Origin of the sequence: Nitrosomonas sp. Nm58, assembly GCF_900107335.1 — a bacterium.
Taxonomy (GTDB): domain Bacteria; phylum Pseudomonadota; class Gammaproteobacteria; order Burkholderiales; family Nitrosomonadaceae; genus Nitrosomonas.
Map to the genome: position 1 here is coordinate 1 of NZ_FNPQ01000003.1, position 57,671 is coordinate 57,671.

Genomic DNA, 57,671 nt, shown 5'->3' on the forward strand with positions numbered 1-57,671 from the left:
TCATCTCAGCCCCTCCGTCCGTTTGTGGAAAAATCTTATTATCTCCACCTTGGCACGTAGATGCCGTTAGGTCCGTGAGGGGCTCAATCTCAATCTCTATTGCTCACCTCTGCTCCCCGTGGGGAGGGAGGCGTCCATCCCATCTCCTTAATAAATAAGCGCCCATACATTAATCATGACGGTCCAGGCAGGTAAATACATCCTGGTACACTGACAAGATATGTCGCGCTTTCCTTCTGACGAGGAAATCAGAACAAGCCTGAAGAACGATTGAAGGTATTTTGAATCAAGTGGAATTTTGCTTACGCCAACAGACAGGCAGAAATCCAGTCATTTAATGATGAGAGGAAGGGATGGGAATGAAAAGGCGCAGGAAAAGTAAATACAAAGGCGGTCCGATCGTAAGCACAAATACAGCATAAGAAGGATGGGGTGAGAAGCTGGGGAACAAACCCATCACAAACATTACCATTGGTGATCCTACGATAACGTCAAGCAACGCGATTTCACCAGAAGGTTTAGGCTTGCTTACGGAATATTCACAGTTGGCCAGGCAGACTCGCTCAGCAGGTGAAGCCGGTTCAGCACAAGCCCCCTCCGTATGCGCCATGCTCTGCTGCGCTGGCAGATAAGGCATCACGAGACAGCCCTCCAGCATGATCTTTACCTGCACCGCCAATAGCGAAATGAGTAATAACCCGCTTAACAACCGTTTCGAATACCGAAAGGAAAGCAGGCTGGAGCAGGTATAGAGGGTCGAATGCTTCATTCCAGACAGCAAGTTTTAATACTCAGTATAGAGTTGAGTCTTACTGTGTTATTGATCAAACACTACTTGATCTCTACAGCCATTTTACGATGGGAATCAGCCATATCCATATTTGCTTTTGCAGCTTGTTCGTAAAGACGGATCAAAGCCCCAGTATGCTCCTGCAAATCTTGGGCTCGTCTGCCATAGTATGGAGCATTGATTTCGTATTTCTCAAGCATTTTCTTATACTCTTGTGCTTTTGACTGTAGATCTTTAGCAACCCCTTCATAATGCCTAGCTAGCGCCTCATGGTCAGCAGCGGTTTTAGCATTCTGAATAGCTTGCGTCATATCCATTGGATGAGGATACATGTGTGCGCATGAAGTCAGCAGGCCAACAACAATTAAAACTAAAAAATTAGTCCATATTTTCATGTTGCTCCTCCTCAATTAAGAAGTCAGGAATTGAGATTTTTTGATGCAGTTCCTGCACCACTGCAATTTCTTATTGTTGGCTTATTTTAGGGATATTGCAACTTATTCTAAATAAATTTAGACTCTGATGCCTCCTGGCATACTGACAGGATACAATTAACCCGAATATTTCATAAATTGGCACGTGCCCTCACTTGCCTTTTGATTAATAAGAAAGATTTTGCTCAGTCGGGTGTATGAGTCACTACACCACTCTTTCTCAAAACTTCCCTATTAATCAAGATCCTGCGTGATCATCACGCGAATTTATGAAATATTCGGGTTAATGATGAGAGGAAGGAATGGAAAGGAAAAGACGCACTGTGCTCTGTCGCATGCGAAAGAAATCATCATAAAGGCCTGTGCTCTTGCTTCTTTGACCTCATCCCCTATGCGTCACCAAAAATTATGAATTAATAATTCCAATCCTAGAAAATTCCGTACCCTTTGAATATCCCTCAGCGCCAACACTTATACGAATTGCGAAGGAATCTCAGTGAGGATTAGGCAAAATTCACTCGCCTTTATGAAAAATTTGGATTAGGTTTGCAATTATTGAGCAGTGACTCGATAGCAGTTCTGAGGGGCGATACGGGCATTGCCAAAGCTAATTGATTCAAATCTTGAGCGGCGCTTTGGCTAAGCTGTGGTTTCTGTTTGGATGAAATGCTCATTGAGTTTCTACGACAACGGGCATCCACAACGATTTGGATTGAAACCACTTGAGAATCAAACTTGTTGAGCAATGACGGAGTGATTTGTCTTAATTTTGCCGCTATAGCGCTACTATCCGTATATATTATGAGTATTCCATCAGAAAATTTTCCAATGACGCATCGTTTAGCTAATTGAGGAGAAATCATTCTCAAAAAGAGATGTTGTATTTGAATTATTTGATTTGCTGACACGAATAAGCTCTGATGAGCTGGCATTCCGCTAAGGATACTAAGAAAATTACCCACTCTACGCGTAGTCATATTTTATACTATGCAATCTTTCCAGGAAAATATATTAATTTAAACTGTGATTAACCGCATCTTATTGATATAGTCAGGTGAAGTCTAAAGACACCACCCACTGTAGCACTGTTTCCCATAGACATAACCTTGCATCCCTCTAAGTTATTTTTAGTTTAATCCAGTCATGAGTCAAACGCATACTGAGGAACCATAATAGCAGATTTGCTTTCCATGCTCTTTGTTAAAGCGATAGCAAAATTCGTTAAAATACTTTGTATTCGTTGAAATATTTTTGTAAGCATCTTGACGATACCCTGTAATAGGCTCACAGCAAAAAATACTTCGAAAGTGTCATTGGCGGTGTGTGCCTGGAGGAATCATTCTCTGGGTTTGTCAGGGAGTATCACCCAAACAGCATGATTCTGAGTTTTACCGATCTCCGCCAGTAAAGGTAATCATCACTCCCCCTTTTTTGATCTGATGAAAGAGATTGTTTAAAAAATTATGATATCTCTTCCTGATCAATGCTAAATACCACCGCATGTCAATGCAGCCGGTTACTACTCTCTTCAATGTTCATATCAGAGGTTAGCAAGCTGTTGAGAAAAAATTAATTTACGAACCTGAATCAGGATTCACACTCATGGGCTTAGCTTCTGAGATAAAGAAATTTTTCTCAGAAGCCACGGGCTAATGCTTAATAATAGCATTAGCGACATCATCTTCGCTCATAGCTGGCAGCGTATTTTGAACTGTTGATGGAAGCGCTTCGGGTCTATGTTCTAGTGCTAATTCCAGAACCTGATCTATCCATTTTACTGGTTGAATTTTTAGCTTGTTCTTTATATTTGCCGGTATTTCATTTAAATCTTTAATATTCTCTTCTGGTATCAGCACCATCTTAATACCACCACGATGAGCTGCTAATAGTTTTTCTTTGAGCCCACCTATTGGTAATACCTCTCCACGCAATGTTATTTCTCCTGTCATGGCCACAGTTGCACGAACCGGTATTCCTGTTAATACAGAAACCATAGCAACGCAAATACCAATACCTGCACTAGGTCCATCCTTTGGCGTTGCACCTTCAGGCAAATGAATATGAATATCTTTTTTAAGATAAAAATCATCTGCTATGCCAAGTATTGTTGAGCGACTACGAACTACTGACAAAGCAGCCTGAACAGATTCCTGCATCACCTCACCTAATTTACCGGTAGTAATTGTCTTTCCTTTACCAGGTAATGCCACTGCCTCAATTGTTAGCAGCTCTCCACCCACTTCTGTCCACGCCAAGCCAGTAACCTGTCCTATTTGACTTTTTTCCTCTGCTATGCCGTAAGCATAACGATGAACACCTAGGTAATTACCAAGATTGCGCGAATTAATCGTAACTTTCTCTTTATCTTCCCCTTTTTTGCTTAATATGGCCCTCACAACTTTACGGCAGATCTTGGAAATTTCTCGCTCCATGGCCCGTACACCAGCTTCCCTCGTATAGTGACGCACGATATCTCGTAGAGCAGATTCAGAAATTATCAACTCCCCTTCTTCAAGCCCATGATTCTTCATTTGCTTAGGTAATAAATATTGCCTAGCAATATTGAGTTTTTCATCTTCCGTATAACCCGATAATCGTATTACTTCCATACGATCAAGCAATGCGGGAGGTATGTTCAGTGTGTTAGCTGTGGCAACAAACATTACATCTGATAAGTCATATTCAACCTCAATGTAATGATCAACAAAAGTACTATTTTGCTCTGGGTCAAGTACCTCCAATAATGCAGAAGCTGGATCTCCACGAAAATCCATTCCCATCTTATCCACTTCATCCAATAAGAATAATGGGTTTCTGACGCCAACCTTAGTAATATTCTGCAGAATTTTCCCAGGCATTGCCCCTATATATGTACGACGATGACCGCGTATTTCTGCTTCATCACGCACCCCTCCCAAAGACATACGCATAAATTTCCGATTCGTAGCACGAGCTATAGATCTACCAAGCGAGGTTTTACCCACTCCAGGAGGACCAACAAGGCAAAGGATCGGTGCTTTTAGTTTGCTAACTCTTTGTTGTACAGCTAAATACTCTATTATTCTTTCTTTAATCTTTTCTAATCCATAATGATCTTGCTCTAAAACGGCTTCTGCCGTATTAAGATCCTTACAAATTTTACTTTTCTGCTTCCACGGTAATGAAACTAACGCATCAATATAATTACGAACAACTGTAGCTTCAGCTGACATCGGTGACATCAGACGTAACTTCTTCAACTCTGACTCAGCTTTTGTATGCGCATCTTTAGGCAATGAGGCGGATTTAATTCTTTTCTCGATTTCCTCTAAATCAGCCCCCTCCTCTCCTTCGCCCAACTCTTTCTGAATGGCCTTAACTTGTTCATTCAGATAGTAATCTCGTTGACTCTTCTCCATCTGACGCTTAACTCTTCCACGAATACGCTTTTCTACTTGAAGAATATCGAGCTCTGTTTCCAACAAACCCAGTAGATGTTCTAATCGCTTCTGTACATCAAAAATTTCAAGTATTTCCTGCTTTTTCTCTAATTTCAGGGGAAGATAAGCAGCGATTGTATCAGCCAATCGCCCAGCCTCATCAATACCCGCAAGAGATGCCAGAATTTCAGGGGGTATCTTTTTATTTAATTTTACGAATTGATCAAATTGCGATATGAGGGCGCGACGTGTTGCTTCTATTTCTGGAGTATTTACACTGTCAATAGAGATTTGAAGTGCCTTTCCTGAGAAATAAGATTCTGAGTCAATAAATTCCAAAATACGAGCCCGGTAACTTCCTTCCACCAAGACTTTAACGGTACCATCAGGAAGCTTAAGCATTTGAAGCAGACTCGAAACACAGCATATGCTATAAAGATCTCGTGGAGCAGGGTCATCTTTAGCAGCTGATTTCTGTGCTACCAACAAGATATTCTTGCCGGACTCCATAGCAAGCTCTAATGCCTTTATAGATTTTGGCCGTCCAACAAATAGGGGTATTACCATATGCGGAAAAACAACTACATCACGTAATGGTAATAATGGCAAAATCAGTTGATTTGATTCGTTATCTACCGAGGTCATATTTACACTTTAGGTTAAACACCAATAGTCTAAACTAGGGCGCTATTCTATTCAAAAATATCGAATTGGAAATACTACGATGTATCGCAGTTATTTAATGCGTTTCTTAATTTGATGATTTTTAGCTAATTTTACTCCGAGTGCTATAGTCAAACTTAGCTATCATTTTTTAAGCTTGCTTTGAATTCTTAGTAATCTTTGGTTGATCTGAATAAATCAAAATAGGTTTGATATCACCATTTACTGATCCATAATCAATCACAACTTTAGAAACATTCTCAAGTGAGGGTAAATCATACATTATATCCAGCAGTGTCTCTTCCAGAATCGATCGCAGACCACGTGCCCCTGTTTTGCGTATCAATGCTTTCTTTGCTATTGCTTTAAGTGCCTGCTCACGAAATTCTAATTCAACACCTCCCTCCATGTTGAATAGTTTCCAATATTGCTTGACAAGAGCATTTTTAGGTTCGGTTAATATTTGGATCAGAGCAGACTCATTAAGTTCATCTAATGTCGCAATAACTGGCAAGCGTCCAACAAATTCTGGGATTAAACCATACTTAATCAGGTCTTCAGGCTCGACTGCCTTTAATACCTCATTAATTTCTTTATGGTTATCGCGATTGATTATTTCAGCACCAAAGCCTATACCACCCTTTTCCGATCTTGATCGTATTATTTTATCTATCCCATCAAATGCTCCACCACAAATGAACAAAATATTGGTAGTATCTATTTGAATAAACTCTTGATTGGGATGCTTACGTCCTCCTTGAGGAGGCACTAGGGCAAGTGTTCCTTCTATTAGCTTTAACAACGCCTGCTGCACGCCTTCACCGGAGACATCCCGAGTGATCGAAGGATTATCAGATTTACGCGAAATCTTATCTATTTCGTCAATATAAATAATGCCACGCTGAGCCTTCTCCACATCGTAATTACATTTCTGTAGTAATTTCTGAATGATATTTTCGACATCCTCACCCACATAACCCGCTTCGGTAAGCGTCGTTGCATCCGCAATAATGAATGGCACATCCAATAATCTAGCTAGCGTTTGAGCTAATAGGGTTTTACCAGAACCGGTTGGGCCAATTAAAAGAATATTACTTTTTGCAAGTTCTATATCATCAGTATCACTGACCTTGGTCAAATTCCTTAAACGCTTATAGTGATTATATACAGCGACAGAAAGAATCTTCTTGGCTGATTCCTGACCGATAACATATTGATCTAGAATCTGGCATATTTCACGAGGTACAGGCAGATTTGATTTCGCTAATTTAGCTGTTTCATTAACTTGCATTTCCTCGCGAATAATATCGTTACAAAGATCGATACATTCATCGCAAATAAATACAGATGGTCCCGCTATCAGCTTTCTCACCTCATGCTGGCTTTTGCCACAAAAGGAACAATAGAGAAGTTTATCGCCATTCATTTTCTCAGACATAATTTAACTCCACAACCATTGAGTAAATGCCATTTTAACAAAGGAAAGTATTGAAATCTGATTAAACAAAGCAAACCCATTTCATTTCTTATTATCTCTACTCGTCAATACTGCATCGACAAGACCATACTTTACCGATTCTTCTGCACTAAGAAAATTATCACGATCCGTATCTCTCTCTATCGTCTTTACTGACTGCCCGCTATGCTTAGCCATGATCTCATTCAAGCGACTTTTCAAATACAAAATCTCTTTAGCATGTATTTCAATATCAGAAGCTTGCCCCTGAAATCCCCCCATGGGTTGGTGAATCATAACGCGGGAGTTGGGCAAACAAAAGCGTTTACCCTTTGCTCCAGCCGTCAACAACAAAGAACCCATACTTGCCGCCTGGCCAACACAAAGCGTACTGACATCGGGTTTTATAAACTGCATCGTATCGTAAATAGCAAGTCCTGCAGAAACCAAGCCCCCGGGAGAATTGATATAAAAAGAAATATCTTTATCTGAACTTTCTGATTCCAAAAATAAAAGTTGAGCCACAATCAAGTTTGCCGATGCTTCAGTAACTGGTCCTACAAGAAAAATAATCCTTTCTTTTAATAATCGTGAATAAATATCATAGGCACGCTCACCCCTCCCGCTGGTTTCAATAACCATCGGAATCAAACCTAAACCTCTCGTCTCCAAATTAACTTGCTCCTGTTTAAGCTGACGCATGAGGATAACCCATCAAATCCTCAAAAGCTATCTCCTGGTCAATCACCTTGACCTGCTCCAATGCCCATGAAACGACATTATCTTCCAATACTATTGATTCGATCTCTCTCAAACGCTCAGGCGACGAGTAGTGCCACTTAACCACTTGCTCAGGATTTTCATAACTCTGAGCATAATACTCTACATATTTTTTTATCTGTTCCGGCTTAACATTCAAATTATGAATTTTTACTAACTCAGCCAAAATTAAACCCAATTTCACACGCCGCTCAGCTCTTTCCAAAAATGATTCTGGCGAGAGAGGGATTTCTTCGCTGTGTATGCCTTGTGTTGCAAGGCTATTTTTGGCATCTTGAACTAAATGTTTTACTTCCTGCGCAACTAAAATTCTTGGCGCATTACATATCGCCGTATCAAGTAAGCATTGCATGATTTGTTCTTTCAGTTTTGCTCGGGTCCTTTGAGAAACTTCACGCTCCAGACTTAATCGAATTTCGTCATACATTCTTTTCATATCGCCATCTTGAATACCAAGTGATTTGGCAAATTCATTATCGATATCAGCTAATACAGGCTCCTCAACTTTGTTGAGCTTGACATTAAATACAACGGGTCTTCCCGCAACTTCTTTATCGTGATAATCATCAGGAAAAATCATTTGAAATGATTTCTCTTCTCCCAAATTCATACCGAGAATAGCATCTTCGAAATCTTTTAAAATGTATCTATCGCCCAGAATCAAAGTAAAATCATTCGCCTTGCCACCCTGGAATTCATTCCCATCGATCAGACCGCGGTAATCGATATTAACTCGATCACCTAATGCTGCTGGTCGATGAACCAATTCATATTTGGCTCTCTGTTTTTGCAAAATATGCAATGTTTTTTCAACTTCTTTATCATCAATTTTTACCACAGGCTTATTCACACTGAGAGCACTCAAATCACCAAGCGTTATATCCGGATAGACCTCAAATGTCGCACTAAATTCATAATGAGCATTATTTTCTTCAGATTGCTTAGCTTTAAAATGTGGAGCTCCGACAACTCGTAAATTTTGCTGCTGGACAGCTTCTTGAAAATGCTTCTGCAACATTTCTCCCAACACTTCCTGACGCAACTTCGCGCCAAATTGTTGAGCCACTATTCTTAGCGGTACTTTACCAGGGCGAAAACCTTGTACTTTTACTTTTCCAGCCAAGCGCTTTAGACGATCGTCTACTTCCACTTGGATATTTTCTTGAGAAATCGAAATATCAAGATTTCGTTCCAAAATATTGGGATTTTCAACGTTTGATTGCATTAAATCTTCCTAAATAACTGCCAAATAATTACCAAGATGAATAAATATGTTGCGTAATATAAGCCGAAAAAGACTTAAACTCGATTCTCTGGTGCGAAAGGGGGGACTCGAACCCCCACACCTCATCGGCGCCAGAACCTAAATCTGGTGCGTCTACCAATTCCGCCACTTTCGCGTATTACCCTGTTTTTACCACTATTTAATTATACCTTTTTATTCATAATATCGCAGCCGAACTATCTTACATCTTGACAAGACACTACTTTACCACTCACTCCCCTGCTATCTGGCCCCATAAAGAAAAGATAAGTCCTCATTAAATCCTGAGGTTGGAGCAATAAATGTTTTATTTCACCCGGATGTGTTTTTGTGCGCTGAGGTGAGTGAACAGGACCAGGAATGAGCGCATTGATACGTAAGTTTGGCAATAACTCCCATTCTTGGGATTGAATTTTAACTAATGCTTCCACACCTGCCTTAGCTACTGCAAACCCACCCCAATAAGCAGAGGGCTCATGACCATGTGTATCTGATGTCATAATAATACTGGCATCGGAAGATGCTTTGAGTAATGGCAGGCAAACTCGATTAAGTGTAGCCGGCGCAAGTAAATTGACTTGCATGATTAATTGCCATTGCTCTAGCGTATGGTTCTCCAATGGCATCGGGCCAAAGGTAAATGCAGCATTATGCAATATCCCATCTAGTCTGCCTAATTGCGATGCAATTGCATCAGCGATCGCCTGAAAATCTTTCTCTACTGCTTTCTCAAAATCAAAAGGAAAAATAATGGCCTCTTCTCTACCTAGCGCTTGAATATCATCGTAGACACGCTCTAGTTTCTCAACTTTGCGACCATGCAAAATGATTGTAGCACCATAAGTAGCATAAGCTATCGCAGCAGCGCGCCCAATCCCCTGCCCAGCCCCGGTAACTAAAATGACTCGTTCGCTAAGTAAATCTTTATCCGCTTGATAATTCTTTAAATTGTTCATCAAAATAAGAGCAATAACATGAAAGACTATCTATTTTATACCTAACTCATTCTAAATCAGTTGCAATACCATGCCATTGCTTATATATGAAGAGTTTATACTTTAAAAGATACATAAAAATTAATCGCCACAGCAACAGGCTGCCGAAGCAAAGTCTGTCACTGTAGCGATCCTCACATAATCCGGAAATGGATAGGGTTACATCTCCATACCACCCATACCACCCATACCACCCATGCCGCCCATACCAGCACCAGGACCAGCAGATTCTTCTTTTGGCGACTCCGCTACCATTGCATCAGTCGTCAGAATGAGGCTCGCAACAGAAGCAGCGTTTTGCAATGCTGAGCGCGTAACTTTGGTAGGATCTAATACACCCATGGAAACCATATCTCCATATTCGCTCGTGGCCGCATTGTAGCCAAAGTTACCCTGACCTTCTTTCACTTTATTAGCTACCACAGAAGGCTCATCACCACAGTTGGCCACAATTTGACGCAATGGTTCTTCTAATGCACGTAAAACGATTTTAATACCTGCATCCTGGTCGTGATTATCACCTTTCACTTTGCTTACGGTATTAATCGCCCGCAACAACGCTACACCACCGCCGGGGATAATCCCTTCTTCCACCGCTGCGCGTGTAGCATGCAGTGCATCTTCGACGCGTGCTTTTTTCTCTTTCATTTCAACTTCAGTAGCCGCGCCTACTTTGATGAGCGCTACACCACCCGCCAATTTTGCCACCCGTTCCTGGAGTTTTTCCTTATCGTAATCACTCGTAGCTTCTTCGATCTGAGTACGAATTTGAACCACACGCGCTTCAATATTTTTAGCGTTACCTGCACCGTCGATAATGGTGGTATTTTCTTTCCCAATCTCAATTCGCTTAGCTTGCCCCAAATCTTCCAGTTTGGCTTTTTCGAGCGACAACCCAACTTCCTCAGCAATTACTGTACCACCCGTGAGGACTGCAATATCTTCCAACATCGCTTTACGGCGATCACCAAAGCCAGGCGCTTTGACTGCGCAAGTTTTAAGTATTCCGCGTATGTTGTTTACCACCAGCGTAGCCAGCGCTTCGCCATCCACATCTTCAGCGATGATCAGCAGAGGCTTGCCTGCTTTGGCTACCTGCTCCAATACTGGTAGTAAATCACGGATATTGGAAATCTTTTTATCGTGCAACAACACATAAGGGTTTTCCAGCAATGCGATTTGTTTTTCCGCGCTGCTGACAAAATAAGGAGAAAGATAACCACGATCAAATTGCATCCCTTCAACGACCTCAAGCTCGTTCTGCAAGCCTGAGCCGTCCTCAACCGTAATCACCCCTTCTTTACCCACTTTTTCCATTGCCTCAGCAATGATCTTGCCTATTTCCACATCGGAATTGGCTGAAATACTGCCAACCTGCGCAATTTCCTTGCTTGTGGAACAGGGTTTGGAAAGCTTTTTCAAATCTTCAATGGTTGCCGTAACCGCTTTATCGATACCGCGTTTTAAATCCATTGGATTCATGCCAGCAGCCACATAGCGCATTCCTTCTTTTACGATAGATTGCGCCAATACGGTCGCGGTTGTAGTTCCATCGCCGGCTACGTCAGATGTTTTGCTCGCGACTTCCTTGAGCATCTGGGCGCCCATATTTTCGAACTTATCTTTCAGCTCAATCTCTTTCGCTACTGAAACACCATCCTTGGTAATCGTAGGTGCGCCATAAGAGCGCTCCAGCACTACATTGCGACCTTTTGGACCCAAGGTGACCTTAACCGCGTCTGCTAGAATGTTGACCCCATTGACCAAATTATGACGGGCCACATCACCGAATCTTACTTCCTTTGCTGCCATCATCTTTCTCCTAATATACAGTTATATTATCTAATTACTAAAAATCTCGAACCCAATTAACCTTCGACTACTCCCATGATATCTTCTTCGCGCATTACCAGATATTCTTCACCTTTTATCTTTACGGCCTGACCAGAATATTTTCCAAACAGTACCTTGTCGCCCACCTTGACTTCCAGCGCGCGAACTTTACCATCATCACCCACTTTACCTTTCCCTACAGCGACTATCTCGCCTTGGTCTGGTTTTTCTGTAGCTGAATCGGGAATAACAATTCCAGAAGCGGTCTTGCGTTCTTCCTCGAGCCGCTTGACAATAACACGGTCATGTAAAGGGCGAATATTCATAGCTGTTTCTCCTAATAATGATTAAAAAAACATGAACACCAATAACGTAAATAACGTTGGCCTGGACAGGGAAAGTCCCGCAGAGGCATTGGCGATAACATAAATAGCATTAGCACTCATCGCCAACGAGTGCTAATAATAGGATCTATTAGAAGGAATTTCAAGTCAATGAGTGATAAAAATTTGTCAGAGCGCAGCCAAAAAGCCGTATGGCACCCTTGTACCCAAATGAAAGAACATGAGATTTTTCCTCCCGTTTCCATAGTAAAAGGTCATGGAGTCTGGTTATACGATTCCAATGGCAATTGCTATATCGATGCAATCAGCTCCTGGTGGGTCAATCTGTTTGGCCATTGCCACCCTCACATCAATAGCGCCCTCAATGATCAGCTCAGCAAGCTTGAACATGTCATGCTTGCTGGTTTCACGCATGAACCCGTCGTATCACTATCAGAACGACTATGCAAATTAGCGCCGGGCAACCTGGGACATTGCTTTTACGCCAGCGATGGCGCTTCGGCGACTGAAATTGCTCTGAAAATGAGCTTTCACTACTGGCAACAATGTGGTCTGACTGCCAAAATCGATTTTATTAGCTTACAAAACGGCTATCACGGTGAAACGCTGGGAGCCCTGTCAGTAACCGATGTCGCGCTTTTTAAACAAATCTATGCACCCTTACTGCGACATACCCAGCACATGCCCTCCCCGGACTGGCGTAATGCAGTGGAAGGAGAATCTCCTGAGGAACATGCATTGAAAGCAGCCAATAAGCTGGAAAATTATCTCAATGAACATCATGCTCATACTGCCGCACTAATCCTAGAACCGCTCGTTCAAGGTGCCGCAGGAATGGGAATGTATCATCCTGTTTATCTACAGCGTGCCAGAGAAATCTGCAGTAAATATCAAGTACATCTGATTGCAGATGAAATTGCGGTTGGATTTGGTCGTACGGGGACGATGTTCGCTTGTGAACAGGCCAGCATCACGCCTGATTTTTTATGTTTGTCAAAAGGATTGAGCGGTGGTTATTTGCCGCTTTCAGTTGTCATGACAACTAACACCATTTTTCAAGCTTTTTATCATGACAAGACCTCTCAGGCTTTTTTACACTCACATTCCCATAGCGGCAATGCTTTGGCCTGCCGGGCTGCGCTGGCCACACTCGACATCTTCGAGCAGAACAATATTCTTGAAGCCAATCGTATTAAAGCAAATTATCTCAACCAACTGTCACAATCGCTTCAATCTCATCCCAAGGTAAGCAATTTTCGTAACTGCGGCATGATATGGGCGTTCGAAGTCATTACTGATGACCCTACTTTTACAAACTCTTTCTTTAAAAGGGCGCTCGATAAAAAACTATTGCTGCGTCCACTCGGCAATACTGTTTATTTCATGCCCCCCTACATTATTAATGAAGATGAAATGGATTGGCTGGTAAAAAGCGTATTGCATATTCTTGATACGTTTTGATACAAAATAAAGGGAAACCATCATCATGCAACTCACTTTCTTGGGCGGCGCCGGTGAAGTCACTGGCTCAAGCTACCTGATCGAAACCACTCACACACGTTTTCTTGTGGATTGCGGCATGTTCCAAGGGGGGCGTGAGGCAGATCGTAAGAATAGAACGGCTTTCTGCTTCGATCCGGAACAGATTGACTTTGTTCTGCTCACTCATGCTCATATTGATCATTCCGGGCTACTCCCTCGCTTAAGCGCATGGGGTTTCAGAGGCCCCGTTTACACGACTGAAGCCACTATCGATCTCCTTAAGGTCATGCTCAAAGATAGCGCCTATATCCAGGAAAAGGAGGCTGAATGGCAGAATAAAACGTTAAGACGCAAGCACCTATTCTCCAATCACGAAAATGCCCCACTTTATACCGTTGCACAAGCAGAAACCTTTCTTAAACAATTGCGTGGCGTAAGCTATGACACAGAAATTTCCCCTCACCCATCAGTACGCTGCAAATTCCGTGATGCAGGACATATACTGGGTTCCGCCATTATTGAACTATGGATAAAATCTGACACAGAGCAGAAAAAATTGGTATTTTCCGGTGACCTTGGACAACTCACCCACCCTATCGTACGCGACCCAACGCCCATTCAGCAAACCGACATCCTGCTCATAGAATCAACCTACGGTAATCGCTTGCATCGAACCATGACCGATACTCTGGATGAATTGGTCCATGCTATCAACGATACGCTATTGCGCAAAGGCGGCAACATCGTCGTACCCGCTTTTGCTGTAGGACGCACACAGGAATTACTCTTTCTGCTGGTGGATCTTCACCGTCAGGGCAAGCTTGGAGAGATGGATATCTATGTAGACTCACCCATGGCGCTTGCCGCCACAGACATCACACTAAAGCATGCCAAACTGCTAGACAAGGAGGCAACCGAGACCCTGCAGTGGTTCAACAGTAGCGGCAGAAAATTAAAGATAAATTTTATCCAGGATGTTGAAGACTCGATCACACTTAACACGGTACAACAAGGCGCAATTATTATTTCTGCCAGCGGCATGTGTGATGCGGGGCGTATCAAATATCACCTCAAATTTAATCTTCCCAGACCCGAATGCTCCATCCTCATAACCGGCTTTCAAGCTGCAGGAACACTGGGGCGAAGATTGGTTGATGGCGCCAAGCAAGTTCACATCTTCGGACAGGAGATACCTGTTCGCGCGGACATCTACACCATTGGTGGCCTTTCCGCACACGCGGATCAAGCAGGTTTGCTGAGCTGGTTGAAAAATTTCAACAGTGAACCAGAAAGAATCTTTGTCGTTCATGGTGAATCAAGTAGTGCCGCTGCATTGGCAGATGCTATTGAACAAAAGCTAAAGTGGCATGCCATTGTGCCAGAACGACTCACTTCAATCCCGCTTTGAACGAAATACATCTTTACTACAGCAACATCAATGCCATCCCCGGAAAAATCGCTTCAATGAGCCATAACCATAGTGGCGTGAATACTCCATCATCACTCATGCATTGTGGTCGATTTTGGTTTGGGGCCGGTCCCACGTAAGTGGGTCAGGTGTTGCAATAAATCAAACCAGAATGGTGCACCAAAGAGTGAGGCCGATGCAGTGATCAGCCAGCCAAAAATAATTAACAGGAAACCAGGATAATCATAATGATAAAATTCAAGAAAACTGGAGCAGCCAGATTCTGTTTTGCAAAATTGCTGATTCTGCCAGCCAATAGGCAACTCTTCCAATTGTTTAAAAGAATCAATCATGGCCTGACTCTTGTCCTCGGCAACGTCATCATTAGCCGTAAGCACCCTATCTTCTGCGATGGGGGCTGAAAGAGGAAGGCTAGTCGTCATGGTAATTCGGGCGGCTAAAGTCGGTTGTTTCCACAATGTTGAAAAAAGGTGAATGCTATCGATATTCAACATCGCCGCCAGCACGAAGGCAATGCCAAAACACCAAACCTGCGATTGCCGCTTGAATGAACCAGCCACCCGGTCCATTCCTGCATCGAACCAGGCAACCAGTTGCTCATGCAATTTCTCCATTTTACCGGCTGATCTTTCATACATGCCACGAAGTAGTTTGCGAATTTGCTCGTCCTTGATGGCATCAATGTCCTCGCTGAGTCTTGCAAAATCATCAGGTGCGGATTGGATCGCATCGATCAAGGCAAGTGAGAAATTTTTTGAATCGATGTAGGAAGGGCGACTCCCGAGATCTGCCAGCGATGTAGCTGCGCCGTTACCTGTCGGATGCACCAATGCATGATTGTAAATTCTTAAAAGCAGTTCCTCGCCACAGGGATTGCCAGCATTCAGGAGCTTTTTAATCCCTGTCAACAAACTCTTCGAGCGAAGACCGAGAAAAGATGCGATGGACTCATAAATGGAACTCGTAATCAATGCAACCGATGCATAGCAAAACACCAATCCAATCGCAACTTCCACAACTGTGCCACTTAGCATTTTGCCCTCCTGGACATGGATATCACTTCACTTTACTTGTCACGTACTTTCGAGCAATCATTCATATAATCAGGATTAAACCCGAATATTTCATAAATTGGCACGTGCCCTCACTTGTCTTTTGATTAATAAGAAAGATTTTGCTCAGTCGGGTGTATGAGTCACTACACCACTCTTTCTCAAAACTTCCCTATTAATCAAAATCCTGCGTGATCATCACGCGAATTTATGAAATATTCGGGTTAAAGGCCATTGCGTCCGCCTTCCTTACTTTGAGGTGAGCTGATATTTCCTGGCTGCCAGATTGCCGATCTGCTTGCCCATCGCAGCGCCAGTCATGCCTGAATTACGATAGTGCACCCCATCATAAATACGTGCATTGATCACCTCCTGCATGAAATCGTCGATTTTCACCCAACTCCGCACCGCTCCCCCCGCTGCATTGCTGGTTGTGGTCAATAACGGCGTAGCACCCGTTCCGATCTCTGCTTGCAACACGGTACCGACAGCTGCAGAAACGATGCAATGCGCACAGGGATACTCGGGATGCATGGGGGTATCAATGAAAGGTATCCAGGATGGATCTCTTTCCGTCGCGTCATTGCCATCGATGTCGCCATTGCGGATTGCAGTCACGGGCCGCCAGAAGCCATAATGATACTTGGCATCGAATACAGCGATCAGCGCATCATCTGATGCTTGGGTGACTGCCGCAAATAGCCGCGCGTTCTGCGTAATTTCTCTTCCCGGAACATTTGCGACCGAGCGCACGATGCCATGGTAAATCGGTGGCATGACTTCTTCCCAGAAACGGGCAATCTCAGTCTGTCCACTCGTACGCTGCTGACTGTCCTTACGACCAAGCGCTTTGACTTCATTATAGTCACGCGCCCACAATTCACTTCCTAGTTCAGGCGGTGGCGTTGGGCGAAACTGGGCAGGATTCGACATCAACCAAGGCTTACGCTGCGCCCACTGGGGTGCTTCCGGAATTACCGTAGGGATATAGGTGCCAGCACTCGTAGGCGGACGATAGGTTTCTAATCCAGCAGCTCCATCCTCTATGCGCAACGCCAGGATCGCTGCAGCCGCTTTCTCGCCTATGGCAATACCTCCAGTTTTTGCTGGCCCATCAGCAATCGCCGCGAGAGCAGCCTGATAGACACTATTAATCGCTGCCTGTTGAGCGGGTACGAGCTTCGATAATGCCGCATGGTTCGCAGCCGCGACTGCGGCCTCAACCGATGCCCCGGAAGCGGCCTCTAGCTTCAGATCACTCACTGGATATCGCTGAGTGATCGCATTGGTAGCTTCATAGACTGCTGCATGCACCATTGCCAGTGCCCGCTCTGCAGGTAGCGGTCCGATATTGGCGTTAACAACGATATCTCCAGCCCGCTGGTTCCATTCTGTCACGGCATCCGCATGCGCTGACGAAATCGTAAATACCCAAACAGCCGTGATCAGAAGCACTATTCGCTGGCATTTAATCCTGTATTCCATACTATTCTTTCCTTTCCTTTTCTGTCCCAAACTTAAAAAACTCCCAATCATCCTTCCTGCGACAATTTGCCACATTTTCAATACCTGCTTTCGCAGTAATAATAAGACACCTACAGCTTTCACTTCATTCAGTATGCTCATACTCATCCTTGTATATCAGAAACGATTCTCATGCAAATGTTCTTAATTAGAAGGATGGGTACTGTGGTAATTGAAACACGCTATCAGATGCATCACCGCTAGTTAAATAAAACCACTATCCTTCCTCTACTTCACCTGCCTTTTTACTGAAACAATGTAAAAAGACAGGTGTTTTTTTGCGAGCAGCCACTGTCGGAAAGTATCTTGAAATGCATGATTCAGGCCAGCCGATTCACGCCAACAAGCTAGCCCGAATATTTCATAAATGCGCGTGATGATCACGCAGGATTTTGATTAATAGGGAAGTTTTGAGAAAGAGGGGTGTAGTGACTCATACACCCGACTGAGCAAAATCTTTCTTATTAATCAAAAGACAAGTGAGGACACGTGCCAATTTATGAAATATTCGGGCTAGGGCCTCCTCTGCTCCGAAAGTACCAGTTCCACTTGCTGCTGACTGACTGGCATCGCACGCGCCGATTGCTTGATCCGCGCAGCACGCTTTTTCCACCAGATATAGACGCCTATCACACTGAGCATAGCCACGACAAGCTCCATTACCGAGATTGGGATACGCCCCGAATGCAGTGGGAATTGCGCTTGGACAAAAATATCCGCCGCGGTTCCCTTCCAGGGCTGACGATCACCCAGATATTGTCCATCCACTCCATCATCATATAAGCGCTTATGGCCGACGCCCCCGATACCATGATCGGCGTCCGGGTAAAAGAATTGCACACCATAAATACCAAGAGACCTTTGCAAAAGTCCTTTCCTCGATTACTAATTCATTGTTTTTATTAATATAATATTTTTAAAAATAGGGTTTTGCAAAGGCTTCAAAGTAATTAAAGATATACAAAGCATAGATTCAATTACCTGAGAGAAGAACCCAAGCAGTGAAACGGCTTGCCGAGCAAACAAACCTCCAAAGGTTACCGGCGTACAACCTGTCTGGCCACAATAATTATGAGCGTAATCAACAGCGTCAGCATGAGCGCTACTATGCTCTCAAAACGCTGATAAAACGTCTGGGTTGACTATTGTTCCGTGATCAAGTTATTCCTTGCGCGAATATATGTCAGGATGATGAATTTCCAAGAACCATTCTGGCTGTTGCACCGCTACGAAACCATTTTGCTCATACAGTCCGTGCGCATCATAAGTTGCCAACATCCAACGGCGCAGCCCTTGCAACTGTGGATGCGCAAGGATGCACGAAATCAGCCATTTTCCGAGTCCACGCCCTCTGTAATCCGAGACGACAAACACATCGGAAAGATAGGCAAACGTGGCACAATCCGAAATAGCGCGAGCAAAACCAATTTGCTTGTTACAGTGATACAACCCAAAACACAGCGAATGATTCACCGACTTCTCGACAGTGGCTCTTGGAATATGCTTGGCCCAATAAGACTCCTTGCACAAAAAACCATAAATCATTTCCATGTCCAAATCTTCCCGGTTGTCTGTCACCGTGAATTCACCTTGTTGCCATTTCATAAATCGTTCTCTTTGCAAGGTTTAACGTTTGAACTAGCTGACAGGCAAAAGCAGTGCTCCGCTCTGTTTTTGCCTGTCAGTGTTGAGTAAATTGTCACGTATCATTACGAGCAGCAAGCGCTTTGAACCTGTTGAATTGGGGGACATGGAACCGTACCGTAGGAACAAAAAACACAGCAATCACCCGGCCTTGGCTTAAGCAGTACACCACACTCCTTACACTCATAAAACCACTGACAAGCATGGGTAGACATCGTCTCAATTTCTTTGTGCCCGCACTCAGGACACGTAATAGCTGATTGCAGAATGATTTCTTTAGCCATGAATATCCTCTCGTCGCTGCTTGTATTTGAGCCTATCTTATTTGGCAGTAATAATTCCCCAATGGCCCGCGAAAATGCTGTTTGTAGCATATCTCATCAAATGGCGGAGAATTTTCGTTCTCTTCCCAATCAACCCAGCTTGCCGTCAATTCTCGCCCGCCAGTAAATAGGGGCAAAGTGTGCTGCCCATAACGTGAAGCAGATGAGCCATACCGCACCTGCGCATAGATAGAGTATCGGCCCAAGAGAGGAAGCAGCCGGTATGATGTCAGGCAGTATTCTGAACACTGTGGCAGCCTGAAAGCCAAGAAACAGCAGCCAGGTAAAATGATCCAGCACCAGCGGGCGACCAGAGTGCCCTATCGTCACACGTGAGGCCATACCCAGTACCATGCTGGCAAAATAGCCAATCGCCAGCGCATGGAGTGGTGCAAGCCCAAACCAGATGCGTTCACCCTCATTCAACCACATCATCAGACTCTGTGCTGCAAACAGCAGCATCGACACGCTCAGCCAGGCAAACGAAATATGCAGTACGGCCAGCAGGCTCACGCTGAAGCTGCGCGACAATCCCCAGGCCCACGACAGATAGAGTGCACAGCCGGCCAATGGCAAATCCACCCACCACGCATACTGCGGCATCCCCGCGAGCTGTAACAAACCATGACCCGCTGAGCAGGCAAGCATCAGCCAAAGCAGAACATAAGGCCTGACAATCACGTAGTTTTCCAACACTCGGCTGGAGAAAAAAGGAATCATGCGGTGCGAAACAGTTAACAAAATGGGTAGCAGGAAAAACCAGATTCCTGCCTGTCGCGAAAAATCAATAAATAATGAATGATCAGTCAGGAGCCATGCCAGATAAGCTGCCACGCCCAACCAGCCAAAGATGAAGGCGACACTGGCCACGCGCGCGTGGCGCTTATCCTCCGCTTGCGTGTTGAGCAGAACACGTAATAGCGCCATGATCGCAATCGCCCACCCCGTCAGCATTGCTATGATCCCAGCTGCCAGCACAGGCTTACCGATGAACAAACCAGCGTAGAACATGACGATGCCCCCGGCCATGAACAAACATGTGGCAAGAAAATGACGTGATTTGATTTTTTCACCATTCATCCAGTTTGGAAACGTGGTAAATAAAAAACCAAAAATGAAAAATGGGAAGAAACCATATACCATCAAGAAGGCATGCGCCCAGATGGGTGTCATACTCCATACTGGCGCACTGCCGACGACGCCATAGCGCCCCATCAGATCAAACGCCCACCATAACAGCGTGAACACACCCTGCAGCGCACCCACCAGAAACAAACTACGATGCGGTGCGGCAGACAAGTGATGCCAGATAGTTGCCTGTTTATTCATACATTTTCCTTGTAATTTAGTTTAATTTTTTCTAGCGGATGAATAGCCCTTAAGTTATATCCGACTTTTTCTCTTACCGTTTTTATCAGGCTACATATTTGTTATGATGTACTCATTATTTATGTAAGCACCCTATTTGATGTAATGCTCAATATTGATTTGCATTGTCACTCTGCTGTTTCAGATGGTCTTCTGACACCCGCTCGCCTCGTAGAGCACGCGGCCTTGCGTGGCGTCAAGGTGCTTGCGTTAACTGACCATGATGATGTAGCGGGATTAACTGAGGCCCGTATTGCCGCGCGTGAAAAAAATATCATACTTATTAACGGTGTGGAAATCTCCGTTACGTGGCAAGGCAGAACCCTGCATATCATCGGCCTCGGTATCGATCCTGAATACCCTCCATTGGAGCAAGGCCTCGCATCAATACGTGAAGGACGAGTGGAACGTGCACGTAACATCGCTGCTCACCTCGATCGTTGCGGCATTCATGGCAGCTTCGAGGGTGCCTATGCCTATGCCGGTGATGGACGATTGATCGGTCGTACCCATTTTGCGCGTTTCCTGGTTGAAAAAGGATACGCTAAAGATGTCCGGTCGGTGTTCAAAAAATACCTCGTCAAGGGTAAACCAGGTTATACCCCTCACCAGTGGGCAACCTTAAAGGATGCAGTTAGCTGGATACGTGGCAGTAGTGGTCAGGCAGTCATTGCTCATCCCGCGCGCTACCAATTGGGTAAAAACGTTCTGGAAGCATTACTCCACGAATTTCGTGACCTTGGCGGCACAGGTCTTGAAATCATCTCACCCAGTCATACCTCCGATCAGACAAAGCTGTTCGCACATCATGCCGAGCGATTGAATTTATTGGCTTCATGCGGCTCTGATTATCATGGACCTGGCGAAAGTTATTTTGATCTCGGCCAATTACCGCCACTACCTGCTGGATGCACGCCTATCTGGCATGATTGGAATATTGAGCAAAATTAGATCATTATTGAACGGCTGCAGCAAACTTGCGCTATATTACGATAACATATCGATAAAGACTCGGATCTCAATTAATCATGGCACAATTTTTTACTATTCATCCCCAAAATCCCCAAATAAGGCTGTTACGACAAGTCGTCTCGATTCTGCGCGATGGCGGCATCATCGTTTATCCGACAGACTCCTGCTATGCGCTCGGTTGTCAGATCGGCAACAAAGATGCCATGGAACGCATACGCACTATACGGCAAGTCGATGAGCATCATCATTTCACGCTGGTATGCAGGGATTTGGCTGAGATTTCCAACTATGCCAAGGTAGATAATATTCAATACCGCCTACTCAAGGCGTGCACACCAGGCAACTATACGTTCATACTCAAAGCCAGCCGTGAAGTACCCCGCCGCTTGCAGCATCCCAAACGTCAGACTATCGGTTTGCGTATTCCGGACCATCCCGTAGCCCATGCCCTACTGTCAGAATTGAATGAGCCGTTATTGAGCTCCACTCTGATTCTGCCTGGAGATGAGTTACCGCTGAATGATGCCGAGGAAATCCGCCAACGCCTGGAACGTCAGGTAGATCTGATAATCGATGCGGGTTCTTGTGGTGTAGACATGACAACTGTGATTGACCTGACAGGTGATACCCCTGAATTAGTCCGCGCAGGCAGAGGCAGCCTCATACCCTTTGGGATGGTACATGGATAGTATCATTCAAGGCATCGCCATTTATGCACTCCCCGTTATTTTTGCCATTACCTTACATGAAGCAGCACATGGTTATGTTGCCAAGCATTATGGTGACTTGACTGCTTATATGGCAGGGCGCATCACGCTCAATCCGCTCAAGCATATCGATCTGGTGGGAACTGTCATTGTACCGCTGACGCTGTTTATCATCGGCAAGCTAACGATGGGCACTGGTTTTCTGTTTGGCTGGGCCAAACCGGTACCCGTTAATTTCAATCAGTTACGGCACCCTAAGCGTGACATGCTGTGGGTTGCGGCAGCAGGACCTGGCGCTAATCTTTTCATGGCCTGTTTCTGGGCATTGATCATCAAGCTGGGGCTGATCTTCCCAGAAGGCATTTACGCTAAACCGATGATCCTGATGGGCATGGCAGGTATCGAAATCAACCTTATTCTAATGGTACTGAATCTGCTGCCATTGCCGCCTCTGGATGGAGGACGTATGGCTGTCAGTTTGCTACCCTATCGTCTCGCCTACCAATTCTCAAAGATCGAGCCTTATGGGTTTATGATTTTGTTATTATTGATGATGACTGGCGTGTTGGGTATGATCGTCTGGCCATTTATCATCATAATGAAGCAACTCCTCGTTTGGTTGTTTGGATTGTATGTCTAACCCCGCAATGCAAAACGGTTTGCCTTTCATAAACAAGCGGTCCACCAATGCTCTCATTGAATCTCTGATCAACTCTGTATTAATTTAGGATTTGTAGCATGTTTGCTGATCGCGTTTTATCGGGAATGCGCCCGACCGGTAGCCTGCATTTAGGGCACTATCATGGTGTGCTGAAAAATTGGGTAACATTGCAACAGCAGTACGAATGTTTGTTTTTCGTCGCTGACTGGCATGCATTAACTACTCATTACGACTCACCTGAACTGATTGAGCAACATACCTGGGACATGATTATCGACTGGTTGGCTGCCGGCGTTGATCCTGCTCAGGCAACCCTGTTCATTCAGTCTAAAGTACCTGCTCATGCTGAGTTATATCTGTTGCTTTCGATGATTACGCCGCTTGGCTGGCTGGAACGCGTCCCTACCTATAAAGACCAGCAGGAGAAATTGACTGAAAAAGATTTGAGCACCTATGGTTTTCTGGGTTATCCCCTGCTGCAGAGTGCGGATATTCTCATTTACCGCGCTAATCTTGTTCCTGTCGGCGAGGATCAAGCACCTCATCTTGAGTTTACCCGGGAGATCTCCCGTCGCTTCAACCATATTTTTGGTAAAGAACCTGGATTTGAAGAAAAAGCAGAATTAGCAATCAAAAAACTTGGCTCCAAGAAATCCAGACTTTACAGTGAGTTACGAAATCTTTACCAGGAGCAGGGTGATGAGGGCGCACTCGAGGAAGCCAAATCATTGCTGGATGAACAGCAAAATCTAAATATGGGTGACCGGGAACGATTATTTGGCTACTTAGAGGGAAAGAGCAGAGTCATTCTTGCAGAGCCTGAAACACTCCTCACGCAGGCATCGAGAATGCCAGGACTGGATGGTCAGAAAATGTCCAAATCCTATAACAACACTATCAGCTTGCGCGAAGATGCGGACAGCATCAGGAAAAAAATCCGCACCATGCCGACTGATCCGGCACGTGTACGCCGCAGTGACCCAGGTGATCCGGCCAAATGCCCGGTATGGTCATTTCATTCGGTTTACTCCAATGATGAGGTCAGGAGCTGGGTACAGCAAGGCTGTAAAAGCGCAGGCATTGGCTGCCTGGAATGCAAGCAACCTGTCATTGATAGCATACTGGCTGAACTCGCACCCATTAGTGAGCGCGCTAAAATGTATGAGGAAGATCCGGCGCTTGTCAGAAATATCGTTGCAGACGGTTGCGAAAAGGCCAATAAATTAGCAGAAGAAACCATGCGCGATGTCAGGGAAGTCATGGGACTGAATTATTCCTAAGTAGCCACGCCAAAACGAAGTTCCACTAAATCGTAAGACTCGTTTTAACGAAACTTCGTTTTCTCAGACTCTGCGCGCTGGCGCCCTGCACTATATCCATCTCGCTCACTTATTCAGAGCTGCCTTGATATCTTGTCTTTCACTGACTTCAAAATTAAGAAAGTAACTTATCGCTGCTCATGAGCATGTTAGACAGCACGGTCAATACTCAGCCCATTGCCAAGATTTGTGGTCAACCGCTATTAGAGATACCACGCGACCTCTATATCCCGCCAGAGGCTCTAGAAGTATTTCTCGAGACCTTTGAAGGTCCGCTCGATTTATTACTGTATCTCATACGCAAGCATAATCTTGATATCCTGGATATCCCGATGGCGGAGCTCACCCAGCAATACATGGCTTATGTGGACATGATGCGTGCCGATCAATTTGAACTGGCGGCGGAATACCTGCTCATAACCGCGCTGCTGATCGAAATCAAGTCGCGCATGCTGCTACCCCACCCTGTTACCGCTGTGGAAGAGGAAACTGATCCGCGGGCAGAGCTGGTACGCCGCCTGCTGGAATACGAACAAATGAAAAAGGCGTCGATGCGCCTCAACGAATTACCTCAAGCCAATCGGGATTTTGCCCCGGTACAGGTATGGATTGATCACGTCGCAACCAAGCAACTCGCCCATGTAAATGTAGATGATTTACGACACGCCTGGATTGCGCTGATCGAACGTGCCAAGGTAAACCGCCATCACCATATCGGCCATGAAGAAATTTCAGTCCGGGCCTGCATGAGTCAAATCCTGCGCAGTCTGCAAGGCCATGATGCAGTGCGCTTTGATGAACTATTCAGTAAAACTGCCGGTGTCGTGGAAATCGTCGCCAATTTTCTCGCCTTGCTGGAACTTGCCAAGGAAACACTCGTCGATATCACTCAATCCGAAAACTTTGGAACGATTTATGTCAAATCAACCCAATCCGCCCCTTCCCTCTGAAACGCCTACCTCCTTCAATCAGCACGAAATCATCAAAATCCTGGAAACAGCACTGCTGACTGCGCAAGAACCTCTCGCTATTTCAGAAGTAAAAAAATTATTCGAAGGAGAGGTCAGCAGCAAAACACTCCATGCGTTACTCGAGGAATTACGTGATAAATGGCGTGATAGTGGCATTGAACTGGTCAATGTCGCTGGCGGCTGGCGCTTCCGCAGCAAGCCGGAAATGCAGGTATTTCTCGATCGACTCAACCCACAGAAACCGCCCCGCTACTCGCGGGCAATACTGGAAACACTAGCGATTATCGCCTACCGGCAACCCGTGACACGCGGCGATATCGAAGAAATCCGCGGAGTAGCCGTCTCAAGTACGATCCTGAAAACTCTGGAAATACGTGGATGGATCGAAGCAGTCGGACAACGTAATGTGCCCGGCAGGCCCACTCTCTACGCTACTACAGAGACCTTTCTCAATGACCTCAACCTTCGATCGCTCGAACAGCTCCCCCCATTGGATGAACTGGCAATACTGACTGATCCGGAAAATCAAGAGATCATATCCTCTCCAGAAACGATTGATGCGCAGCAAAGTGAGGAAATCTCTTCATTAAATCCTGAGGAATAGCACCAAAATATTTATTGGATTTAGCGACAACTCGTTTATCCTTATCGATGGGCTGAAATATTCCAGGATTGGTTGTTAGCCAAGATGAGTTATTGGTCACCAGCATATTCTCATCAATCAGAAAATCCAGCGTAGTAGAGCAAATGGGCGAGGCGACATCCGCGCTCTACGATGTTCAGCGTGTTACACATACAATATAAATCTAATAGAAAGTATTACTCAGGAAGGTTGCTCTGACAATTATCTGGCGTCAGGACCAGCATCCAGGTAATTGTGATCAAGGTCTAATGTTTAGTTTCCCTACTATTCCTTTTACTCTTATTTCTGGAAATATAAATAAAGGAACACCGATCAATACACGAGCCACCTACCTCTATTAACTCATGTATCAATCAGTATTTCTTGGTATTACCCAGGAATAGCAAATGCCGCATGGCAGATTCTTCTGTGAATCAGCAACGACCCTTTTTGGCTTGACCGGGAGGACAGTGATAACCTGGGTTTCCTCCGCTGGGATATCCATAGTGTGGATCTCTAGGTGGCGCACCATAATATTGACCTCCAGGGGGGGCAGCATAATAGTGATCTCGACGTGGCGCAACATAATGTGGCCGCGGATCATGATCTGTGGTAACCGCAGTTCCTGCCGCTGCCCCCAGTGCTCCACCGACAATCGCACCTTGGCGACCTCCCATTTCATTGCCAATAGCTGCTCCTGCAGCTCCGCCAAGCGCCCCGCCAATGGCTGCATCAAGTGTAGAGTTGTCTGCGCTTGCTTCCACAGTAGCCAGTGCAAGCGCTAATAGTAAGTATTTCAAATTCATGGCGTAATTGTCCCGTTAAGAATAGATTAATGAGTATATTTATTATCGTTACTTGTCATTAGAACTTTAGAGAATATAACCACATGACCCATTACAGCAAACTTGAATTCATACAGTCATTTATTGCCATCTGAAAACTTTCGATGGACGAAATGACTGTTGCCCCGGTCTGACCCTGTTTTACTGACGTTTGAATGACAAGGATACCTTACCTTAGCTGAACTGATAATGAATAGCTGGTATAGCTAAATCTAGACAAGCAGAGCAGTGGAATATTGTCGACAATTCTTACAATATATCTTGTTAACAAGATCACTTATTAATTAAATATTATAACAATCAGTTAATTATAGTTAATGGCATGAGAAATGCTTAATATCAAATGCAATAAATATTAATTAAATAACTAGTCTATAGTTTCTATTAATCAACACTCATGTCCATGTGCCTAATATTCATTATCTAAGGAATCAATATGAACATCATGATCAAGTCTATTTTTTGTCTATTTCTATTCACTTCAATGATGCAGATCGCTGTAGCTGATGTTTGTGAATATACTCCGCGTAATCTCATCGGTGCAGGCACTTCTGGATCGGTTGCTACAGGTGCTGCTGCTACAACTGCTGCTGGTATAGGCATGAAAGCAGCTGGTTTCTATATTCTGCCTCATGCAACAACCGGTGCTACTATGTTGGCATCTACTGCAGGTGGAGCCTCGGCGGCTGGAACAGTCGGCATAATGGGTGGAACTGCTGGTGCGATTGGAACAGTTAGCGCGGTTCTCATGTCTCCCTTCGTCATTACTTCTGCTGCAATTACTGCCTTGGGTATTGGAATCTATGAAGGCGTTTGCTATCTAAGAGAGCAAAAATAACTTCGTCTTAACGGAAATAAATTTAGCTAAACGCCCTCGGCTACGCCGAGGGTTTAAATTTGATAAATACTGACGAATATACTCAACATCAGTCGCCCCCTCTTTAAAGCTGCTTCACAACATACTGAATAGCAGCATCTTCTTCGCTGATACTGACGTCAAACCCCAGTCTGCGCACCAGTTCCAGCATGGATCGATTGGTTGCCAGCACTTCGCCTTCCATGATCTTGATTCCCTTGGCGCGAGCGGCGTCGAACAGGCAATTCATAAGCTTGTTGCCAATCCCCTTTCTCTGCCACTCGTCTGCCACGACCAGGGCAAATTCGCACGACTGGCCATCAGCACTGGTTACATAGCGGCAAGCACCTAATTCCTTTTCCTGATTATCTTGCTCCAGCACAGCAATCAGCGCCATTTCACGGTCATAGTCGATTTGCGTGAAGCGCACCAGCATGGGCTGCGAAAGCTCCTGCAGTGTATCCATGAAACGAAAATATTTGGATTCAGCCGATAAACCCCGTACGAATTCCTGCTCGATCTCGGCATCCTCCGGACGTATCGGGCGGATCGTGAGATCGGTGCCATCGGGCAACTGCCAGCGCGTGATCAAGCGGACAGGATAAGGGTGGATCGCCATGTGCGCATAGCGATCAGCAGAGGGTAGCAGATAATCCACCACCATCCGCGCATCGACTGCGCACGCACCATTCTCATCAACGATCAGAGGATTAATATCCATTTCTTTGATCCAAGGGAGTTCGCACACCATTTCTGATACACGCAAAAGGACGCTTTCCAACGCAGCCATATCGATGGGTGGCAGATTACGAAAAGCCATCAGAAGTTTAGCGATACGCGTTCTCTGGATCATGTCTTTCACAAGAAAACGGTTGAGTGGCGGAAGCGTAACCGCACGATCGCCCAGCACTTCGACCAGCACACCGCCTGTTCCAAACGTAATGACAGGGCCAAATACCGGATCGGTGGTTACACCGACCATCAATTCCCGGCCATTGGGTTTGATGATCATTGGCTCAACGACCACACCATCTATCCGCGCGCTGGGATTATTTTTTTGCACTGACTGGATGATCTCGTGATAAGCCGATCGAACGGCCTGCGCATTCCCGAGGTTCAGACGAATCCCGCCTACATCCGACTTATGCGTAATATCCGGAGAATTGATTTTCATGGCAACTGGCAAACCTAGCTGCTCTGCGATCAATAACGCTTCGCTAGGAGAACGCGCCATCATGGCTTTGGCAATCGGGATATGAAATGCCGCCAGAATCGCTTTGGATTCCATTTCGCTCAGGACTTTGCGATGCTCCGCCAATGCACCTTCGATCAGCAAGCGTGCGCCTTCCACATCGGGTGAGCTGTAACGAGAAATCGGACCGGGTGTCTGCATCAACAGCTTCTGATTCTGATAATAGGCAGAAATGAACGAGAACACTTCAACTGCGGGTTCCGGTGTGCGGAAATTGGGTATTTTCGCTTGATTAAACGCCTGCCTGCTTTCAGTCACCTGCGCTTCCCCCATCCAGCAGGCGATAAGCGGTTTATCAAATTTTGCGGCAATCTCGATGATGGCCTGCGCGACTTCCAGCGGTTGGGTCATCGCCTGTGGCGTCAGGATAACCAGCACGCCATCCACGCCATCATCCTGCATGCAATGCATGACAGCGTGGCGATAACGCTCTGCAGTTGCATCACCGATGATATCCAGCGGATTACCATGCGACCAGGTATCCGGCAAACCGGTATTCAATTGAGATAGCGTATTCTCAGACAGCGTGGCGATTATGACGCCCAGATCCGCAGCCCGGTCTGTCGCCATCACACCCGGCCCGCCGCCATTGGTCACAATCGCCAACCGGTTGCCACTTGGGTGAAAATGAGTCGAGAGCGCCTGTGCAGCCGAAAATAACTGCACGATAGTATTCACCCGCACGACACCGGCACGCTGCAACGCCGCATCGAATACGTCATCCGCACCGACCAGGGCGCCGGTATGAGAAAACACCGCTTTGGAGCCCGCCTCATGGCGACCCGCCTTGACAACAAAGATAGGTTTGATCCTTGTCACGGCACGCAACGCACTCATAAAGCTGCGCGCATGCTGAATACCCTCGATATAGAGCAGAATACTTTCGGTATGGGGATCAGAAGCAAGGTAATCGAGTATCTCCCCAAAATCCATTCCTGCTGCAGCACCCATTGAGATAATGCTGGAAAAACCGACATCATTAGGTCGTGCCCAGTCCATAATCGCCGTGCAGAATGCACCCGACTGAGAGATCAGCGCAAGCCCCCCCGCTTTGGCACTATCCTTGCTGAAGGTGGCATTCAGCCCCACCCGCGGACAGAGAATGCCCAGGCAATTCGGGCCAATCAGCCGCATGCCATATCGCCGTGCGTTTTCAACCACAGCACGTTCAAGCACCGCTCCTTGTGGTCCGGTTTCTCTAAAACCTGCCGACAGCACCAAAGCAAAACGCACGCCATGCTTGCCACACGACTCGATGATATCCGGCACGGTTACCGCTCGAGTGATGATGACAGCCAGATCGACTGCTTCCTCAATCTGTTCGATACTGGCATAGGCGTGCTGGCCTTGTATTTCAGCATGATTCGGGTTTACTGCATAAAGCTTGCCCTGATAGCCGCTTTGCAGCATGTTTTTGAATACGACCCCTCCGACTGAATTCACTCGACTGCTCGCGCCAATCACTGCTACGGAACGAGGAGAAAAAAGCGGACTGAGGTAATGTTTGTTCATCGATTCATCTCACTATCTTCGCTATACTCATCGTACTTCAAAATTCGGTTTTCATAATCCCTCATCCAGCCTTCTCCCGCTGGGAGGAGTTATTGATGCCTAATTTTGAAGTACGATGAGTATAACTACCGAAAAAAATCATAACAGCGGCCTGGTTAGGCTCGAGTGTAAATAAGCCTTTCCAGCAGAACAGCGTCCCTGCCAGCAACAACGCTCCAACGATTAGCTTGGCAGGACCGCCCGGCATAGCCACAAGAAAGAGTGCAAACAGAAGTAACAACAACAATATCGCCAGTATCACCCATCCGTTGACGCCTGAAATAATCCGTTCGTCAGTACCAATCGCATTACTGCCTGATTTATGGTTCAAGATCATTCTCCTTTTGAGTGTCGGGTTGAGGTCAATAGGTCATTGTGGAAATTCTTGGATGTGCGCTGCCGGGTCAAATCTGAGCCAGCGCAGTGGTTATATCCGATAAAGCCTCATTGGCGGAGAGCCCTCTCTATAAGTACCCATGCCCAAACCATTCCGAAAAAATGTACTGATCAATCAATAGACTGTCAAACCTGATAAGTGATCCCAAAAAAGCTTTTCTGATTCAGGTTAGAAAAATCTAATGATTCGATCACGCTCTTTATCCAGTCTTTTAGCAGCTATTTCATCCTTATGGTAGCGCTATTTCTTGTACACTATCCTCCGCTGACCTTCTAGCCTGAATATTTCATAAATTCGCGTGATGATCACGCAGGATTTTGATTAATAGGGAAGTTTTGAGAAAGAGTGGTGTAGTGATTCATACACCCGACTGAGCAAAATCTTTCTTATTAACCAAAAGGCAAGTGAGGGCACGTGCCAATTTATGAAATATTCGGGCTAGGTCATTGGAAATAGATGCTTTAACTAAAAGGGGAAACTCATGATCTTCTGGCGCGTGAAATCACTAGACGCCATTCTGGCCACAGCCGAAAAGAAAAGCCTTCATCGCTCTTTGGGTATATGGCAACTGACGTTGCTGGGCGTGGGCGCCATCATCGGGACCGGTATTTTTGTGTTAACCGCTGAAGCCGCACAGAAGGCCGGGCCCGGCATGATGATTGCCTTCATTATTGCTGGCTTTGTGTGCGCCGTAGCGGCGCTTTGCTATTCCGAGCTTTCTTCGATGGTGCCCGTATCCGGCTCAGCTTATACCTACTCCTACGCAGTACTGGGTGAATTCGTGGCATGGATGGTAGGCTGGGCATTGATCCTTGAATATTCCGTGGCTGCCAGTGCAGTTGCTGTAGGCTGGTCTGGCTACTTCGTTGGATTGCTAAACAATTCTCTCGGCATCGAAATTCCCTTCGCTTTGGCGAATGGCCCCTTTGCCGGCGGCATGATCAATTTGCCTGCGGTGATTATCTGTATGCTGGTCGTTAGTCTATTGGTTATTGGCACGCGGGAAAGCGCTGCATTCAATGCCGTGCTCGTGGCCGTCAAAATCGCTGCCTTGATCGCCTTCATTGTATTGGCGCTGCCTGTCGTTGACATGGAAAATTTCCAGCCGTTCTTACCTCTGGGCACCTCCGGAGTAGTCGCGGCAGCCGCTTCCATTTTTTTCGCTTATGTCGGCTTTGACGCGGTATCAACTGCCGCAGAAGAAACCAAAAATCCGCAGCGCAACATTCCCTTAGCACTCATCGGCTCACTGGCAATCTGCACACTATTCTATCTTCTGGTCTCAGCCGGCGTGATCGGCGCAATCGGCGCGCAGCCTTTGATGGATGCAGCCGGTCAAGGTCTCATGCCTGGCTCGATAGCCATGGCCGAGCAATGCCAGTCGCTTGCCGCGATCGGGCAGCAACCGATTGTGTGTTCGCGGGAAGCGCTAGCGCATGTGCTGCGCGAAATTGGCTGGGGAAAAATTGGCAATCTGCTTGGTCTGGCTGCATTTCTGGCATTGCCCTCGGTGATCCTGATGATGCTATTTGGCCAGACACGCATCTTTTTCGTCATGTCCCGTGACGGCCTGCTGCCAGAAGTATTGAGCCGCATCCATTCACGATTTAAAACACCGCATATCGTTACCATGGTTACCGGTGTCGGCGTGACCTTTGCTGCCGCCTTCCTGCCAGTTGGAAAACTGGCGGATATCTCCAACTCCGGCACATTGTTTGCCTTTATGGTAGTCGCATTCACCGTGATGATTTTGCGCATCAAGGATAGGAGCCGCGCAAGACCTTTCAGAACACCCGCTATCTGGCTGCTGGGACCGCTTGCCGCAGCAGGCTGCATCATACTCTTTCTGTTCCTGCCAACGGATGCCAAGCTGGTATTCCCAATCTGGTCAGGAATTGGCTTCATTGTCTATTTCCTGTACGGCTACCGGAAAAGCCATGTCGCGCTGGGCATCAAAACAGCCTCTGGGGGCGAAAACATCATTGAACCGATTCGCCCGCTTGCGGATTGCGATGATGGGATTGAGCCAGGAAAGCAAAAAAATTAAGCGCTTATTACGAGCATAGGAAGAAATTGATGCAGACCGCCTATATCACCCATCCCACCTGCCTCAAACACAACATGGGATATGATCACCCGGAATCACCGGAGCGACTGCGAGCGATTGAAAATCAATTGATTGCTTCAGGTATTTTTCCACTGCTGCAACAACACGAAGCACCCCGCGTGACCCATGAACAACTCGTGCGCGTTCATTCAGAAAGCTATCTCCATGCCATTGAAGCGGTTGCGCCACAGCATGGAATGATCAGCCTCGATGCCGATACTTTGATGAATCCCTTTACGCTGGAAGCGGCCTACCGTGCGGCCGGCGCACTCGTGCTGGCTACTGACCTGGTGATGACTGAGAAAGTGGAAAATGCGTTTTGCAATATCCGCCCGCCCGGTCATCATGCCACCCATAGCCAGGCAATGGGTTTCTGTTTCTTTAATAATGTCGCCGTCGGCGTTGCCCATGCCATGACACAGTATGCGTTAAAGCGGATCGCCATTGCGGATTTTGATGTCCATCATGGCAATGGCACCGAAGATATCTTCAAGCATGACCCCCGCGTCATGCTTTGCTCCACTTTTCAACACCCCTTTTATCCGTATTGTGGTGCAGATAGCAGCAACAATCACATCATCAATGTACCGCTGACTGCACATACCGACGGTCGGGCATTCCGCTCCGCCATCAGCCAGCACTGGCTGCCTGCACTGGAAAGCTTCCAGCCGGAAATGATCTTTATTTCCGCCGGATTTGATGCGCATCGCGAAGATGACATGGCCCGTCTAAATCTGACCGAATCGGATTACACTTGGGTAACCGGGCAGATAAAAGCAATCGCAGGGAAATACGCCCAAAAACGTATCGTCTCTGCACTGGAAGGCGGATATGCACTGCACGCGCTCGGCAGAAGCGCTACCGCTCATATCAAGGTATTGGGTGGGTTGTAGCAAAAACCGAAAAATACCAGGAAACTACGATCCACAGCGCTACCGCTGTATTACATTGCAGAGAATGAAACATTTTTGCATCGCCAACGATAGCGCGGCATAGCCATGCGCTATGTCAAAGCTTCAGCATCCTTCCTGGCAGTCATTCAAATCCGCTGCACCGCTCTCTGGATTAATATCTTGTGACGATATGATCTAAATTATTTAGTCCTACGTGTTTACACGTATTTAATTATTTTCTTATTTAGAATTAAATAGAGTCATAGACATCGCTTTTATTCACAATAAATTCAGCCATGCGTACGCAGATTCCAGCATACATCTAAAAAATATGAATGAATTCATGAGCTTGGTTATTCCAATTTGCAATCAACTATGCCTATAAGGAGATCCATCATGCAACAATCAGCCCACACTCTTTTTTATAGCTGCGCTTGTACTGATCGCTCCTACACTTGGTTACCCCGAACCGGCGCTGGGTGGCGAGCCTCCAACGGCCACAATCAATCTATTGGTGACCTAGAATTGGGGGGGGGCTGAAATTAAAAACAATTTCTAATCCAGGCAGTGCACTGTTAATATCATGGCCAGCACGAAACGCAATCTTCTCATTCTCCAGGATCAGCAATCAGAAGCTGACTTCTACAAGGCGCTTACAGCCCATAACTGGAAAATTCACCTCACCCGCAATATTGATGAGGCGCTTGATCTCATGATCAGAAATAAATTTCTGGTGGGATTTTGCCTGATTGAAGATCAACACGACGACAAATTCTGGCAAAAGTTAAGAAAGCTCTGTGACAGATCACCGAAGATCAACTGGGTCATGGGCCTGTCCAAAGCAAGCCTGAGTGACATATCGACTCATTCAAGCGATAACCGTTTCTTCGCTGACTATTGCATCGCTGACTATTGTTTTGACTACGTTCTGCTGCCTATCGATATTGAACATCTGAGTTTTTTGCTCGACCATGCTTACGGCATGGCAGAGCTTGCCTATGGCTGTTGCCGAAAATTTACCGACTTCCCTAGTTTCGAGAGCATTATCGGCACCAGTCCGGTCATGCGCAAACTCTACAAACAAATAGAAAAAGCCAGCAAAGAAGATCTGTCGGTGCTGATCGAAGGTGAAACCGGCACCGGCAAGGAACTAATCGCCAATGCTATTCATAAGCACTCTCGCCGACATGTCAAACCTCTTGTCGCTATCAATTGTGGCGCCTTTCCGCCCGAATTGATACAAGGCGAGTTATTCGGCTGGGAAAAAGGCGCATTCACCGGCGCGCACAGCCGCCGAATCGGCCGCATTGAAGCGGCTCAAGGCGGTGTCTTGTTTCTCGACGAAATTGGCGATTTGCCATTGTCGCAGCAAGTCAACCTGCTACGGTTTCTTGAAGAACGATCGATCGAGCGCCTCGGCGGCACTGAAAAAATTTCGATAGATGTGCGGATCATTTCCGCCACCCATGTCAATCTGCTTCAGGCCGTACAGACCGGAAAGTTCCGCGAAGATCTGTATTACCGCTTAAGAGTACTGCATCTCGAAACGCCGCCGTTACGCGCAAGAGGCGCCGACATCGAACTTCTGGCTTGGTTTTTTTTCGTGGAGTTTTCTAAAAGCATCCCCCGCAAACCGAAGGGCTTCAATACCGAGGCACTTTATTTATTACAACAACACGACTGGCCCGGCAATATCCGTGAATTGCAAAATTGCATACGCCATGCCGTCATCATGTCGGAAAACCACCTGCTAACACCAGCCGATCTGAGTTTAGATAAGAGGCATAAGGAGCGCACTATAAAAACCCTCGAAGAAGCCCGCGCCGAAGCCGATCGTGAAGCCATCATGAACAGTATTCAAAGCGCCCACTACAACATGAGCCGCGCTGCTGAAATACTGGGTATCTCGCGAGTCAGTCTTTATCGACTGATTGAAAAATACGGGATCAATATATCCAATCCTCTGCGCGAACCCTCGATGCCGCCTTTGGTAGACAATAACGGCGTGCCGCACGCTCGAATCGTTCTCACTTAGCCCCTTGCCGGTTTCGTAGTGATTAATTGGTCGCTAATAACGCCCTACCCTACTGAACACTCTATTTTTGATCAAAGGCTTTGAGCAACAGGCTATCGTCTGAAAGTTTCCTTCCAAATTACACTCTCCCTGCCAGCTAGGTTGGCGGGAGAGTGTTTTTTACACAATCTACACCTTATTTTCTTATCCAAGCTGAGGACTTGAGGCACCCCGGCTTACCCGACTGATGCCAAACAGATGCTATGCGATAACAATGTTCGCCGGGACAAGATCCACACCTACCACGGTAATACTCGTCGTTTGCCCTCCAGTCTCGGTTACGGAAACGATGCTGTCAGCCCCGCTATTGTCAATCGAGACAGTAGCACCTAAATCCCCAAGAAGAGCCAATTGGTCATCCGGCGTATCAAAACCCTCGATCTTATAGGAATCTTGAAGAGCAGACAGATCAATATTGAAGCTATCCAGGACACCGGAGGCGCCGGTCAGTGTAAAGTCAAAAGTCCCTTCCAAGTCGTTGGCGAACAGATCAACCGAAAAATCACTGGTTGCACTGTCACCATCGGCATCCGTCAGCGACGCAGTAAAGTCAAGTAAAACGTCGCTGGCAAGATTTTCGGTCGCCTGGATGAACTCGATCACCGGAATCTTGACAACGCCCTTGCCCATCGTGAGTTGAACAGAATCAATCAGTTTCGAGCCCTGTGTCTCGATGCCGAAAGATACCTGTCCTCCTGCCTCCGCAGTCAAATCGCCACTCAACACTTTTATATTGCCGGAATTGCTGCCATCATCGAAGAAAATTTTGTAGTACAACTCCTCGGTCGCTGGGTCATAACCCCCTACAGAATTGTCGATGAAAACTTTCATGCCGGTTAATAAGGTTTCAGGATTGATGATGAAGCTTTCATCAGCAGCGGTGATCCCCGCCGTAGTATCCCCATCAAGGTTGTTGTTGCCGATTCCTATGCCGGAAGTACTGACATTCATATTTGCGGCACCAAGAAATGCAAAACCTCCCGCCTCAACTTGAGCTTCGGTAAGATCAGGCTCTCCCAATCCAATGGCAGACACGATGTCGCTATCAGAAGTGGTAGCCTGCACACCGAAAAAGACGACTTGTTCGTCAGGGGGAATAGTGAGCGTCCGCACAGGATCCGGGCCGCCCGCATCGAGAGATCCATCCTCGCTGCTGAACGTGACCGTGGAGCCAAATCCCTGTACCAGATCGAATACATAGCGGCCGTCATTCAACGCAGTAAGCGTAAAATCAACCGTCGTATCGGGTGTACTCACAATATTGTCGAAGTCGGCAGTCAACGAGCCTGCAAAGAGGAAATTACCGGAAGCATCGGGAGATCCTGCCAATTCATTGAATGTGAAGCTCGATCCATTGATTGTCGTGCCATTCGGCCTGACCAGCTGGAATTGATTCAAGGAGATGTCAAGGTTACCCGGTTGATCAGCTCCGACAAGCCTGCTCCACTCCCCGTATTGCGGAGCGATGGTGCCAGTGCCTACCAGATTGCCGAAATCCAGCGTCGGGCCGTCATCTTCAAACTTGAAGGCGTCGCCAATGTTGCGCGTCGCCGTGGCGGTGTCGCCATCGCCATCGGTGATGGTCGCAGCCAGCGTCACCAGATCAGCTGTCAGCAGCGTCGCAGGTGAGGACGATTCGCTCGGATCGAGCGGATCGTCGTGCACCACCGCGCGGCTCTGGCTGAGCGCGACATTACCGCTCGCGTCTACCGTGATGCGCAGCACTTCAGGGCCTGCCGCGCCCGCCGTGCCGACGATGTCGTTGCCGACTTTGTTCAGTACCACCCCGTCACCCGTGAGCGTATCGGTCAGGCCGCTGACGGCATTCGCCCCGCTGACGCCCAGCGCATAGGTGATCGCATCGGCATCCTGGATGTCGTTGTCGTCGCTGTCCTTGAAGCTGTCCGTGCCAAACGCCGAGGTGAACAGTCCCGCAAAGCTCGTCGGGCCAGCCGTGTCCGGAATCTCGGTGTCGTCGGTGGTCAGCGTCGGTGTCGGTTCCGTGTTCGCAGCAATCGTCGGCCCATCGTCTTCGAACTTGAAAGCGTCGCCAATATTGCGCGTCGCTGTGGCGGTGTCGCCATCGCCATCGGTGATGGTCGCAGCCAGCGTCACCAGGTCAGCTGTCAGCAGCGTCGCAGGTGAGGACGATTCGCTCGGATCGAGCGGATCGTCGTGCACCACCGCGCGGCTCTGGCTGAGCGCGACATTACCGCTCGCGTCTACCGTGATGCGCAGCACTTCAGGGCCCGCCGCGCCCGCCGTGCCGACGATGTCGTTGCCGACTTTGTTCAGCACCACCCCGTCACCCGTGAGCGTATCGGTCAGGCCACTGACGGCATTCGCCCCGCTGACGCCCAACGTGTAGGTGATCGCGTCGGTATCCTGGACGTCGTCATCGTCGGCATCCTTGAAGTCGTCATTGCCAAACGCCGAGGTGAACAGTCCCGCAAAGCTCACCGGCCCGGCCGTGTCCACAATCTCGGTGTCGTCGGTGGTCAGCGTCGGTGTCGGTTCCGCGTTCTCAGCTATCGTCGGGCCGTCATCCTCAAACTTGAAGGCGTCGCCAATACTGCGTGTCGCCGTCGCGGTGTCGCCATCGCCATCGGTGATGGTTGCAGCCAGCGTCACCAGGTCGGCTGTCAACAGCGTCGCAGGCGAGGTCGATTCGCTCGGATCGAGCGGATCGTCGTGCACCACTGCCCGGCTCTGGATGAGCGTGACTTCACCGCTGGTGGCGTCTACCATGATTTTCAGTACCTCAGGTCCCGCCGCACCTGCCGTGCCGACGATGTCGTTGCCGACTTTGTTCAGCACCACCCCGTCTCCCGTGAGTGTATCGGTCAGGCCACTGACGGCATTCGCCCCGCTGACGCCCAGCGTGTAGGTGATCGCGTCGGTATCCTGGACGTCGTCATCGTCGGCATCCTTGAAGCCGTCATTGCCAAACGCCGAGGTGAACAGTCCCGCAAAGCTCACCGGCCCGGCCGTGTCCACAATCTCGGTGTCGTCGGTGGTCAGCGTCGGCGTCGGGTCCGTGTTCGCAGCAATCGTCGGGCCGTCGTCTTCAAAGCTCACCTTGGAGCCGACTTCGACTGTTGCCGTGGAAACCTGGAGCAGCTGGAAGCCGCCAACATCAAAGTCAGCGCTGGCATTGCCTCTGCCAGAGCCGGCATTCTCGACGAGTACGCGGCTATGATCGCCGGTTGTGGTGTATTCAATGTTATAACCGGCTTTTACTCCGGAAATGGTCGCGACTCCGGCGTTGAAAGCGACCGTCACGCCGTTAGCCGTTCCACCGGTGCTGGTATCAATGAGAACGGTTCCACCTTGCGAGACTTTGACGTGCGTAATGGGAATTGTACTATCGTTCCCATACCCGTCAATGAAATTTACGCCTGGTTCAGCCGCAGTGCTGAGGGCAGTGACTTTAACGACGGCACTTTTGCCGCTCTGCAACTGGACAACATCGAAAGTGGCCGCTCTAGCATTGAACATGCTGGTAAAGTCAATATTGGCTTCGACATCTGCCTCGTTTTGATCCAGATTGGGTATGGTCACATCCTGCTGCGCACCCGATACAAACGAAAAGCGGAGTCCTTCACCTTCAACAATCATCTGATTGTTGGTGCCGAAAGTCGTCGTACCGCCCCCCTGGCTGCTATTGATGGTGTCGCCACTGGTGATATTCCCCCCCTGAGACTGGTTTAACGGATCCCTTCCGGTAACAATGATGGCGGGATCGGTGATCCTGCCGTTAACGACAGTTGGATTCGCCGTGGTAAACATCAGAAACAGGTTTTGTCCGGAAGGCGCATTAGCAAGACTGAATTCCAGATCCTGACTGGCGGCAACAAAGACCTTATCCAGTAGATTAAGCGAGTCGTCGTGATTCGCGGGATCTGTATTCGAGAGAGGCGCATATTGTACGGTCCACATTTTAGCGCCCGTCACCGGCGTTCCGGTCTCTTCCAAGTAAAGCGCGAACACGATCGCGTTGGTTCCTTCCTCGCGACCCAGCACAATATTGTTGTTGGTATCCGTATAAAGCAGGATATTGGCGCCACTGAGGGTGTCAAGTCCGCTATCCAGGCCATTGAGCGGTGCGCCACCGGGGCCGACGAGGCCAAGATCGGTAACATCCCCACCGGGTGCTGGCGTAACGCTGATAATATTGCTGCCCGTGTTCCCTGCAGCGCCGGTATAGCCGCTTAAAGCAGTACCAATGGTGGGGGCTCCGAGCCCAAGCGCTGTCAGTCGGGCAGAAAAGGCTGTAGGAAGAGCTGTATTAGCAATGTCATTATCATTTGCATCGCCCGCCGACGCAGGCGTAGCCGTCGCGTTCTGTAATCCGGCCGTTTCGTCAAGCGTGATGGTTTCACCCGTCGTTGCTATATTTAAAGCCATTTTTGCTCTCCTTAATATTTAGGTTCCGTTATTCGTTGCGCTGATATCTGAACTCACCCATCGTTAATAGGTTGACGTCTCAATAATAATCAAGCAATTTACGCGCCAAACCACACAAGCAACTGATTATGTTTATTTTTAACAAGAATGGAATCAGAAAATGACTAGAGCGATCGTCAGCCTGTAACTCAAAAATTACAGATCCTCTTGCAGACTGGCTTTATGTTGGACTTTCAGGGATCAAGGATATCGGTCTATATGACTACTGCGCACAAATAAGAATCAATCCAAGCCAGATGATTAACATCAGAATCTTCCCAAATGGCTGATTTAACGTCATCTAATAACGGCTAAACGCAGGTTGCCGCTATACATGCAAAAGAAACCGGTTAAAAGGAAGATTTTTCAATTCAGCAGCGAGCAGCTTTTTATTAAAAATTAAAAACTGTATCTTGATTGTTACAATTTAATCGCCGGATTGTGTTAGCATTACTTCAGGAATTTATTATAGTTATATCTATCAATAGCTTATATTCATAACAGGCTATTTTCTAGAACCTGTAATATTTAAGTCACAGTTAGGAAACCGGCGATCTAGAATCGCACTCCAGGGCATAACGAGATGAACACGCTGCAGCATAAAACCGCCAGCAGGCCCGGCTGGTTAAGAGAACGCCGCACCGCTTTGATCCGATTATGTTTGAAACTGCCGGGATGAGCGCCATCTCGCATGGGGACTCGATCTAATCGAGACTTTGTTCGGAAAAAATGGCTCGCGATTAAATGGCTGACTTATTCGCCGAAGCGCTCATTGACTTTATGGCAGAACTTATTCAGGAACTTTTCCTGGTAAGCGTCCTCACATTTTATACCGCTCACAAAACGACCTAATATGTGTTCAAGGAGGAAGAAGCAATGTTAGCAACACTTAATATCAGTGCTTTCAGGCAATTCATGGCGACCGTCTTCTCTGCCATCTTTTTCCTGGTGGCGCTCATGCTCACTTTTCTAGCTGGAGAGGCCCTGTTTCAAGGGTTGCGTGGCCAGGCCGGTTTTACAGAAGCCGTGATTAATTCCATCAATATGGCCATTGTGGCATTGGCCATTTTTGAGCTTGGCTTGGTGGTCAACAAGGAATATGCATGCAAAGAAAACGAGGATCACATCATTATTGTGCTCAGGCGCACTGTGCCGCGTTTTGTCAGCATCGTATGTATTGCGCTTGTTCTCGAAGGATTACTGTTAGTCATCAAGTACAGTCAGCTTGGGCTTGCAGGCAATCTTAATTATCCGATAGCCATCATTATCAGCGCTGCGATATTGCTTGCAGCTCTGGGTGTATTTCTGCGCTTGACCGACAATAACCCCAACAGTCACAACAAGATTTTTCTTAATGAAAATGAAGCGCAAGCTGTCAATGGGTCGATGGAATGTATGGCTGGTTTTCACCAGCCAAAACCATCGAATGGTTCCGCTCATTGAGTACGCCGACACGCACAGAGTTCATGCAATGAGGTTTTTTGCGCAAATAACGGTCAAGACAGGTTATTCGTTTATCCCGAATATTTCATAAATTCGCGTGATGATCACGCAGGATTTTGATTAATAGGGAAGTTTTGAGAAAGAGGGGTGTAGTGACTCATACACCCGACTGAGCAAAATCTTTCTTATTAATCAAAAGACAAGTGAGGGCACGTGCCAATTTATGAAATATTCGGGTTATACCGTTATAGCAAAGTCAGTCTATTGTATTGGGTTCTAGCCGGCGTTCATCCCACAAAGGCACCCCAAATACGTCATGAATGAAGTAATAGGTGACCGGAACACCCAGTATCATTCCCCACAGGCCGAAGCTGTGGTAGGCAATCAGCAGAATAATGAGCACCAACACCGGATTGAGTTTGAAGTGTTTACCGTAGATCAAGGGATTAAGTCCATAGGCTTCGATAATATGGATGATAGTGATCATTACCACTATGGCTATGGCCAGAGTCAACCCGCCGGTATTTAACGCAACCAGCACCATCGGTGTCGTGGAGATGAACACGCCCAGTACCGGAATAAAACTGCACACGAAAACAATCAATGATAACAGTGCGACTGACGGGATACCCAGAATCATCAAACCTATCAGCGTCAAGAAGGTGTTGACACATGCAATCATTGCCTGCGCCTGGATAGCGCGGCCAACCACATAGGCGAAGCGAACTACCGGTTGTGCGGTTTCCTGATAAAAATCCCGCAACCGTGAATCATGCAGGCTCTTCATCAAATCACCCAAGCGGACGCTGTCAAACAGAATGAGGAAACTGAATAATAGCGCAAGCAGCATGGTACCCGTAGCTTGATAGAGATGATTGATAAGCCGGGGCAGTTCCTCACGGACTTTATTCATCTGTTTTGTCATAAGGGATTCCACCAGTAGCTCTGCTTCCTTATCGTAATATTTTTTCAGTTTCTCCTGCATAGCCTCCGTAATGCTGCTGTCGTTATCAAGCTCCGGATTCTCGGCATTGGAAATGGAAATGGAAAGGTTGATTTTTTCTTGGAACAGATTAAGTTCCTTGTCAATAGCCTTCTGGGTATCTTCGTCGAGTATGCTACGCATATAGCCGTGCAAGGAACGCTCCGCACCAGGATATTTACTATCAACGTCTCGTTTCAGTTCTATCAGTTTCGATTGTACCTCACTGAAATTGTTCATAAAACGGCTGGCCTCACCGATCACACTGGGCGTAACATAGTGAAAGAAGCTTCCCAGTACGACTAAAAAAAAGACATATACCAGCGTCAGAGACAAACGGTAAGGCAGTTTCAATTTATTCCGACCAAGCCGGACCAGAGGCATGGCAATAAAAGCGAGGACGAATGTGATAAAGATCAGTCCGAAGAAATCACGCAATAACCATAACAGACCGATCAGGATTAACCAGATCAGAATGCGGCGGTTGGCTTCATAAAAATTATCCAGGTTAAATGGCATTATTAAAATTCTTTGAGCAGTTAATATTCGAGACAAATTTGATCAAAAATTCTTTAATCAAATTGTTATTTCCAGCATAAATGATAAATAAATCTGTGTGCGGAAGTATAAAGTATAACCATGCTGCAAGATACCTCTCGGTAACCGCCTGATGCTGTGTTTCAGGGGTAATTTACTGCTTTTCCGGATGGGATGATTCTCAAGGATAGGGGTATGCCGAAGGCTCAGGTCTGCCCATAGCAACTGGCTACTGCCGATGGGCCGCTTGCTCTCATGGCCTGGTGCTTTTGCCAGAAAGCGGTAGCAACCTGATAAACAGCCTTTGCCCCAGGTCTTTTTCGATATTGCTCGAAATAACCTGGGCCACCGTTATAGGCCACATCTGTCAGGCGAGCTAACCCGAATATTTCATAAATTCACGTGATGATCACGCAGGATTTTGATTAATAGGGAAGTTTTGAGAAAGAGGGGTGTAGTGACTCATACACCCGACTGAACAAAATCTTTTTTATTAATCAAAAGGCAAGTGAGGGCACGTGCCAATTTATGAAATATTCGGGCTAACTGGCCGAGATTTCTGCTGCCTGTATAGTCGTTCCTGGCAAGAGCATAGTTCGTAAGATAACGATAATGATGCAGGATCTCATTTCCCGCCGGGGCGTTGTAACTGATATCGTTACGCAGGGCAGGAATTTAATAGAAACCGCGCCATACGTTCGGGTTCACCTGCATGATACCGACGGCGCCGGCGCGTGATATGAGCGGTTCGAGCCGTCCGCTCTTTTTGATGAACTGCCGCCAGCAGCTCTCCTGCCATGCGGTGGCAAGGGACACGTAGCGGAAGAAGTCATGATATTCGGGTTAGTACGTCAGACCTTTGCTGCGGATTGTGGCATTCGCAACTTGATCGAGCAGATTCGAGTCAGCTACCCGGAATTCGATTGTGGGTTGCTCCGGAACGATGACAGGCTCCAAGAACACCTCGATGAATCCCTGCCATTTGGGAATGCGCCAGCAGTCGCCGGCGATCTTCTGCCCGAATCTCGCCTTGACCGCGGTAATGACGCGGATTCGCCCGGCATGGGCTAGAACTCGCCACCTGAAAGAAGAAGACCGGAAGTTGTCACGACAATACCTCATTGATCGCATGTCCGATGTTCATGAGCAATCGCGTATCGGGTGATAAAGCGGTAAAGGCGTTCCAGCTTGCTATACTGGCTTATGGTATAACAACAGGAATACTCAACTGAGGTTTCCGACATCACTCCTTGGGCGGTGCTTTTTCCGGCTCCACACTGTCGACCTGGGGTATAGCCTTTTGTGGATGCTGTTTGACCATCCGCTTCAATTTATCATCCTTTCCCGGCCCATGGACGCCACTCTGCTGTACCTCCATATCCGGCGGAAGTTCCTCGAGTTCGGGCGTTCTGTGCTCAAGTTCGGCTTCGGCTGCGAGCCAGTCATCAAGATCATGCCCGGCGGTGCAGCCACGCTTTTCGTAGTGGTAATAGGCAGCCTCGCGAATCATCGCCTCACGCTGCTCAAGGCTGAAAGCCCCTCGCCATGTAATATCGGGATCGCTTTGCTGGTTAGCGGGAGTGCGTGTCTGTTTAGCCATGTTTTTGTCCTCCATCGTTGAAGATGATGGGGCACGGAACGAACGGGCCAGGCCCGCATGCTGAGCGCCCCCTGTAATTGCCAGGTTAGCCTGCAACCCTAATCCCGGCGACCAGAGCCCTTGATGCAAAGGAAAAATAAATCCCTTTTCTTTTCTGATTAAGCTCTGAAACTTTCATAGTTTATCGAAATACATCCGCTAAAAAAATACGTGCAAACACGTAGAAATAGCCCTTATTGATAAACGATCAAAAATCTTTTTTGGCTCAAGCGAGGCAATATATCAAAAATTAGAGGCGTTGTTTCCCTTTCAGGGGAAAGGCATTCAGTTTTAGTATCGCCGATATTTATTTATTTGTTATCCTGAATGAGTGGAGGCATATCGATTTGGACACTTCTCAATGACTGGTACTAGACCGCTATGCCGATAATCTCACCTTGCTCCTGCGGTATAAAAAAACGATACTGGATGAAGGATTTATTTGACTTGTCTGGAACTGGATAATGAAGGTTATTAGTGTTAGCGACATCCAAGAACTGATCAAAATTATCGGCCTGCAAGCCTTTTTTGACAAACTGATTGCGGCTTTGGAAAGCGATTTTTCCCGTTGGGACGCGTTCCGTAAATCCGTGCGTCATGCCACATACTATGCGCAGGGCGTCATTGAATTGATGCCTTGTGCGGATGATTATTTGTATGCGTTCAAATATATCAGCGGCCATCCCGGCAATACGGCGCAAGGCAAGCTGAGCGTGGTCGGTATTGGCCAGTTAAGCGACACCGCCACCGGCTACCCGCTGCTGCTTAGTGAAATGACCTTGCTGACTGCTTTCCGCACGGCGGCAACCGGCGCTGTGGCGGCCAAGTATTTGGCCAGGGAAGACGCTCAGTCTTTGGCGATCATCGGTACCGGAGCCCAGGCGGAATTTCAGGTGATGGGTTTTAACAGTCTTTTCCCGTTACGAGAAATACGCTACTTCGATATCGATGCGGCGGCAATGGCTAAATTTTCACGTAACATGGCTCCCTATGCTTTCGAACTGATACCCTGCGCTAACATTCGGGATGCCGTCCGCAATACTGACATGGTCATTACGGCAACGGCGAGTAACACACGGCAGATATTGTTCGAATTGCAGGACATCGCGCCAGGCACCCATATCCACGCCATGGGCGGTGATCGCCCTGGTAAAACCGAATTAGACCAAGCGTTGTTGCTGGAGGCAGCAAAAGTTGTCGTTGAATTCACCCCGCAGGCATTAAAGGAAGGCGAAGTACAACAGTGCGAAGCAAGCGACATTTATGCTGAATTGTGGGAACTCGTCACGAAACGCAAGCGAGGCAGGGAAAATGCTGCTGAAATTACCGTGTTCGATTCGGTTGGTTTTGCACTGGAAGATTTTGCAACGCTGCGTTTGGTGTATGAACTGGCATTAGAATATCAATTAGGCAGCGAGATCGCGTTGCTGCCAGAAGTGCATGATGCGAAAGACTTGTTCGGTGTTTTAGCGCCTCTTCCCTGATTTTCTCTCCGAAAAAGAAGAGCTAATCGTTAATCTGCATAAAACATTTCAACGATCGCTCTTATCAGATGCAGCGTTTTAGCGTGCCGGTCACTTTCCGGATTGAACTCGCTGATTTCCAGGCCGCAGAACTTGGCATGACGCTTCGCCGAGGCAAGTGCTGCCAGCAGCGCGGCGGCTTTAATTCCATCTGGCACCGGGGTTTCTACACCAGGCGCATCTTCAGGATCAATTAAATCCAGGTCGAGGCTAATGCCTATCATCCCGCAGGTTCTGCTTAATTGCTCAATGGCCGCAAGGAGTGTTTGCGAGAGATCACTGATTTGATCGGCAAAAACGATCTTGACGTTTGCCTGTTTTAAAAGAGCGTATTCAGCCGGTTCATAACTGCGGACACCGATCAACAGCAGATTCTCTGGCTGAATAAAGCGGCCAGTAGGATACACTGCGCTCAGCCGCTCATCTGCTTTACCCAGCAGCGCGGCAACAGGCATGCCATGTATATTGCCGGAAGGCGTTGTGGCAAAAGTGTGCGCGTCCATGTGGGCATCAAGCCAGATTAGGCCCAATTCGTCGCCGCCTGGCAATCCCTGCAATACCCCTGGCCAGGTGCCGAGCGCACAGGAATGATCGCCACCGATCACCAGAAAAGGGCGCCGGGCTTCAGTCCAGTAGCAGGTAAATTCACTTGCCTTCTGGTATAAACGGGATAATCTGGCCTCTTTCGAGCCCTTCTTCTCGGGATACAGCATGTGCCATTGCAGTTGCAGGCTGGCGTGCGGCACTGGCTGCCGCGCAAATTCTTCACGCAACAGCTCTGCCGCGTGGCCGCACGCCTGCACCGGCCCCCCCAGGCAAGAAGCAATCCCTAGTGTTTGTATGAGTCTCGCCATAAAACAATGATGGCACAGTTCGCAGGTAATGTCTTTAAGATGAAACCGGCCGGTTTCTAATGCCCGCTTCAAACATAGGGTTCAACGGATCAAACAACGCGTAGATTTTCCCGGTATTACTACGTAAACGCTGCTGGTTGGCGATAGCTAGAGCTAGCCCAATTAATATCCTTTAATCGATACGTTAACCCGAATATTTCATAAATTGGCACGTGCCCTCACTTGCCTTTTGATTAATAAGAAAGATTTTGCTCAGTCGGGTGTATGAGTCACTACACCCCTCCTTCTCAAAACTTCCCTATTAATCAAAATCCTGCGTGATCATCACGCGAATTTATGAAATATTCGGGTTAACTAGACAACACTGATGAAGATCTTTCGACTTCGCTCAGACCCCGGAATGGTAGGTTATTCTTTGTAATGAAAGAAGGTGGTCACAACAGCAAATAGCCAAGTTAATATGGCATGTGCCGTCTACCGCCTCTTTTGAAGCTTCAGGTGAGTTTTGACATCCTCCCCCGCCGAAGGCGGGAGATTCCTACGCTACGGCGCTATACGCTGACCTGTATAGTCGCTTTGGTGGGTTCTTGGGCTGAGTGAGTGCCTTGCTGCGCGACTCATATCTCCGCAAGCGTTACTTTCCGCCTATCCGGCGGTAGCCTCATGAGAGGGAGACTTACATGTATTACACGCCGTCATTGGGAGCACAATTGCCCCCTGGTAGCAAGAAGGAAGATACAACAAATGCGAGTAAAAAAAACAAGGCAGCTCTCGCTGCCGTGCTATCCCTCCCCGCCCTGAAGGGCGAGGTTTGCCGCGCAACTGATCAATCGTCTAGCTCTATCTGTCCCCGCGCTTCACCAGAGGGATTTTTGACGCTGTGTACATTTGCGTAGGTATTCCCAGCGCGCATTGCCTCGACAAGTTCCTGAATGGTTGCACCGCAACTAGTGTTGACAATATTCGCATCCGTGAGAGTCGCTTTAATCTCAACCTTGCCTTCGAATCCACCGCTAACAACACCCGCGAGAAAAGCCACCGCTGGCCCATTCTCACCAATAGGCGCACAATGTATATGCGCACCCGCAGCCCCAAGTAAACCCACTGGTTCTTTTTTACGGGTTTTAACCTCAAGCTTGTAATCTATCATTGTATGGTCTTTATTAACTTCGAACTGCACCACTCCCCGAACCCGGGAGTCCACAGGTGGAACCTCCTGGTCTCCGAGAAGTTTGGCCTTGAATTCAGGCGAGTCTTTACTATAAGCGCTCCCAGCCAGAAGTATAAGAACTAACAGTGACGATACTGTAACAGCTGCCTTCATAAATCAATTTCCTTTTGGTTATTAAATGTTTTTCTGTGAAAAGCTCTTTATGGAACCCAAGATGAGGTATAGGGAAAATAAACACCTTTTTATTAAGCTTAATGCTTCAATAGATTATCGAAATACGCTGGCTAAAAGAATACGTATAAACATGTAGGAATAATTCTTATTGATAAACAATTAAAAAATCCTTTTTTAGCTCAAGTATGTAATACGTCAAATACGTCAGAAACTGAATGCATTTTTGTCTTTCAAGTGGAAGACACTCGAGGAAAAGGGCCAGCTCTGAAATACAAAAAGTTGTGTGCATCAGTGCGATCTAAAATCAGGCGGGCTCGAAGAGGTCACGGGTCTGTGCCGGTGATTGAGGCGGTGTCCCAGGACACCATGCTCCTCCCAATCAATCAAGGATAATTCTGATTTTGCGGTACATAGGTAAAACTGTTCCTGATTTCCAGCCAGCTTCCGGTCACCTTAGAAGGGAATACTTGGGGAAATCGGAATTACTAGGCGGATGTGGTAAATTATGGGTTATTCGCAGCTATACGCAGAATATTTACCAGAGGCTTTCATGTGTCGTTTGCGCGCCATCCTGACGCTTCTGGATCTGCTTTCATCCTTTGACACATCGGAGCAAGATCGCATGACGGAAGAATTCAAGGCATTTGTAAAGAAATTCGAGGCCAAGGTCATTCCCCTGCACAAGCAAGCGGCGCTGGCCTATTTCAGTGCCACGATCTCAGGAAAAGAAGAGGATTACAGCCGCGCCGCAGATTTCGAGGTGCAGCTGACCCGGGTGTTCGCCAGCAAGGAGGATTTCGAGACGCTCAAGCGGATCCGTGAGGCGAATACCCTTTCGGACCCGATACTGCGGCGGCAGCTCGATGTGCTGTATCTTTCCTATCTCGAAAAACAGCTTGAAGAAGGCAAGCTCGAGGAGATGATTCGCCTGCAAAATGAGAACGAAAAGAAATTTTCGATTTTTCGCGCGGAAGTAGAAGGCAAGAAGCTTACCGACAATGAGATCGAGGAAATTCTCCGCTGTTCTACCAACAGCATTGAGCTCGAGGCAGCATGGATAGCGAGCAAAGAAATCGGCAGCGTCGTCGCCAACGACGTCCTACGCCTGGTGCGCATGCGCAATGAGGCGGCGCATGAACTCGGTTTCGCTAACTATCACACTATGAGGCTAGAATTGGGCGAGCAAAATTCCGCGCAAATCGAGGCGCTATTTGACGAACTCGACGAGCTGACCGCAGCGACGTTTGCGCAACTGAAATCCGACATGGATGCCAAACTTGCCGAACGGTATGATGTGGCCGTCGAGAATCTCATGCCCTGGCATTATCAGAACCGTTTTTTCCAGGAAGCACCGAAGATCTATGACATAGACCTTGATGTGTTTTACAAGGACAAGGATATCGTCGCACTGGCGAAGCGGTATTTCGCTGGACTTAACATGCCGATCGACGATCTTGTCGAACACAGCGACTTGTTCGAGAAAGAGGGAAAGTATCAGCACGCCTATTGCACTGACATCGATCGCGCGGGCGACGTGCGCGTCGTGTGCAACATCAAGCCGACATACAACTGGATGGACACCACGCTACACGAGTACGGTCATGCGGTCTACGACAAGTTCAACGACCGCAGCGTCCCTTGGGTGTTGCGCGAACCCGCTCATACCTTCACGACCGAGGCTATCGCCATGCTCTTCGGACGATTCGCGAGCAATCCGGGTTGGCTGGAACAGGTCGCGGGTGTGCCGGCTGGCAAGGCGCAGCAGACTGCGGATATCATGTTCCAGACCCTCCGTCTCGAACAACTGGTATTCAGTCGCTGGGCGCAAGTCATGTATCGTTTTGAAAAGGCTCTGTACGAAAATCCCGATCAGGATCTCAACAGCCTGTGGTGGCAGCTGGTAGAGAAATACCAGCTGCTCCGCAAGCCGGAAGGACGTGACCAGCCCGACTGGGCTTCCAAGATCCATGTCGCTCTCTACCCGGCCTACTACCACAACTACCTGATGGGAGAACTGCTCGCATCTCAGTTGCATGCTTATATCTGCCGAGAAATACTGAAATCCGACAACTCCTGCCGCGAGGCCTATGTCGGCCGCACCGAGGCCGGAACCTGGTTCATCGATAACATCTTCAAGCCCGGACGTACCCTCCTGTGGAACGACATGATCGAGAACGCCACCGGAGAGAAACTCACCGCAAAATACTACGCCGCGCAATTTGTGAATTGACGCGGATTTTCATACCGGAAACTTGAAGAGCGAATTCATGAATCCGCCTGGTATACCTCGTATGGACTAGAACTTGTCATCTGAATCGAGAATTTTGGCGATCCCACGAGATTTCTGGATAACGATGATAACGCTCATTATTCCACCACAATGCGGGCAGTGTTCGATATCGAACCCCTGTTTTAGCAAATGCGCACAGAAGTTGAGATTATTTCTATCACAGATATTTTCTCTTAATGAAAATCATCTTCATCGGGATTGATAGCCCCACTATCATCCCTGATCTGTTGATTAACCGTATTGGGGCGCTCTGAACGCGTACGATCAGGCATTACGTGGAGTAGCTGATCAAAGTCCGCACTGCCCGCAGTATTTACAGTGGTACTGGAATCATTGCTGATAGATTGTGATTTAGCATCAATATGATCTTGGTTGGGAAAGGAAGTAGCATCAAATAAATCGGTACCTACTTGCTGAAGTGCTGTTAGATTGCTGTTTTGAGAAAACAGCGTACTCAACGCCATACCGGTTAGACTGAGCACCAGCAGATAATTAATCCCCTTGTACATTTGCTGTTTCGTTTTACGGTTGTTTAGATCATTGACTGATAGCATCTTCAATAGACAAATCAACATGACCAGTACCCATCCACTCACTACCCAAACATTATCCAGATATTTCCAGATGCTAGAAATTTCCATATATCGGCCTCCTCCATCTACCTCACCCAACCCTATATGACTGAAGTTACAGTTACGATAGTACAAATATTTTTTAGTCTATCACTCAATTCTAATCGGGATTCCTCAGTTGATTACTCACTTGAACGTTAACATTATGAATATTCCAATCCTTGCTATAAATTTACTATCACCTTCTGGTGCATTCTCGTTTCGGTACAGATTGCACAGTTTTCTGGGCATATGCCCGCGTTGCAACACCTTGAAATAGCATGACTATGCGGTGTCATTGCGCCTTATCCTGCATCCATAAAACCACATACTCCAAGTTTAAAAATATCAGGATAGAAGTTTTAGGGTCATACTACTTTTGAAAAATTTTCACCCCAGGCTGTACGGTCAATTCCTGCGATCCCCAGAAAAATTACTCCATTCGGAGAGCACATATTGTTATTTTGATGAAACTTTACGGAAAAAGTTTGACGAGGCTTTGTGTTTGGAAATAAATCTCAGCGATCAGTGAGTACTCTTATTGAGCCGGATATAATTCTTGTGCTACTTGTAATACTGCCTCTGTTATAAGCAACAGAGGCAGCGTAACATGCATTTAGAAACTATAAATCTGGAATCAGATCATCAAATCACTTTTGCATCAGATGGTTATTTTTGGAGCCAGTTATCAATCAGCTTGTCTTCTCAGGAATGCGGGAATATCCATCGGATCGACTCCTGATTGCTGCATTGCCGCTACCGTAGCATTGCTTCTCCTGCCGGTACGCATCACAGCGGGCTCATCAAAGTGCATGGTTGAGGTTCTGTCATCAGTTCCCGTACGGGTATGAATGACGGTCAAAGGTCTGCTCTGGGTTTGCGTAACACTTCCCAGTCCGGTCGCAACCAGCGTTACACGTAGATTCTCGTTCATTCCTTCATCGATTACCGTGCCGACGATAACTGTCGCATCTTCAGCTGTCAGTTCCTTAACGGTATTCATTACTTCATGAACTTCGCGCATTTTCATGCCTGAGCTCGCCGTAATATTGACTAATACTCCACGCGCACCCGCCAGCGTAATTTCCTCCAGCAACGGGCTAGCGACTGCCTGCTCTGCTGCCATGCGTGCACGGTCGACGCCGCTCGCCATTGCCGACCCCATCATGGCCATACCCATTTCCGACATGACTGTTTTAACGTCTGCAAAATCGACATTCACCAGCCCAGGGCAATTAATCACTTCCGCAATACCCGCTACTGCTCCATACAGTACATCATTGGCTGCCTTGAACGCGTCCAGCATGCTGATATCGTTACCCAGCACCATCATCAGCTTGTCATTAGGAATGACGATCAATGAATCAACATGCTGTGACAGGGCCTCCATGCCAGCTTGCGCTGCTTTCAGACGTTTTCCTTCAAACGAGAAGGGTTTGCTGACAACGGCAACGGTCAGAATGCCCATTTCCTTAGCTATTTGCGCCACCACAGGTGCTGCGCCCGTTCCAGTACCGCCGCCCATGCCGGCGGTAATGAACAGCATATCTGCACCCTGAATCAGCTCAGCGATACGATCCCGGTCTTCCAAAGCGGCCTCACGCCCGATTTCCGGATTGGCACCGGCTCCCAGTCCTCTGGTAATGCCCGTACCGAGTTGCAGTAACGTGGGTGCACGATTCCCTTTGAGCGCCTGCGCATCGGTATTGATGCAAATAAATTCAACACCTTTTGTTTCATTTAGGATCATATGGTCTACCGCATTGCTACCACATCCTCCTACGCCGATCACTTTAATCACGGCTTCCTGACTTTCGGGATTCATGATTTCAAACATGTTGCTTCTCCTTTAGCATGTTAAATTTTGGATAACTTCTTTTAATGCGCTGCTCACAGCGCAATGGTCAAAAATTTTTCTGGAACCAACTTTTCATTTTTGCAAAAACCTGCTTAGCCGATCCCCCCTGTAAATGACTATGATGATGAAGCCTGCGCTCCTCCATACCAGCCATAATTAAACCAATACCTGTGGAAAATCTGGGTGTACGAACGACTTCCTCTAGGTTACCTTCATACTGTGGCATCCCTAGGCGTACGGGCATATGAAATATTTCTTCCCCCAGTTCCACCATTCCCTGTAAAGAGCTGCTGCCACCCGTAATGACGATTCCAGATGACAGGAGCTGTTCAAAACCGCTACGACGTAATTCAGCTTGTATCAATAAATAAAGCTCTTCTACGCGTGGCTCAATAACTTCTGCGAGTGTTTGCCTGGAAAGCTGGCGTGCTCCTCGATTACCTACGTCCGGCACTTCCACCACCTCACGCACATCAGCCAACGTACGTAAGGCGCATCCATAACGGCATTTGATATCTTCAGCATCTTTGGTCGGGGTACGTAATGCCATGGCGATATCATTCGTGATTTGATCGCCCGCAATCGGAATAACTGCAGTATGGCGGATTGCGCCATTGGTAAACACCGCAATATCAGTTGTCCCCCCCCCGATATCCACGAGGCACACACCTAAATCCTTTTCATCCTCAGACAAGACTGCGATCGCCGAAGCTAACGGTTGCAAAATCAAATCGCGTACTTCCAACCCGCAACGATGAACGCATTTAATAATGTTTTGTGCGGCCGATACTGCGCCGGTCACAATATGCACCTTTACTTCAAGCCGTATCCCACTCATACCAATAGGCTCTCGCACATCTTCCTGACCATCGACGATAAACTCCTGATTAAGGATGTGCAGAATCTGCTGATCAGCCGGAATATTGACCGCTTTAGCGGTCTCCATCACTTTCTCCACATCCATCGACGAAACTTCTTTGTCCTTGATCGCGACCATGCCGTGTGAATTGAATCCCCGAATATGACTGCCTGCAATTCCGGTGTAAACTTCACTAATCTTACAGTCTGCCATCAATTCAACTTCTTCGAGTGCGCGCTGAATTGCAGTGACCGTTGTTTCAATGTTGACCACAACTCCTTTCTTCAGTCCGCGCGATGGGTGACTCCCCAGACCAATAATTTCAAAACCACCCTCAGGTTTTACTTCAGCAACAATAGCCACAATCTTTGAAGTGCCTATATCCAGACCAACGATCAGGTCTCTGCCTTCCTTGGCTTTATTCATTTAACATTCCTCCCTGATTTTCACAACTTCTTCCCGGCACCGGTCTTACGCGGAACCTGTGGCATTGCTTCAGACATACGTATAGCGAATCCATTAGGATAACGTAAGTCCACATAATCCAAAGGTATTGACTGATTCAGGTTCACGATACTCTGCCTATAGACTGAAACATAGCGCCTCAGCCGAGTTTCAATTTTCTCACGCCCCAGTTTTAACAGTGTTCCATTTTCCAGACGAACGAGCCAAGCGTGCCGTGGAGACAGTTCAATCTCTGCAGCACGTTGCCTGATTGGCTCCAATACTTTGTTGAAAATCTCATATTGCTCAATAATTACAGCGGTACTTTCTTCACTAGGGCCTATAAAAACCGGTAATATTTCGTCAGTCGGGGCACGAAATATTTCACCTTGCCTATTCACTAACGCAGCATCGCCCCAGTACGCGAATGCGGTATATTCTTCGAGCATCACTTTCAGCCCTGATGGCCAGTTGCGCTGAATCTTTGCTGCCCGCACCCACGGCAAATCCTTAAAAGCTTCCCGTAATGCATCCAAATTAACTGTTAAAAAATTTCCTCTGACTTCATTCAGGACAATACTCTGAATCTGTTGACGGGTAACATGCTGCAGCTTAGCGTTCTCCGACTGATTAGCACTCATTCCTTCCACACTAATTTCCTTTAGTGCGAAAAGGGGTAATTTTATCACCCTTATACCAAGGACATAAATCGCAGCCAATATCACGCCTGTAAACATCATGTTGGCAAATAAATTCAGCATCCGGTAATTATTCCACATGGGACAATGCCAAAATCTTTACGACTAAATCTTCAAACGAAATACCTGCAACTTTTGCAGCCATCGGCACAAGGCTATGATCAGTCATTCCCGGGGAAGTGTTCGCTTCTAGAAAATAAGGCTGGTCATTCTTATCCAGAATCAGATCTACCCTGCTCCACCCTTCGCATCCCAGAATTTTGTGTGCCTGCAAGGCCTGTGCCTGTAACTGGTGACTCAATTCATCCGGCAAGCCACTCGGGCAGAAATAACGAGTATTATTCGCAAGATATTTGGCGTGGTAATCATATAACTCCCCTGCTACTTCTATATGCACCAGTGGCAACGGCGTCTCGCCAAGAATCGCAGCGGTCAATTCCTTACCCGCAATAAACTGCTCCGCCAATACAATCGAGTCATGCTGCGCCGCCAACTGATAAGCATCTGAAAAATCTTTCTTTGCATTGATCTTGCTTAGACCTATCGTTGAGCCTTCACGTGCAGGTTTGATGATCAATGGCAGATCAAGATAATCTGCGACTTCATCAAAATCACTTTGAGCATCGATGATGACATAACGTGGCGTACTGATACCCACGGCCTCCCAGATCAATTTAGTGCGCCATTTATCCATTGCCAGTGCGCTCGCAAGAATACCACTGCCTGTATAAGGCAGTCCCATCAGTTCCAGTGCTCCCTGGACCGAGCCATCCTCTCCGAAACGGCCATGCAATGCGATGAATGCCCGATTGAATCCTTGTTGCAGCAGTGCCTCCATAGGGTACCGAGCAGGATCAAAAGGATGGGCATCCACTCCTTTTCTCAGCAGCGCACTGAGCACGGCTTCGCCGCTTTTAAGTGAAATTTCACGCTCTGCTGAACGTCCCCCTAGCAGGACTGCAACTTTTCCGAAATCAGGCATACTCATGATCCATTACTCCTGACCTCACCAATAATCCGAACTTCCTGAATCAATTCAATTCCTGTTCTTTCTTTCACGGTATTGCGTATCATGGCAATGATCGCCTCGATATCCGAAGCGGTGGCATTCCCATTATTGATAATAAAATTGGCGTGCTTGGTTGAAACCATTGCCCCACCCACACGATATCCTTTGAGACCGCACGCTTCAATCAGGCGTGCTGCATAATCTCCAGCCGGGTTACGAAATACCGAACCTGCATTTGGGAAATTCAATGGCTGGCTATTAATCCGTGCTGTTAACAATGCTTTGATTTTTTGCCGGGAAATATCGTGATCGCCCCGTTCTAATCTGAACCAGCCACCGGCAAACCATTCCTCGCCGTCTACGTTACTAAACTTCTGCTGTAATGCGACATGCCGATAGCCGACAAGATAATCTTCCGGGTTCCGCTCATGCAGTTCACCGGCTCGATTGATGGTTCTAACCTTTTCAACAATCTGCCAGGTTTCTGCTCCATAACATCCCGCATTCATTGCCAAGGCTCCGCCTACCGTACCGGGAATCCCGGCCAGAAATTCCGCGCCAGCCAGATGATGTAATGCTGCAAAACGTGCCAGCTTGGCGCAAGGCACGCCCGCTCCAGCATAAATCAACCCATCTGCTTGATCCTGCTTGACCAGAAATAACTCATTGAGTCGTGCATGTGATGCCACGATTACGCCGTGAAAACCCCCATCGCGCACCAGCAAATTACTCCCCAGCCCAATCATACAAACCGGTTTAGTTCTGGGTAAATGGCGTAAAAATAGAGCAAGATCGTGCAAATCAGCCGGCAAGTAAACATACTCTGCCACACCTCCGGCGCGCCAGGAGACATGCTTTCTCATTGATTCGCGCACACGTAGCTCACCTCGTAGCAGACTGGTATCGATAACACCCACAAAATCTTCTTCCTCTGAGAAATTCATACTGGCTACATGAGAGCAAGGTGCCGATTGACTAAATTTTGTATGACTCGATACAAGCATGTTCATTGATTCATCCACCGATGACAGCAAATTTTTTCGTCGTCCGCACCACGCGGGAAGCCACTTTCCCTACTGAACCTGCTCCCATTATCAACACAACAT

Annotated in this window: 47 protein-coding genes and 1 tRNA gene (1 of these 48 running past the window's edge); 15 read left to right on the forward strand and 33 right to left on the reverse strand. The window is 47.2% G+C overall.

Annotated elements, in window-relative coordinates; all coding sequences use genetic code 11:
* Positions 1 to 334: 334 nt before the first annotated feature.
* The 11 genes from BLW34_RS02450 to groES all read right to left on the reverse strand — a co-directional run bounded on the left by BLW34_RS02450 (position 335) and on the right by groES (position 11,960).
* Positions 335 to 769 carry a hypothetical protein gene (locus tag BLW34_RS02450; protein ID WP_143037845.1) on the reverse strand — a complete coding sequence of 145 codons (435 nt, stop codon included), beginning with the start codon at positions 767 to 769 and terminating at the stop codon, positions 335 to 337.
* A gap of 62 nt (positions 770 to 831) precedes the next feature.
* On the reverse strand, positions 832 to 1,185 hold the full coding sequence (locus BLW34_RS02455) for a hypothetical protein (protein ID WP_090575152.1): 354 nt from the start codon (positions 1,183 to 1,185) through the stop codon (positions 832 to 834).
* A gap of 563 nt (positions 1,186 to 1,748) precedes the next feature.
* Positions 1,749 to 2,132: a DciA family protein gene (locus BLW34_RS02460; protein WP_177165933.1), complete on the reverse strand. Its 384-nt coding sequence runs from the start codon at positions 2,130 to 2,132 to the stop codon at positions 1,749 to 1,751.
* Positions 2,133 to 2,873: 741 nt separating this feature from the next.
* Positions 2,874 to 5,288 carry an endopeptidase La gene (gene lon / locus BLW34_RS02465; protein ID WP_090575157.1) on the reverse strand — a complete coding sequence of 805 codons (2,415 nt, stop codon included), beginning with the start codon at positions 5,286 to 5,288 and terminating at the stop codon, positions 2,874 to 2,876.
* Positions 5,289 to 5,457: 169 nt separating this feature from the next.
* Positions 5,458 to 6,744, reverse strand: a complete 1,287-nt coding sequence (gene clpX, locus BLW34_RS02470; protein WP_090575160.1) for an ATP-dependent Clp protease ATP-binding subunit ClpX — start codon at positions 6,742 to 6,744, stop codon at positions 5,458 to 5,460.
* 81 nt (positions 6,745 to 6,825) lie between these two features.
* Positions 6,826 to 7,464 carry an ATP-dependent Clp endopeptidase proteolytic subunit ClpP gene (clpP, locus tag BLW34_RS02475; protein ID WP_090575163.1) on the reverse strand — a complete coding sequence of 213 codons (639 nt, stop codon included), beginning with the start codon at positions 7,462 to 7,464 and terminating at the stop codon, positions 6,826 to 6,828.
* Positions 7,451 to 8,767: a trigger factor gene (gene tig / locus BLW34_RS02480; RefSeq protein WP_090575166.1), complete on the reverse strand. Its 1,317-nt coding sequence runs from the start codon at positions 8,765 to 8,767 to the stop codon at positions 7,451 to 7,453. Before tig ends, clpP begins: the two co-directional genes overlap by 14 nt.
* 89 nt (positions 8,768 to 8,856) lie before the next feature.
* A tRNA-Leu gene (locus tag BLW34_RS02485) sits at positions 8,857 to 8,942 on the reverse strand.
* 61 nt (positions 8,943 to 9,003) lie between these two features.
* A complete protein-coding gene (locus tag BLW34_RS02490; RefSeq protein WP_090575169.1) occupies positions 9,004 to 9,762 on the reverse strand; it encodes an SDR family NAD(P)-dependent oxidoreductase in 759 nt (252 codons plus the stop codon).
* A gap of 198 nt (positions 9,763 to 9,960) precedes the next feature.
* Complete coding sequence (gene groL, locus BLW34_RS02495) at positions 9,961 to 11,613, reverse strand: chaperonin GroEL (RefSeq protein ID WP_090540225.1); 1,653 nt, start codon at positions 11,611 to 11,613, stop codon at positions 9,961 to 9,963.
* Between the two features lie 56 nt (positions 11,614 to 11,669).
* Complete coding sequence (groES, locus tag BLW34_RS02500) at positions 11,670 to 11,960, reverse strand: co-chaperone GroES (protein ID WP_090540227.1); 291 nt, start codon at positions 11,958 to 11,960, stop codon at positions 11,670 to 11,672.
* A gap of 168 nt (positions 11,961 to 12,128) precedes the next feature.
* Here groES and bioA point away from each other — a divergent pair, with 168 nt between their 5' ends.
* Together bioA and BLW34_RS02510 are read left to right on the forward strand one after the other, a co-directional pair.
* A complete protein-coding gene (gene bioA, locus BLW34_RS02505) occupies positions 12,129 to 13,439 on the forward strand; it encodes an adenosylmethionine--8-amino-7-oxononanoate transaminase (protein ID WP_090575172.1) in 1,311 nt (436 codons plus the stop codon).
* 25 nt (positions 13,440 to 13,464) lie between these two features.
* Positions 13,465 to 14,868, forward strand: a complete 1,404-nt coding sequence (locus BLW34_RS02510; RefSeq protein WP_090575175.1) for an MBL fold metallo-hydrolase RNA specificity domain-containing protein — start codon at positions 13,465 to 13,467, stop codon at positions 14,866 to 14,868.
* A 92-nt stretch (positions 14,869 to 14,960) separates the two neighbouring features.
* Here the strand turns inward: BLW34_RS02510 and BLW34_RS02515 are convergent, their stop codons facing one another.
* From BLW34_RS02515 to BLW34_RS02540, 6 genes are all read right to left on the reverse strand, one after another.
* A complete protein-coding gene (locus BLW34_RS02515; protein WP_090575178.1) occupies positions 14,961 to 15,923 on the reverse strand; it encodes a hypothetical protein in 963 nt (320 codons plus the stop codon).
* A 267-nt stretch (positions 15,924 to 16,190) separates the two neighbouring features.
* Positions 16,191 to 17,426: a vanadium-dependent haloperoxidase gene (locus BLW34_RS02520; protein WP_090575382.1), complete on the reverse strand. Its 1,236-nt coding sequence runs from the start codon at positions 17,424 to 17,426 to the stop codon at positions 16,191 to 16,193.
* Between the two features lie 552 nt (positions 17,427 to 17,978).
* Positions 17,979 to 18,332, reverse strand: coding sequence for a PepSY-associated TM helix domain-containing protein (locus BLW34_RS02525; protein ID WP_218138748.1), 354 nt, complete (start codon positions 18,330 to 18,332; stop codon positions 17,979 to 17,981).
* A 294-nt stretch (positions 18,333 to 18,626) separates the two neighbouring features.
* Positions 18,627 to 19,070, reverse strand: coding sequence for a GNAT family N-acetyltransferase (locus tag BLW34_RS02530; RefSeq protein WP_090575181.1), 444 nt, complete (start codon positions 19,068 to 19,070; stop codon positions 18,627 to 18,629).
* 104 nt (positions 19,071 to 19,174) lie between these two features.
* The gene (locus tag BLW34_RS16735) at positions 19,175 to 19,393 is read right to left on the reverse strand and encodes a GDCCVxC domain-containing (seleno)protein (RefSeq protein ID WP_090540297.1); all 219 of its coding nucleotides are present in this window, start codon (positions 19,391 to 19,393) and stop codon (positions 19,175 to 19,177) included.
* Positions 19,394 to 19,522: 129 nt separating this feature from the next.
* Entirely contained in the window at positions 19,523 to 20,761 is a 1,239-nt protein-coding gene (locus BLW34_RS02540; RefSeq protein ID WP_090575185.1) for an NnrS family protein, read from the reverse strand.
* Positions 20,762 to 20,905: 144 nt separating this feature from the next.
* On the opposite strand from BLW34_RS02540, the gene BLW34_RS02545 reads away from it, so the two are divergent.
* From BLW34_RS02545 to scpB, 6 genes are all read left to right on the forward strand, one after another.
* On the forward strand, positions 20,906 to 21,751 hold the full coding sequence (locus BLW34_RS02545; RefSeq protein WP_090575188.1) for a 3',5'-nucleoside bisphosphate phosphatase: 846 nt from the start codon (positions 20,906 to 20,908) through the stop codon (positions 21,749 to 21,751).
* Positions 21,752 to 21,828: 77 nt separating this feature from the next.
* Positions 21,829 to 22,461: an L-threonylcarbamoyladenylate synthase gene (locus BLW34_RS02550; RefSeq protein WP_090540243.1), complete on the forward strand. Its 633-nt coding sequence runs from the start codon at positions 21,829 to 21,831 to the stop codon at positions 22,459 to 22,461.
* Positions 22,454 to 23,119 carry a site-2 protease family protein gene (locus BLW34_RS02555; RefSeq protein WP_090540245.1) on the forward strand — a complete coding sequence of 222 codons (666 nt, stop codon included), beginning with the start codon at positions 22,454 to 22,456 and terminating at the stop codon, positions 23,117 to 23,119. The genes BLW34_RS02550 and BLW34_RS02555 overlap by 8 nt, the downstream gene beginning before the upstream one ends.
* Before the next feature lie 98 nt (positions 23,120 to 23,217).
* Positions 23,218 to 24,420 carry a tryptophan--tRNA ligase gene (locus BLW34_RS02560; protein ID WP_090575190.1) on the forward strand — a complete coding sequence of 401 codons (1,203 nt, stop codon included), beginning with the start codon at positions 23,218 to 23,220 and terminating at the stop codon, positions 24,418 to 24,420.
* A gap of 179 nt (positions 24,421 to 24,599) precedes the next feature.
* Complete coding sequence (locus BLW34_RS02565) at positions 24,600 to 25,409, forward strand: segregation and condensation protein A (RefSeq protein ID WP_090575193.1); 810 nt, start codon at positions 24,600 to 24,602, stop codon at positions 25,407 to 25,409.
* The gene (gene scpB / locus BLW34_RS02570) at positions 25,375 to 26,034 is read left to right on the forward strand and encodes an SMC-Scp complex subunit ScpB (protein WP_090575196.1); all 660 of its coding nucleotides are present in this window, start codon (positions 25,375 to 25,377) and stop codon (positions 26,032 to 26,034) included. The genes BLW34_RS02565 and scpB overlap by 35 nt, the downstream gene beginning before the upstream one ends.
* Positions 26,035 to 26,486: 452 nt before the next feature.
* On the opposite strand, the gene BLW34_RS02575 is transcribed toward scpB, so the two are convergent.
* The gene (locus BLW34_RS02575; protein ID WP_090575199.1) at positions 26,487 to 26,858 is read right to left on the reverse strand and encodes a glycine zipper domain-containing protein; all 372 of its coding nucleotides are present in this window, start codon (positions 26,856 to 26,858) and stop codon (positions 26,487 to 26,489) included.
* A 475-nt stretch (positions 26,859 to 27,333) separates the two neighbouring features.
* Here BLW34_RS02575 and BLW34_RS02580 point away from each other — a divergent pair, with 475 nt between their 5' ends.
* On the forward strand, positions 27,334 to 27,735 hold the full coding sequence (locus BLW34_RS02580; protein ID WP_090575202.1) for a hypothetical protein: 402 nt from the start codon (positions 27,334 to 27,336) through the stop codon (positions 27,733 to 27,735).
* A gap of 103 nt (positions 27,736 to 27,838) precedes the next feature.
* Here BLW34_RS02580 and BLW34_RS02585 read toward each other — a convergent pair whose 3' ends face one another.
* Both BLW34_RS02585 and BLW34_RS02590 read right to left on the reverse strand, forming a co-directional pair.
* Positions 27,839 to 30,517, reverse strand: a complete 2,679-nt coding sequence (locus tag BLW34_RS02585) for a bifunctional acetate--CoA ligase family protein/GNAT family N-acetyltransferase (protein WP_090575204.1) — start codon at positions 30,515 to 30,517, stop codon at positions 27,839 to 27,841.
* Between the two features lie 61 nt (positions 30,518 to 30,578).
* Positions 30,579 to 30,887: a hypothetical protein gene (locus BLW34_RS02590; protein WP_143037846.1), complete on the reverse strand. Its 309-nt coding sequence runs from the start codon at positions 30,885 to 30,887 to the stop codon at positions 30,579 to 30,581.
* A gap of 547 nt (positions 30,888 to 31,434) precedes the next feature.
* On the opposite strand from BLW34_RS02590, the gene BLW34_RS02595 reads away from it, so the two are divergent.
* The 3 genes from BLW34_RS02595 to BLW34_RS02605 all read left to right on the forward strand — a co-directional run bounded on the left by BLW34_RS02595 (position 31,435) and on the right by BLW34_RS02605 (position 35,988).
* Entirely contained in the window at positions 31,435 to 33,000 is a 1,566-nt protein-coding gene (locus BLW34_RS02595; RefSeq protein ID WP_090575210.1) for an amino acid permease, read from the forward strand.
* 29 nt (positions 33,001 to 33,029) lie between these two features.
* On the forward strand, positions 33,030 to 33,953 hold the full coding sequence (locus BLW34_RS02600) for a histone deacetylase family protein (RefSeq protein WP_090575213.1): 924 nt from the start codon (positions 33,030 to 33,032) through the stop codon (positions 33,951 to 33,953).
* Positions 33,954 to 34,536: 583 nt separating this feature from the next.
* Positions 34,537 to 35,988, forward strand: coding sequence for a sigma-54 dependent transcriptional regulator (locus BLW34_RS02605; protein ID WP_090575216.1), 1,452 nt, complete (start codon positions 34,537 to 34,539; stop codon positions 35,986 to 35,988).
* Positions 35,989 to 36,228: 240 nt separating this feature from the next.
* On the opposite strand, the gene BLW34_RS02610 is transcribed toward BLW34_RS02605, so the two are convergent.
* Entirely contained in the window at positions 36,229 to 40,434 is a 4,206-nt protein-coding gene (locus BLW34_RS02610; RefSeq protein ID WP_090575218.1) for a DUF5801 repeats-in-toxin domain-containing protein, read from the reverse strand.
* Between the two features lie 915 nt (positions 40,435 to 41,349).
* Here BLW34_RS02610 and BLW34_RS02615 point away from each other — a divergent pair.
* Positions 41,350 to 41,916: a hypothetical protein gene (locus BLW34_RS02615; protein ID WP_177165934.1), complete on the forward strand. Its 567-nt coding sequence runs from the start codon at positions 41,350 to 41,352 to the stop codon at positions 41,914 to 41,916.
* Between the two features lie 256 nt (positions 41,917 to 42,172).
* On the opposite strand, the gene BLW34_RS02620 is transcribed toward BLW34_RS02615, so the two are convergent.
* From BLW34_RS02620 to BLW34_RS02630, 3 genes are all read right to left on the reverse strand, one after another.
* The gene (locus BLW34_RS02620) at positions 42,173 to 43,417 is read right to left on the reverse strand and encodes an AI-2E family transporter (RefSeq protein WP_090540270.1); all 1,245 of its coding nucleotides are present in this window, start codon (positions 43,415 to 43,417) and stop codon (positions 42,173 to 42,175) included.
* Positions 43,418 to 44,278: 861 nt separating this feature from the next.
* Positions 44,279 to 44,557 (reverse strand): hypothetical protein, encoded by a 279-nt coding sequence (locus tag BLW34_RS15435; RefSeq protein ID WP_143037847.1) that lies wholly within the window; start codon positions 44,555 to 44,557, stop codon positions 44,279 to 44,281.
* A gap of 121 nt (positions 44,558 to 44,678) precedes the next feature.
* The gene (locus BLW34_RS02630) at positions 44,679 to 45,035 is read right to left on the reverse strand and encodes a DUF2934 domain-containing protein (RefSeq protein WP_143037848.1); all 357 of its coding nucleotides are present in this window, start codon (positions 45,033 to 45,035) and stop codon (positions 44,679 to 44,681) included.
* 503 nt (positions 45,036 to 45,538) lie between these two features.
* Here BLW34_RS02630 and BLW34_RS02635 point away from each other — a divergent pair.
* Entirely contained in the window at positions 45,539 to 46,558 is a 1,020-nt protein-coding gene (locus tag BLW34_RS02635) for an ornithine cyclodeaminase (protein WP_090575228.1), read from the forward strand.
* A gap of 29 nt (positions 46,559 to 46,587) precedes the next feature.
* Here BLW34_RS02635 and BLW34_RS02640 read toward each other — a convergent pair whose 3' ends face one another.
* Positions 46,588 to 47,451 (reverse strand): arginase, encoded by an 864-nt coding sequence (locus BLW34_RS02640; RefSeq protein WP_090575232.1) that lies wholly within the window; start codon positions 47,449 to 47,451, stop codon positions 46,588 to 46,590.
* An 826-nt stretch (positions 47,452 to 48,277) separates the two neighbouring features.
* On the reverse strand, positions 48,278 to 48,775 hold the full coding sequence (locus BLW34_RS02645) for a CHRD domain-containing protein (RefSeq protein WP_090575235.1): 498 nt from the start codon (positions 48,773 to 48,775) through the stop codon (positions 48,278 to 48,280).
* 571 nt (positions 48,776 to 49,346) lie between these two features.
* Between BLW34_RS02645 and BLW34_RS02650 the strand changes: the two genes are divergently transcribed.
* Positions 49,347 to 51,026, forward strand: a complete 1,680-nt coding sequence (locus BLW34_RS02650; RefSeq protein WP_177165935.1) for a M2 family metallopeptidase — start codon at positions 49,347 to 49,349, stop codon at positions 51,024 to 51,026.
* A gap of 233 nt (positions 51,027 to 51,259) precedes the next feature.
* Here BLW34_RS02650 and BLW34_RS02655 read toward each other — a convergent pair whose 3' ends face one another.
* The 7 genes from BLW34_RS02655 to murC form a co-directional block, all read right to left on the reverse strand.
* The gene (locus BLW34_RS02655; RefSeq protein WP_090575241.1) at positions 51,260 to 51,727 is read right to left on the reverse strand and encodes a hypothetical protein; all 468 of its coding nucleotides are present in this window, start codon (positions 51,725 to 51,727) and stop codon (positions 51,260 to 51,262) included.
* 658 nt (positions 51,728 to 52,385) lie between these two features.
* Entirely contained in the window at positions 52,386 to 53,534 is a 1,149-nt protein-coding gene (ftsZ, locus tag BLW34_RS02660; protein WP_090542323.1) for a cell division protein FtsZ, read from the reverse strand.
* A 67-nt stretch (positions 53,535 to 53,601) separates the two neighbouring features.
* Positions 53,602 to 54,840: a cell division protein FtsA gene (gene ftsA / locus BLW34_RS02665; RefSeq protein WP_090542321.1), complete on the reverse strand. Its 1,239-nt coding sequence runs from the start codon at positions 54,838 to 54,840 to the stop codon at positions 53,602 to 53,604.
* A 20-nt stretch (positions 54,841 to 54,860) separates the two neighbouring features.
* The gene (locus BLW34_RS02670; protein WP_256203541.1) at positions 54,861 to 55,619 is read right to left on the reverse strand and encodes a cell division protein FtsQ/DivIB; all 759 of its coding nucleotides are present in this window, start codon (positions 55,617 to 55,619) and stop codon (positions 54,861 to 54,863) included.
* 7 nt (positions 55,620 to 55,626) lie between these two features.
* Positions 55,627 to 56,544, reverse strand: coding sequence for a D-alanine--D-alanine ligase (locus tag BLW34_RS02675; RefSeq protein ID WP_090575247.1), 918 nt, complete (start codon positions 56,542 to 56,544; stop codon positions 55,627 to 55,629).
* Positions 56,541 to 57,509, reverse strand: a complete 969-nt coding sequence (gene murB / locus BLW34_RS02680) for a UDP-N-acetylmuramate dehydrogenase (RefSeq protein ID WP_090575385.1) — start codon at positions 57,507 to 57,509, stop codon at positions 56,541 to 56,543. Before murB ends, BLW34_RS02675 begins: the two co-directional genes overlap by 4 nt.
* A gap of 70 nt (positions 57,510 to 57,579) precedes the next feature.
* Positions 57,580 to 57,671: the final stretch of a UDP-N-acetylmuramate--L-alanine ligase gene (gene murC, locus BLW34_RS02685; protein WP_090575250.1), read on the reverse strand. Its footprint extends 1,327 nt past the window's final position; only the last 92 of its 1,419 coding nucleotides appear in the window; its start codon lies off the right edge, out of view; the stop codon is at positions 57,580 to 57,582.

Excerpts from the sequence above, each read along its gene's own strand:
- BLW34_RS02450 (WP_143037845.1), bottom strand. The coding sequence starts at position 769 with ATGAAGCATTCGACCCTCTATACCTGCTCCAGCCTGCTTTCCTTTCGG.
- BLW34_RS02455 (WP_090575152.1), bottom strand. The coding sequence starts at position 1,185 with ATGAAAATATGGACTAATTTTTTAGTTTTAATTGTTGTTGGCCTGCTG.
- lon (WP_090575157.1), bottom strand. The coding sequence starts at position 5,288 with ATGACCTCGGTAGATAACGAATCAAATCAACTGATTTTGCCATTATTA.
- clpX (WP_090575160.1), bottom strand. The coding sequence starts at position 6,744 with ATGTCTGAGAAAATGAATGGCGATAAACTTCTCTATTGTTCCTTTTGT.
- clpP (WP_090575163.1), bottom strand. The coding sequence starts at position 7,464 with ATGCGTCAGCTTAAACAGGAGCAAGTTAATTTGGAGACGAGAGGTTTA.
- tig (WP_090575166.1), bottom strand. The coding sequence starts at position 8,767 with ATGCAATCAAACGTTGAAAATCCCAATATTTTGGAACGAAATCTTGAT.
- BLW34_RS02490 (WP_090575169.1), bottom strand. The coding sequence starts at position 9,762 with ATGAACAATTTAAAGAATTATCAAGCGGATAAAGATTTACTTAGCGAA.
- groL (WP_090540225.1), bottom strand. The coding sequence starts at position 11,613 with ATGGCAGCAAAGGAAGTAAGATTCGGTGATGTGGCCCGTCATAATTTG.
- groES (WP_090540227.1), bottom strand. The coding sequence starts at position 11,960 with ATGAATATTCGCCCTTTACATGACCGTGTTATTGTCAAGCGGCTCGAG.
- bioA (WP_090575172.1), top strand. The coding sequence starts at position 12,129 with ATGAGTGATAAAAATTTGTCAGAGCGCAGCCAAAAAGCCGTATGGCAC.
- BLW34_RS02510 (WP_090575175.1), top strand. The coding sequence starts at position 13,465 with ATGCAACTCACTTTCTTGGGCGGCGCCGGTGAAGTCACTGGCTCAAGC.
- BLW34_RS02515 (WP_090575178.1), bottom strand. The coding sequence starts at position 15,923 with ATGCTAAGTGGCACAGTTGTGGAAGTTGCGATTGGATTGGTGTTTTGC.
- BLW34_RS02520 (WP_090575382.1), bottom strand. The coding sequence starts at position 17,426 with ATGGAATACAGGATTAAATGCCAGCGAATAGTGCTTCTGATCACGGCT.
- BLW34_RS02530 (WP_090575181.1), bottom strand. The coding sequence starts at position 19,070 with ATGAAATGGCAACAAGGTGAATTCACGGTGACAGACAACCGGGAAGAT.
- BLW34_RS16735 (WP_090540297.1), bottom strand. The coding sequence starts at position 19,393 with ATGGCTAAAGAAATCATTCTGCAATCAGCTATTACGTGTCCTGAGTGC.
- BLW34_RS02540 (WP_090575185.1), bottom strand. The coding sequence starts at position 20,761 with ATGAATAAACAGGCAACTATCTGGCATCACTTGTCTGCCGCACCGCAT.
- BLW34_RS02545 (WP_090575188.1), top strand. The coding sequence starts at position 20,906 with ATGCTCAATATTGATTTGCATTGTCACTCTGCTGTTTCAGATGGTCTT.
- BLW34_RS02550 (WP_090540243.1), top strand. The coding sequence starts at position 21,829 with ATGGCACAATTTTTTACTATTCATCCCCAAAATCCCCAAATAAGGCTG.
- BLW34_RS02555 (WP_090540245.1), top strand. The coding sequence starts at position 22,454 with ATGGATAGTATCATTCAAGGCATCGCCATTTATGCACTCCCCGTTATT.
- BLW34_RS02560 (WP_090575190.1), top strand. The coding sequence starts at position 23,218 with ATGTTTGCTGATCGCGTTTTATCGGGAATGCGCCCGACCGGTAGCCTG.
- BLW34_RS02565 (WP_090575193.1), top strand. The coding sequence starts at position 24,600 with ATGAGCATGTTAGACAGCACGGTCAATACTCAGCCCATTGCCAAGATT.
- scpB (WP_090575196.1), top strand. The coding sequence starts at position 25,375 with ATGTCAAATCAACCCAATCCGCCCCTTCCCTCTGAAACGCCTACCTCC.
- BLW34_RS02575 (WP_090575199.1), bottom strand. The coding sequence starts at position 26,858 with ATGAATTTGAAATACTTACTATTAGCGCTTGCACTGGCTACTGTGGAA.
- BLW34_RS02580 (WP_090575202.1), top strand. The coding sequence starts at position 27,334 with ATGAACATCATGATCAAGTCTATTTTTTGTCTATTTCTATTCACTTCA.
- BLW34_RS02585 (WP_090575204.1), bottom strand. The coding sequence starts at position 30,517 with ATGAACAAACATTACCTCAGTCCGCTTTTTTCTCCTCGTTCCGTAGCA.
- BLW34_RS02595 (WP_090575210.1), top strand. The coding sequence starts at position 31,435 with ATGATCTTCTGGCGCGTGAAATCACTAGACGCCATTCTGGCCACAGCC.
- BLW34_RS02600 (WP_090575213.1), top strand. The coding sequence starts at position 33,030 with ATGCAGACCGCCTATATCACCCATCCCACCTGCCTCAAACACAACATG.
- BLW34_RS02605 (WP_090575216.1), top strand. The coding sequence starts at position 34,537 with ATGGCCAGCACGAAACGCAATCTTCTCATTCTCCAGGATCAGCAATCA.
- BLW34_RS02610 (WP_090575218.1), bottom strand. The coding sequence starts at position 40,434 with ATGGCTTTAAATATAGCAACGACGGGTGAAACCATCACGCTTGACGAA.
- BLW34_RS02615 (WP_177165934.1), top strand. The coding sequence starts at position 41,350 with ATGTTAGCAACACTTAATATCAGTGCTTTCAGGCAATTCATGGCGACC.
- BLW34_RS02620 (WP_090540270.1), bottom strand. The coding sequence starts at position 43,417 with ATGCCATTTAACCTGGATAATTTTTATGAAGCCAACCGCCGCATTCTG.
- BLW34_RS15435 (WP_143037847.1), bottom strand. The coding sequence starts at position 44,557 with ATGAGGTATTGTCGTGACAACTTCCGGTCTTCTTCTTTCAGGTGGCGA.
- BLW34_RS02630 (WP_143037848.1), bottom strand. The coding sequence starts at position 45,035 with ATGGCTAAACAGACACGCACTCCCGCTAACCAGCAAAGCGATCCCGAT.
- BLW34_RS02635 (WP_090575228.1), top strand. The coding sequence starts at position 45,539 with ATGAAGGTTATTAGTGTTAGCGACATCCAAGAACTGATCAAAATTATC.
- BLW34_RS02640 (WP_090575232.1), bottom strand. The coding sequence starts at position 47,451 with ATGGCGAGACTCATACAAACACTAGGGATTGCTTCTTGCCTGGGGGGG.
- BLW34_RS02645 (WP_090575235.1), bottom strand. The coding sequence starts at position 48,775 with ATGAAGGCAGCTGTTACAGTATCGTCACTGTTAGTTCTTATACTTCTG.
- BLW34_RS02650 (WP_177165935.1), top strand. The coding sequence starts at position 49,347 with ATGTGTCGTTTGCGCGCCATCCTGACGCTTCTGGATCTGCTTTCATCC.
- BLW34_RS02655 (WP_090575241.1), bottom strand. The coding sequence starts at position 51,727 with ATGGAAATTTCTAGCATCTGGAAATATCTGGATAATGTTTGGGTAGTG.
- ftsZ (WP_090542323.1), bottom strand. The coding sequence starts at position 53,534 with ATGTTTGAAATCATGAATCCCGAAAGTCAGGAAGCCGTGATTAAAGTG.
- ftsA (WP_090542321.1), bottom strand. The coding sequence starts at position 54,840 with ATGAATAAAGCCAAGGAAGGCAGAGACCTGATCGTTGGTCTGGATATA.
- BLW34_RS02670 (WP_256203541.1), bottom strand. The coding sequence starts at position 55,619 with ATGCTGAATTTATTTGCCAACATGATGTTTACAGGCGTGATATTGGCT.
- BLW34_RS02675 (WP_090575247.1), bottom strand. The coding sequence starts at position 56,544 with ATGAGTATGCCTGATTTCGGAAAAGTTGCAGTCCTGCTAGGGGGACGT.
- murB (WP_090575385.1), bottom strand. The coding sequence starts at position 57,509 with ATGAATTTCTCAGAGGAAGAAGATTTTGTGGGTGTTATCGATACCAGT.